The organism is Microcoleus sp. PH2017_35_SFW_U_B (genome assembly GCF_020737865.1).
In the GTDB taxonomy this organism is placed as follows: domain Bacteria; phylum Cyanobacteriota; class Cyanobacteriia; order Cyanobacteriales; family Microcoleaceae; genus Microcoleus.
In genome coordinates this window covers 1-49,244 of the sequence record NZ_JAEQDE010000087.1, presented here as the reverse complement: position 1 = coordinate 49,244, position 49,244 = coordinate 1, and the positions used below count along the sequence as shown (strand labels likewise).

The window sequence follows — 49,244 nt, the reverse complement described above, 5'->3', positions numbered from 1 at the left end:
TTGTCTTGTGGAACAGGCATCTTGCCTGTTGCTGAGCACGGGCTAGAAGCCCGTTCCACAATAGATGAATTGTCTTGTGGAACAGGCATCTTGCCTGTTCTTGAAAATGGTGCAATCGGTAAGTTCGATCGCACTTTAACAACCAACACCATCGAGGGAGAAATCGATTGGATTGATGCGTTTCAGCAGCTAGAAACCCTCGGTATCAAACGTTTGGCAATTTTGGGAGGCGGAAAACTCGTCGCGTCTGTGCTCGCTGCGGGCTTGATAGACGAGCTCTGGCTGACGGTATGCCCGCTAATTTTGGGTGGCGTGGATGCACCGACACCTGTGGAGGGAAAGGGTTTTTTAGCCGATTTAGCGCCGAAATTAGAGCTTTTGACGGTTAAACAGGTGGGAGGTGAGGTGTTTTTGCATTATAGAGTTGGGGCGGGCTAGAAGCCCACCCCACAACATTTGTGGCACAGGCATCTTGCCTGTGGCGAGTAATTACACAAGCAGGGGAAATTGTATTAAGTTAAATAAAGTTCGATCGCTCTACGTTCAAATCTCCCTATGCTGAAACAGCCGAAACCTCAATATTCTGTAGCCTGGATTAGCAAACTAGCAGACATCCCGCAAGCATCCTGGGATGCCTTGGCGATGCCGCTAAAAACGCCTTTTCTCGAATGGGATTGGCTGAATAATCTCGAAACTTCCGGTAGCGCGACAGGTAAAAACGGTTGGCTACCGCATCACTTGACTGTCTGGCGAGACAAAGAGTTGATTGCTTGTGCGCCGCTTTATGTCAAAAGTCACAGTTACGGCGAATTTGTATTCGATAATCAATGGGCCGATTTAGCTCAACGTTTGGGTATTGAATACTATCCGAAATTGATGGGAATGACGCCGTTTACTCCGGCGGAAGGGTATCGTTTTTTGATTGCGCCGGGGGAAGATGAAGATGAGTTAACTGGAATAATGGTAAGTGCGATCGACCATTTTTGCGATCGGCACAATATCTCCGGTTGCAATTTCCTGTATGTCGATCCTGTCTGGCGCACAAGAATGGAACAACACGGTTTTAGCGCTTGGCTGCACCACAGCTATATTTGGCAAAATCAAAGCTATCAAAATTTTGACAACTATCTAGGCGCATTTAATGCCAACCAGCGCCGCAATATCAAGCGCGAACGCAAGGCTGTGGAAACAGCAGGTTTGTTGGTGAAAACTTTGACTGGTGATGAAATTCCCCAGGCGATGTTTGGGCAAATGTATGCTTTTTATGAGAATACTTGCGACAAGTTTGGCTGGTGGGGAAGCAAGTATTTGACGAAGCGATTTTTTGAACAGTTGCACGACAATTATCGCGATCGCGTTTTATTTGTCGCCGCCTATGATAAGGAAGACGAGAGACAGCCGATGGGAATGTCTTTTTGTCTGTATAAGGGCGATCGAATGTACGGGCGCTATTGGGGCAGTTTGCAGGAAATTGACTGCCTACACTTCGATGCTTGTTACTATACACCGATCGAATGGGCGATCGATCGGGGTATCCAAACCTTCGATCCGGGTGCGGGCGGGCGGCACAAAAAACGGCGCGGCTTTCCAGCTACGCCAAATTATAGTTTGCACCGATTTTATAACAACCGTCTGGCGCAAATTCTTAAGTCTTATATCGGTCAAATTAATGAAAGAGAACAGGAAGAAATTGATGCAGTTAATGAGGATTTACCTTTTACTAAGTTACCTCCTTTGTCACTAGCTGATTGAAAGATACGGCAGAAATTAGGTAGAAATTAGGACACGGCAAAAATCAGGACACGGCAGTGCCGTTTCCCTACAATCAATCGGGCGATGATTACAGATGTCATTGAGTTTGATGGATTATTTTGGGGTAGGGAAACGGCATCGCCGTCTCCTCTTCTGCCGTGCGATTGATGGTTATATTCGATCGCACTGAGGGCAACTTTATCATCCAATTCGGTTGATTTTACCATTACCTGAAATCAGGATACGGCAGTGCCGTTTCCCTACAATTAATCGGGCGATGGTTACATCTGTTATGGAATATTAATGATTATTTCAAGGTAGGGAAACGGCAATGCCGTCTCCTCTTTTGCCGTCAACCGTCAACCGTCAACCAGTCAACTTAATTCAAAATTACCTTGCCATCTTCCTGAATTTCCATCGATTTTGTATCAACGCCCAAGTCTGTTGTTGCGCCAAAGCTGACTTGCAACATTCCCGGCGTAGCGGTTGCTTGCGGGCGCACCAACAGCAATCCGCCGTCTGGGCGCTGGTAAGTGAAGGTGATTGGTACTTTGATGTTTTTCAGTAAAATTTCCGATTGTTCGCCCAGAGTGCGCGGTGGAGTAACACCAATGACTTGATAATTGATGACGGCATTGGTGGTATTCACGAGTTTAATTACTACCATGCCCTCCATCGGCGTAACTCGCGCACTTGGCATCGGGAATCGGGCGGGGGCATCTTGGGGTGTGGCGGGCATCCCGCTGGGCTTGGGACTCGCAGCGGGGCTGGGACTCGCAGCGGGACTCGGTTCGCTGACAGGCTTTCCAGGTGCGGGAGTGGCTGCGGGTTGGGATACGGGTTTTCCTGGTTGGGGCGGGGGGCCGCCGGCTTGTCCAAGTGTTGCGAGACTGACGAGTAAACCGCCGCAGGTGGCTGCTAGCAAGCTGATTTTTTTGAACGGTAGATTGTGGCGAAACATAAATAACTCCTCACGAGTTCGATCGAGATTTCCAACAAAGTTTATGTTAATCTATGCCCGAATTGAATTTTAATAGCTGGGTTTGGGCGCAAGGTAGAAAGAATCAGGGTTTGAGGGATAGATTTTTTGGATCAACCGCAGAGGGCGCAGAGGGCACAGAGGAAGAGAGGTTTAGAGGCGGATTTCTGCTGATTTGTGGGCGGGGATGGTGACGGTAACAGCGGTTCCCCGATCGACTTGGCTGTCAATCCGGATTTGGCCGCGGTGGTTTTCGACAATGGCTTTGGCTATGGCTAATCCTAAACCAGAACCGGCGGCGCTGCGGTGGGTGCGGGCGGGATCGGCGCGGTAAAATCGATCGAACAAATGCGGTAGCGCTTCCGGGGCAATCCCCATGCCGGTGTCTGTGACTTTGATTTGCAGTGCAGAATTGATCGCCGACGAATTTCTTTTGTTTTTAGCTGCCAACTGCAATTCTACTTCAATTTCCCCACCCGATGGCGTGTACTGCACGGCGTTGCTGACAAGATTGGTAAACAGTCGCGCTAGTTGATCCCAGTCGCCTAAAACTGTAAAGTTATTTTCAGTGTCGGGCGAATCGATTATTTCCAAACAGAGAGAGATTTTTTGGGTAAGGGCGATCGCCATTTGTTCTTCAATTACCTCCATCAACAAAGCATCGAGAGGAACATCAACCCACTGCTGCTGCACGATTCCGCTGTCTTGTCTGGCCAAAAATAGCAAATCGTCAACCAACCGCCCCAAACGGCGCGTCAGGCGTTCGATAACCTGTAGCTGTTGGTGTTGCTGCGGTTCGATGTCCGGTTCTGCCAAGGCTACTTGGACATTTGTTTGAATAGTGGCGATCGGATTTCTGAGTTCGTGGGAAGCATCGGCAGTAAACTGTTTAAGACGACTGTAAGATTCTCTCACAGGTGCGATCGCCAATCCCGACAGCAACCAGCCAATAGCCGCCACACAAATTAAAGTTAAACTCGCGCCCAAAATCAAATCAAAAATTAATTGTCGGATCGGTTTTGTCACTTCAAACCAAGGATGGCTGACTCGCAAATATCCCAAAACTTGGCGGCCGATTTCCACACGCTGCGTAACTTGTCTGAGAGAATAGTTTTGATCCGGCTGCAACTTATTATTAATTATCCAAACCGTTTCGCCCGTGCGGTTAGCGCGAATCGGAACATTCAGCGGTTCCGACAAAGTAGACCACAGCAACTCGCCCGTAGGACTGAACCATTCTAGATCGATGTGGTCGTCTTCTACTGCGTCGCTGCTATCTCGAAAACTCGTTTGAATATTAACTTGCAACTTAGTTTTAGCACCCTTACTCGGGGAAGTTACCGGTTCGATCGCGAGAGTTCGCTCTACTATTTCTACAACGTGATTGAGAGTGTCGTCAATGCGATCGATCAAAGTATTGCGAACGTAGAAATAGAAACCAGTGGCGAATACAAGTAACAATACAGCAGTAACGGCAGTATACCAAATAGCAAGGCGGCGGCGAGTAGTTTGAAACATGGGAAATTTGGTAATTGGTAATTGGTAATTGGGAATTGGGAATTGGTAATTGGGAATTGGGAATTGGGAATTGGTAATTGGGAATTGGGAATTGGGAATTAGTAATTGGGAATTGGTAAATTACCCGCACTCAAAACGGTTCGTAGTCAGGACTTTAGTCCTCGGAAAAATGCGGACTAAAGTCCTCACTACGAACCAATTTTCATTGTTGATACTTCAGATAGATGTGGAGGTAGCTGTCTCTCTGGTAGCGTACAGGCTAAACTTTTTAGGTAAACGCCTGTGAGTAGATTTTTATTCCGATTCGCGATCGGCTTATTAATGGCATTTTTTGGGGCTATCACCTATTTTACCAGCAGCGTACAAAATCCCGTCACTGGAGAGAAACAGCGGGTGCAGCTTTCTCCCCGCCAAGAGGTAGTTTTGGGATTGGAGGCGCGAGACAAAATGGCGGCTCAATACGGCGGGCTTTATCCGGGCCAGAGTATTCAACAATATGTCGATCGAGTAGGAGAACGAGTTGTCAACGGTTCAGAGGCGAAAAAAGCCGGTTATCCGTTTGAATTCCACCTGCTGCGAGACTCCAAAACTGTCAATGCTTTTGCTCTCCCCGGGGGACAAGTTTTCATTACCGCCGGACTGATGCGGCTGCTGAATTCAGAGGCTCAGTTGGCGGCTGTACTGGGGCACGAAAGCGGTCACGTTGTGGGGCGACACGCTGCGGAACACCTTGCAAAACAGCAGTTGGGCAGGTCTTTGGTAACGGCGGTTGGGGTGGCGACTACTGACGATCGCGGTGGCGGACAACAAGCAGCATTAATTGCTCAAGCTGTCAATCAAGTTGTCGGTTTGCGGTACGGTAGAGCAGATGAACTTGAGAGCGATCGGCTCGGTTTTCAGTTTATGACAGAAGCGGGTTACGATCCTAGAGGTATTGTTGAGGTGATGCAAATTCTCGGTTCTGCTAGGAATGGCGAAGCGCCGCCGGAGTTTTTGAGCTCTCACCCGAATCCTGAGAATCGAGTTGAAAAGTTGCAAGCTTTAATCGCGCAAAGTTTCCCTAACGGCGTTCCAGCTAATTTAGTTTCTGGACGCGAAGAGTTTGCTAAGAATGTCTCGGGCGGTTAGCCAGAATTCTAATATATCGAACCGCGAAGACACGTTCGGCGAAGCCGTTCCCGTAGGGTAGGGCGCGAAGCAAGAAAAGAGCGAGAGAATCTTAAAGGGATTCTGAAGTAAAAACCATTCATTAACTATCAACCAATAATTTATAACTATAACTTTCTGCTCTTCCTTCGTGTTCTTCGCGTCTTCGCGGTTCGTTTTTCATGCCCAATCAGTGCAGCCCGGTTAACCGACTAATCAAGTGAGGAAATCCGCTTAGCACTCCGCGCACTTTTGATGGCAAAATATATGAATAAAACAAAATTAACTAAAAGGATGACACTTATCAATGGCAATTAAAGACCAGCCCCAACCCCCTCGTTTTCGCCAAATCAGCAATATCGTGTTATTGCTATCAAGTCTGTTTTTACTGGCAAACATCTTTTTGCCCAATTTGTTAGGGCCACAAATTCCCCAAGTGCCTTACAGTTTGTTCGTCCATCAAGTCCAAGAACAAGATGTAGTCAGAGCTTCGGTAGGTCAAAATGAAATTCGTTACCAACTCAAAGGCGAAGGCGACAAACCAGGACAAGTTTTGTCAACTACGCCAATTTTTGACCTGGAACTGCCTAAACTTTTGCAAGAAAAAGGCGTTGAATTTGCGGCAACTCCGCCTTCTAAAAATGGCTGGATCGGCAGTGTTTTAAGCTGGGTCGTTCCGCCACTGATTTTTGTAGCAATATTTCAATTTTTCATGAACCGGGGCGGTGGTGGGCCACAGGGTGCGCTGTCGATCGGCAAAAGCAAGGCTAAGGTCTACGTAGAAGGCGAATCTGCGAAAATTACTTTTGCTGATGTCGCTGGAGTAGAGGAAGCTAAAACTGAATTAGTCGAAGTTGTTGAGTTCCTGAAAACTCCCGACAGATTCACGGCAATTGGCGCGCGAATTCCGAAGGGCGTGCTGTTAGTCGGGCCGCCGGGAACTGGCAAAACGCTGTTAGCAAAAGCAGTGGCTGGTGAAGCTGGCGTGCCTTTTTTCAGCATCTCCGGTTCGGAGTTTGTGGAACTGTTTGTAGGCGTCGGTTCTGCAAGAGTCCGAGATTTATTCGAGCAGGCTAAGAAACAGGCTCCTTGTATTATTTTCATTGATGAATTGGATGCGATCGGCAAATCTCGCAGCACTAACGCGGCGTTTGGCGGGAATGACGAACGCGAACAAACTCTCAATCAACTATTAACTGAAATGGATGGTTTTGCAGCGGGCAATACTACGGTAATTGTACTCGCTGCAACGAACCGCCCGGAAAGTTTGGATGCTGCTTTGTTGCGCCCCGGCCGTTTCGATCGCCAAGTTTTAGTCGATCGCCCGGACTTATCCGGCCGCGAAGCAATTTTGAACATTCACTCTCAAAAAGTGAAGTTGGGCCCGGATATTGACTTGAAGGCAGTCGCCACTCGTACCCCCGGTTTTTCGGGCGCAGACTTGGCAAATTTGGTCAATGAAGCTGCCTTGCTAGCTGCTCGTAACAAGCGCCTCACTGTCGCGCAGGAAGACTTCTATGAGGCGTTTGAGCGCGTTGTAGCTGGCTTGGAAAAGAAAAGCCGGGTGCTCAACGAAAAAGAGAAAAAGATTGTGGCTTACCACGAAGTCGGGCACGCGATGGTGGGTGCTCTGATGACTGGCGGTGGCGAAGTGGCGAAAATCTCGATCGTCCCGCGCGGTATGGCTGCATTGGGTTACACGTTGCAATTACCGACTGAAGACCGTTTCTTGTTGGATGAGTCGGAGTTGCGCGGGCAAATTGCTACACTGCTTGGCGGGCGATCGGCTGAGGAAGTCGTGTTTGGTAGCATCACTACTGGCGCTTCAAACGACTTGCAAAGGGCGACTGATTTAGCGGAACGGATGGTAACAACTTACGGTATGAGTAAGGTTTTGGGGCCTCTGGCTTACGATCGCGCTCAACAATCATTCCTAGGCGATGGCATGGGAAATGCCCGCCGTGCGGTGAGTGCTCAGACTGCTGAGGCGATCGATCAAGAAGTCAAAGAAATTGTCGAAACTGCACATCAGCAAGCTTTGGATATTCTGAAAACTAATCGGGAATTGTTGGAAACAATCACGCAGCAACTGTTGGAAACTGAAGTGGTGGAAGGTGAGGCTTTGCACAAATTACTCGCTGAAGTGAAGTCTTTAGATAAGGCTGCGGCTTGAGTTTAAAAGGGTTTCCATGGGGGCCCAGAAACCGGGTTTTTACGAGAATACTCGCTATAGGCGACAGATTCGGAAAAAACCCGGTTTCTTTGTCGGAGTGGAAGCCCAGAAACCAGGTTTTTACAAATATACTCCGCTGTAGGCGATAGATTCGGAAAAAACCCGGTTTCTTTATTGGCAGTGCGTAAGTCCTGTTTAGAGATAATTGAGTTTCAAATTGCCTCAGGATTTATCCCCATTTCTCGCAGTTTTTCAGAAAGGCGATCGGCTTTTTGCTGTGCTTGTTCCATTTGTCTCGACAACTCCACATAAGATAAAAACTTCAGTCCGTCGGGACGATAAATTTCCAAGTCTCCCGATGCAGTTTCAAAACGGATTTGCAAACGCGGACTTACCCAACCTTCCATTGATTCAATATAGTTTAGTTCTCCGTCACTTCGCAGCCAACCCATTAACTCATTATCCTCTGGATCGTAGACATAATATTCTTCGACTCCATAATTCTCGTAGAACTTAAACAGCTTAAACATTGCTGTCATGCGGTTTCCCGGGGAGATGATTTCAAACACAACTTGCGGCGCAATATTATCTTCCAGCCACTGTTGGTAGGAACCCCGATCGCCTTTGGGTCTGCCAAAAGCTACCATAATATCAGGTGCTTGGCGAGTTTTGTTATCTCCTTCGACGGGATACCAGAGCAAATCACCTGCTACAAAGACATTTTCGTTGTCTTTGAATAAAGCATCTATTCCGCCTTGAATTTTTACGATTAATTGGAACTGTTTGGTATTGTCAGACATGGGTTTTCCGTCGCTGTCTGGGTAGATGATTTCTGGCAAAGTTTGAGTAGGAATTGTTGCGGTCATGGGATAACTCCATTGCTAGCAGCATCAATTTATATTTTATATCTATTTTATACGACTTACGCATTGGGCCTAGAAACCGGGTTTTTATTGATATTGGTGCAACATCTCAGTTACAACCCTTTGATATATTGCTTCAGTACAAGTGACAAAGTGTAAAGACTTCCTTCTTTTTCGATCAAGCAGCGCCGCGATAAAGATTGGAGCGCGTTGAGTAAATCTGATGATGATATTTGTCCTTTTTCTAGCAATTTTACTAGGTTGACTGGCTGGTTTTCTGTCGCCAACAATGACATAACTTGTTTTTCTAGTTCGGAAGTGCGATCGTACTGCTGCTGTAAAACATCTTTCAAATCTTCCGGCAACAATATGGTATCATCTAGTAATAATTCTGTCGCGCCGATTCCCAACCCTTCAATCATATTCGCCACGCTTTTTAACCATAGGGGATTACCTTGGTAGCGGTGAATGAGTTCTGAGTAGTTGTCGATTTCTTCTAACCCATAATCTCTCAGGATTTCGCGTCCGGCTGCGATATCTAAACCAGCGAGTTGTAAGGTACGAATGGGAGTATTTGGGTTTTTCACTTGAGTCACTTCTCTCGGTTGTTCCCAACCGATTAGCAGAAAACAACTTTGATGGGATAATTTTTCTATCTGTTTGAATAAAGAGCGATATTCTTCGTATTTTGGTTTATACTTTCCTGCCAATTCGCCACTACAGAAAAGGTTGTGAACGTCATCCAAGACTACTAAACAGCGATGGTTTTGTAAATACTTAATTAGTGGTAAGCGTTTTTGGTTGGTTGGGGATGAATCAGGGTTTTCTGACTGGGAAAAAAGCTGTGTTAGGTTTGATTGAAATTTATCTATGGTGGAGAATTCGTCTAGTGTGTACCAAACTGCGTACTCAAACTCGTTTTTGATTTGTTGTACGAGTTTTACTGCTAGGGATGTTTTGCCGATGCCGCTGATGCCGGTGAGGGTGATGAGGCGGCAGTTTTGTTGTAGAATCCAGGTTGTGAGGGTGTTAAGAGAGGGGGTGCGATCGAAGAAATTACCCAACTCCGGCATTTCGCTTAAATCTTGATGCGAAGTTTTAGTTTGTTTTGAGTTAGCTGTTTCCTGATTTGGTGGGTGTGAGTTTGGGATATTTTGTGAGTGTCTAGCTTCTCCACACAGGTTAAAGATACCAATTCCTACAACATCCTTTGCAAAGTTTGAAACATTAGAGACTTGGAACCTCTCCATTGCCGATCGAAAATTTGTTTTATTAACATCTTCTCCCAACTCTTCTGAGAGTATCGGCCATAACTTTGAGCCAACATCCCTGACATAACTCTCGTTACAGTGAATCTCCTGGGCAATTTTGGTGTATTTCTCACCTTGGATGGTTCCTCGCAGAATTGCCTCTTGTAAGTTATCGAGGTGCTCACCCGTCTTGGCAAACACCATCTCGTCAGCCATTTGTAACACTTCATTGAGATTCATGCAGTATGGTTGATGTTGTGATTTTCCGTATTATACCTAACATTTTCCAACATTTTCTGGCATTTTCCAACATTTTTATCGTAGCGAGTTTGAATTGCCAACAAAATTGCCAACAAAATTGAGCATTTTTGGGTAGACAAAATTTAGATTAACAAAGATAATATTTATGCGAGTTGCCTCGGCTCGTGATGCTCCAATAGCAAAAAAAATTACCATCAGCGGTTTGCCGATCGCCCGATCCTCATCTTCCCTCGATAACCATTTTAAAAGAATTGAGAATTCTATAACATCTCAGTTCTAACCAAAAATTCAACCATCTTCCTGACAGCAGTTAAAAGAAAAAAAAATCATGATAGATCCTGGAAATCGGATGAGTACAGCCCTGAATGTGGGTTCCCTTGTCGGTGGAGTTTCGTTTGCAGATTCACTCAACCGTGAAACGATGGATAATGTGGATTTTTATCGAGTCACCCTCGATCGCAGTAGCCGCTTGAATGTTAGCTTATTCAAGTCTGCTACTGTAAATTTAAACATTATTCGCGACTTCAATAATAATGATATTGTTGACAGTAATGAAGCGGTTGGACAAATTACGAACTTTGGCGGTCGCGACGAGTCAATTGATGCTGAATTACCCGCAGGAACCTACTTTATTAGTGTAGGATTGTCCGAAAGTACCGCCATAGGCAGTCGTGCTACAGATTATAGTCTGACTCTGACCAATACTCCTGTTGGAACTTTAACCATCGATCCGGGAAATCAGATGAGTCAGGCACTCGACATCGGCGTTCTCAACGGGAGCCGGACGTTTTCTGAGTATGCCGGAAACTCCAGGCTCGATGCTATTGATTTCTATCGTTTCACTCTGGCTCAACCGACTGATGTCAGTCTTACTTTGTCAGGAACTACTAAGAGTATACTTGTTAACTTAATTCAGGATCGCAATAATAACAATGTTGTTGAGAGGAATGAAACGATTGCAAGTCGTGGCACGAGTACACGGAGTATATCTAGTGAGCCTGTTTCCATTAATCAAGCTTTACAACCTGGAACTTACTTCGTAGAAATAAGTGACGGAGTTGGCGATCGTGGAAGTAACTATACTTTAAACTTTTTCACACCTGGAGCCACTGCTGTTCCCTTCGGTCCAAATGGTACTTTCTTCAACCTCTCTAACGATGGCGATACCATCACGATCGATCCCGCTAAAGTCGGTAATCTTTCGGTTCGTGGTTTAGATGGCGATGATGTCATCCAAGGCTCATCATCTAACGATCTGGTGAATGGCAATGCTGGCAGCGATATTCTACTGGGAGCCGATGGTAATGATACACTTTTTGGAGGTCGCGATGCCGATCGCATCGACGGCAACGTTGGCAATGACTTGATTTCTGGAAACTTGGGAAATGACACGCTCTATGGCGGTGCAGGCAACGATCTTGTGCGCGGCGGACAGAATAACGACCTTCTGTTTGGAGGAGAAGGAAATGACCAGTTAGTTGGGGATCTTGGTAAAGATACTCTAACGGGTGACGCTGGAAACGATTTATTTATCCTGCGCGTGAATGCCCCTGGCTCTAGTGTAGCGGATGCCGATATTATTGCTGATTTTACAGCAGGTCAAGACGCGATCGTCTTGACGAACGGACTCGGATTTTCGGGAATTGCCTTAGATACTTCGGGTAGCAATACTGCCATTCGTATCGTTACCACCGGACAAATTTTAGGTATTGTTTCGGGAGTCCAACCTGCGGCTTTAAGTGCGGGTAACTTTACGACTTTACCTGGGGATTTTTAAAATAGGATTGGGCGCATAGCATCAGCCGTCAACTAGAGTTTCTAGCTGACGGCTGAAAACTTTGGGACTTGCATGAAACTTACATATGCCATATTTGCCGATCGCGCATCAAGAGCGATCGCCCTTTGTTGTTTCTGATGATCGATCGCCTAAAATGAAAGATCGATCGCCCTTTATATCAATTCCTAAAAACTTGCACTTTTTCCTCTATCTCCAATCCCCCTTCGCCTAAAGTATCAGTCGAAGAATGACGATCGATAAACTCACATAACAGCTCAAAAAACTTATCGAGTGCTTTACTTTCATCCTCAGAATAAAACAGAATGACGTTAGCCCAAGATTGGCTAGTCTGCACATTGAATTTTTTTCGTATCCACTCAGGAAACTGCATAAAATCGCTATCTTGTTTAGTTGGCTGTTCTCCCAACTCATATTTAGCAATGCTGTAACCCGATAAAAAAGCCTGAAGACAAATAATTGAATGTCGTCCCAAGTACATTGAAGGAGCTTTTTTTATTTTCTCAATCAGCGTATATAAATCGTGCATTTTTTACCTCAATATTTTTCAAATAACTGCAAGTTTTGCAGCTCAAAATTCCTCTTCTATAACCTTAAAACTTCCCATGCCCAGTTCCAGAGTAGGAGATGTTAAATTTTGCAGCCATTCCTGCCGATTCACACCACTACAATCTATATTATCAAAAACAATTTCCTGTTCGTCGATCGTAATTGATATCCCTTGATGGTAGCCATTAGTAGCAATTTGCTGCTGTCGTCGTAAATCATAAATCACTGACCAAGGTAGGTCTTGCCTTTCTAAATCCAGTTTAATCTGTTTACCATGTAGGTTTCTGACCGTCAAGAACTCTTTGATAGCCTGACTGCATTCAACACATTGAAAAACCCCATAACGACTGGCAATTTTAGCGATATCTTCTCGAATTTCATCTAAACTACTCTGATCTAAACTCAAAGTGGAAAATTTACCTCCTATCTTTATGTACAAGTATATCTCAAAATCGCGGGCATTTGGAGAAGCAATATGCAATCATATCCAATATGCGAGATCAGTTTCATTATTTCCATGTCAGACTCCAGAAACTTTGAGCAATTCTAGTTTACCTCAAAGCTGTTCACTTTTACCAGTATTTTGACCGATCGTATAGGTGCTATTGAATGGCGAAGGATCTCGCCCCTCAAATCTTTAGGCCATTTTACTTGCCTTCTCCCTTTTTCGTTTGCGCCATCTTTCCGCTGTTTCTTTAATAGCCTCTATTTCCTCAAAATCCACCTGCATCACAGCCGTTTTAAACTCCAAACCCAAAGCCAAGCTAATATCAAGAATTTCCGTCAAACTAGCATTTTGATATTTTTTTTTCTCGTATTCCTTGATCCGTTCTGGGTCAATATCCAAAATTTCTGCTAGTTCTTCCTCACTCATTTTGGCAGCCATTCGAGCTTTAATTAAAGCCTCTGACAGTTTATTGAAATTCTCAACTACAATTTCTATCGGCTCGCTCTTGTCCCACGCCATCAATCTTTCATATTCCGCTATTTCTTCATGCAATTGATCCAAATGGCACTGGATCGAACCTCTACCTGCATCCCATTTGAGAAAGTCTTTTCTTTTTGCTTCTTCATCCCGCTCCATTGCTGCTAGAGTTTTGTTGAATTTTTCTACCCATTCTTTAGAGTATTCATACTGTAATTCATTTCCGATCATGGTTCCCACCTCATTAAATCTATTGCTATAATTCCTTTCTTATTTTTGTCTCGGTCAGTCTGAAAAAATTCAAAGGAATTTTGACCGTAATTGCCTACAGGTTGGTCTGATGGAAAAATTTCCCCTCGATACTTAGCTTTTTGGGCATTTCGATCGAAATGATTAAACAATCTAGGAGCATTGACTCTCAGATTATTCATATCTACAGTTTCACGATCGTAACAAGCATCAAAATCCTTAGGTCTTTCTTCGCTGGTAACAAAACTACCATTAATATAGATAGTTCTAGCACCCGCTGCTTTTAACTGGGTCATTGCCAGTTTCAAGCCCACTATCATGTTCTCTCTTTTAAAATTCGTACCAAATCTCTCCTCAAACTCCTCCCATTCACAAAAATGAACTCCCGGTGGTAGATTGCCGTTTTCATCGAATTCTGGAATCACTTACTCACACCCGCGCCGCAAATTAGTTGTGCGAGTCGATCGTACCACAGCTATCATTATAAACAAACAAAAACCCGGCTGCTACAAATAACCGGGTTTCTCAATCTAGTTTCTTCATTTTCGATCGACTAAATCCCGCTCATGAATGCCATAACCGGAGAATTTTGCTGCTGCTGCGCGATCGTCAAAAGCCGCTGAATTCGCTCTTCGGTAGAGGGGTGAGTCCGGAAAAGCGACTGCAAACCGACCGCCGAAAGAGGATTCACAATCAACAGCGGTGACATCGCCGGATTCCCGTGCATCGGAATTTCACGGCCGACTTTTTCCAACTTTTGCAGCGCGTTGGCTAAGCCGATCGGGTTATTGGTAATTTCCACCGCACCGCTATCGGCTGCAAATTCCCGCGTCCGAGAAATCGCCAATTGAATTAAGGTTGCTGATAGCGGTGCTAAAATGATTAAAAACAGCAAACCAAACGGATTCGGGCCTTGTCTGCTGTCCCGCGTTACCGGGCCGTAAAGCGCTCCAAATGTCAGTATTCGCCCGACAAATGTAATCGCACCGGCGATCGTCCCGGCTACTGCTTGAGTGAGAGTGTCGCGGTTGCGGATGTGCGTTAGTTCGTGCGCTAAAACGCCTTCCAATTCTTCGCGGGAAAGCAGTTTGATGATGCCTTCGGTAACTGCTATTGTGGCGTGTTCCGGGTCTCTTCCCGTGGCGAATGCGTTGGGAGATTGAGTCGGAACTACAAAGATTTTCGGCACGGGAATTTCGGCTTTGGCGCTCAGCGATGCTACAATATCGTAGAGTTCGGGTGCTTCGCTGCGGGCGATCGGGCGGGCGCGGTAAGCCATTAATGCTGCGGTATCGGAGTAGTACCAAGAGCTAAAACTGCTGAAGGCGGCTAATGCTAAACCGATGTAAAGTCCTTGTTCGTTCCCGATTAAATAATAGCTTCCTAAAACGAGAAGGCCGCTGAGAAGCCCTAGTAGAGCTGCTGTCCTGATGTGATTGGTTCCTTGCATGGGGGGTTGAGGGCGATCGCGAATTTTGATATTTTTGAGCTTGTTATTAGATTTTGATAATTTGCGGGCGCGATCGTCTCTATCTGTCGAAGTAAGTTGGGCGGCCAATAGTAGTATTTACCGCCCATCATCTCGCATTCACCTGCGTTGCTCTGCGTACCCTTCAATAAGGCGAAGCGCCTACATCTGCTGTTGAAAAAGCTATGAAGTAGGGTGCCGATATGTCATATTTTTGATGAATAATGGGGGCTTTGTGAGGCGGCGCACCTGACTATTGTGTGGTGCGGCTCTATCAGATGTACAATTTTTTGGGGATTTTTGATGGAGCCGCACCCTACCGGGACTAAAAAAATCCCTGATTCACACTACAGTGAGTTAGCTAAATAAGTTTTTTATTATATGATATAACATCGATTGAATGCTAAAAATTATGAGATTTCAACTATAAAGATTGTGGTCTGGGTCTAGCCAAACAATATAAAAAATATTTTCACTAAAAAATCCATGTACCCTACCGTATTCATTAGCAGATATTTGAAACTGGTAGGGGATATTGACTAGCTCATCTTCGTTGGGAATCCCAAAACCATGAGGCTCAGTTGTATCTTGCCATGCTATGCCATGACAGCGCAGGCTTTTACTCTGATTATTGATGATTTCTTGAGAATTCAATTGTGATAAATCCCGCAGCCTTCTCAATAGAGATGCTAGATATCTAGCATCTCTGTTGGCTAGTGAAAATTTATCTTTGTCATCCTGATAGTACCTGAAAGAAAAACTCACTCCTTCTGGTATTTTTACATCTTGACGCTTGATACTAGATAAGGATTGCTGGCGGCGTATATCTGCCTTTTTAGGTTTCTTCGATGACACGGGTTTTGTAAAAGTCTTTCATTGATTCCTTAGAAATAATAGCATGAGAAGGTTCATCTTTTGGCAAGTTACCTCTCGCCTTAATCCAAGGGTCTTCGCGGCGCACCATCAATTCCAACTCGTAAGCATCGCAAAAAAAATACTCATCGGATAATTCGTCCAAAAACTCTTGTACTTCTTCGGGAAACTCGGGTTTTTCGACTTCTTTGAGAATTGGCTTAAATCCAAATTGTTCTTTGTATTCGTAAAATAAAGTCGGGATGGTCGGCCCGTGCACCCAGGCTTCAAAATCCTCATCAAAAAGCGGTATGTCTTCAAAGGCTAGATACCATGCTTGGGCGTAGTACAATAGTTTTTGGAGCTTGTGGTTGCTGAGGTAGGAGCCTACGTCATTGGCAAACCAAATGTAGTAATCTGCTAGTTGGGAGGCTGTTGTTATTGTAGTTATTGTGGTCATATAGTTTGAGTCAATAAGTTTTGGATTCTATGATATCATAATTATCTAGTATATTAAACTAGATTACCCTCTCAAGAGGCGGCAGAGCCGCAGGATATCACATTTCCAGGCTCTGCCTGGAAACGAGATTAATGCACTTATAGCAAAGAAACCGGGTTTTTACCTAATCTATCGACTGCGACGAAAGATATTCGTAAAAAACCCGGTTTCTGACTCACATTTCTAGCACGCAAAGTAGTAGGGTGCGGATACATTGACAATCTTCAAGAAAGAGCGACAATCTAATAGCGACGCACCTGTTCTTTTTAAGAGCTGATGAAAGAAACCCAATACTTGTTTTCTGAACTATTCTGTATGGTTCAGATCCATGAAATTGTCGATCGCATTTAGGGACTTTTCATAACAACACACCCTACAAATACTCACATAGCGCACAAAGAAACCGGGTTTTTACCTAATCTATCGACTGCGACGAAAGATCTTCGTAAAAAACCCGGTTTCTGATTACCCTTCCAGATAAATGTAAATCTTAAACTACTTGCACTTGTTTTTCTGCAAGGGAAGCAATCAGGGCTTTTTGCTGAGCCTGTTGAGCTTCGTCAGCTAAAAACTCGGCTAATTGTTCTTCGATTTCATCCCGCACAATTTGGCGGTATTCCAGGAAATGCTCGTTGTGGGCGCATACTGTTAAATAGTGATCCCAAACGGCAGGATTGCGTTTGATAATGCTGAACAAATGATGCCAGAACTTCCACCGAGTTGAACGCTTGACTCCTTGGCGCCAAACTACGGTTAGCAGCGCTCGCAAGTCGATCCAACTGGGGATTCTTGATGGTATATTTGCTGTAGGTGCACCTAACATCAAGAAGTGGCGGTAGGTGCGGTCTAAGTATTTCTCAGCATCGTACACGTCAGAAAATGCTTGGACATATTCCCTGGCGATGTCTTCTAGCGGCCGCGTGGGAATGAAGTTCATTAATGTAGTCTGATTCAAATTGCCGGATTTGTCGCGCAATCTGCCTTCTTTTGCTAGTCGGTGCGATAATGCAGTGTGCGGTAAAGCTTGCAACATTCCAAAGGTTGTACTGGGAATTGCTGCTGCTTCGGCGAAGTTGACGATGCGTTGGCCTGCGCCCGGTTTTTCGCCGTCGAAGCCGATGATGAATCCGGCCATGACTCGCAAACCTGATTTGGCAATTAATTCGACTGATTCTATCAGGGAGTTGCGAGTATTTTGGAATTTCTTGGTCATTTGCAAGCTTTCTTCGTCGGGAGTTTCAATTCCGAGGAATACTGCGTTGAAATGACATTTCACCATCATGTCCATCAATTCTTGGTCTTGGGCTAAGTCGATGGATGCTTCTGTGTTGAAGTTGAAGGGGAATTTGTGTTCTATTTGCCAGACTTCTAAGTCTTTTAGCAATAGTTTGACACTGCGTTTGTTGCCGATAAAGTTGTCGTCTACCATGAAGACGCCGCGCCGCCAACCTAGGTTGTAGAGACAGTCTAGTTCTGCTATTAATTGTTGGGGTTCTTTGGTGCGGGGTTTGCGCCCGTAGAGGACGATGATGTCGCAGAATTCGCACTGGAAGGGACAGCCTCGGGAAAATTGAATCGACATTGAGTCGTAGCTGTCTAATTCCAGCAGGTCGAAGCGGGGAACAGGGGTTGTGGTAACATCGGGTTTTACGCCGTCCGATCGATAAATTCCACTTTTTTCACCGCGCGCGATGGCTTCGACGAACATCGGTAGGGTGATTTCGCCTTCGTCGAGAATCAGGTAATCGATGCCGGCTGCTTGGGGCTCTTCGGGTACGGAAGTTGGGTAGGGGCCGCCACAAGCTACGGATTTACCGCGCCGTTTGGCTTCGCGGATGATGTCTAACAAGTCTTCTTTTTGGACAATCATCGCCGACAGAATAACGAGCTCTGCCCATTCCCATTCTGCTTCGGTGATTTGTCGGATGTTACGATCGACTAACTTGAATTCCCATTCTTGGGGTAGAATGGCTGCTACTGTGACCAAACCCAGCGGTGGAAGCAGCACTTTGCGATCGACTAATTCTAGGATTTTCTCATAAGACCAGAATGTTTTCGGGAACAGGGGGTAAACTAGAAGCACTCGCATAGTATGTTAAACCTCACATCACTAAAAGACTTGCGATCTGGCTGGCGTTTGAGAGTTCGATCGACTCTCAATATTTAATGTTAAGGCTAAAATTACGATCTTGCCCGCGATCGACTATCTAGAAAGGGGCGACACCCCCTAACACAAAGATAATGGGCGCAATTTTTAGCTTGCAGTTCCCTGTTATAGTTGGCAAATGTTGATATCTTATCGTATCTCACCATTGATTGACGATAATCGCTTCAAAAGTGCCCGAATCAGGCAAAAAAGAATTTGAAATAGTAGAGTTGAATAGGATAAAGAATTAGGGACGGGCTAGAAGCCCATCCCACAAGAAAGATTGTGGGATGGGCTTCTAGCCTGTCCGATTATTGGTGCGGAGTGTACGGACTACTTTGTATTTTTATCTGGAATCCCGCTAGTTCTTAACATATCAGCAACTGTGCCGCAGTAACTCGGCAATCCAATGCTTTCGGGATTGACCAGATTTTGATAGGTAAAATGGCGGTAGCTGATACAAAATCTATCCCAAGCAGCCATCTGAATTCGGAACAACCAAATAAAAAAATCGGCAAGCCAAGGTGACAGAGTAATCCGAAAAAATATTTTTGTATGCAAATACTTGCAAGCTTGTTCGACAACTTCGTTCGCGGTAATCGCCGGATTTCCGAGTACAAAATGTCGCGGTTCCTCGGAATCGGACGGATGTTCGACTAAGTAATTAACTACTGTGGCAATGTCTGCACCGTGGATGAAGTGAAAACTGCCATCTGCTTTCAGCCAGCGAATCAAACCAATCCATTTGGCGACAAGCGGCAAACCGGATGATAGGTGAGAAACTGGTTTTTCTGCGTCTCCTCCTAATACTAAGGTTGGGTAAAGTGCGGTAATTGGAGGCACATTTGTTAACGTAGATAATTGCGTCATGCAATCGTATTTGGAACGAACATAATCTGTTCCTAGTTCTCCGGCTTCTTTGAGCAAGTTGTTATCTCTACCGAGAATACTGGCGGTTGAAAAGTATATTACTTGTTCGCAAGTCTGGGGCGAAAGTAGTTGAATGAGGCGCAGAGTTTTGGTGACGTTGACATCAAAAACTTCTTGGGTTCCTCCCCAAGCTGTGGCTGCTAAAATTGCTACGTCTATTGTTTGCAGCAGTTCGGAATGGCGATCGATATCTTTCATGTCGCCTTGTATGATATTGATGCCCGATCGCGCTTTCCAGTCAAATTTTAGCTTATCGGGGTTGCGAACTAATAGGTAGAGTTCGTGGTTTGTCTGTTGAATCAAGGTTTCGGCCATGTAGTGACCGATACAGCCACTTGCACCCGTTATGAAAATTTTTTTTGTCATTTGCAGAAGGGGAAGGGGGGGAGGTGGGGAGAGAGGGAGAGGGGGAGAGGGGGAGTTATTGGTTTGAATTTGAGGCTTTAGTCGGCCATAGATTTGGGTGACAGTTGAGGTTTGATCCCCCTAAATCCCCCTTAATAAGGGGGACTTTGAGAATACTTGTCCCGTCTTAAAAACCGAGGTTTTGAATGCTCTTGTCCCCCCCTTCTTAAGGGGGGTTAGGGGGGATCTCCGGGTTCTATTCGTTACCAGTAGTTAACAGGGATTTTCGGTGGGGTGGGGGCGGGTTTATTTCACCTGTTTGCAACTTTTAAGGTTGTTGGTGAACCCGCCCCTACGGGTTTTTGGGGTTTGAATTCCTGTCAAATTTAAGTAGTGGGGGCGGGTTTATTTCACCTGTTTGCAACTTTTAAGGTTGTTGGTGAACCCGCCCCTACGGATTTTGGAGAATGAGGTTTTTGGGGTTTGAATTCCTGTCAAATTTAAGCGGTAACTGCGAGCAATTTGTCGGCTTGTTTGGCGGTTTCAAAGAAGAAACGCACGTTATCTTCGGGGGTTCCCGGCAATACGCCGTGTCCTAAATTGAGGATGTGTCCGCGATCGCCCGCTTTGCGAATTGTATCAAGAATTCGATCGCGAATAAACGGTTGAGAACCAAACAATACGCCGGGATCGAGATTTCCCTGAACGTTCATGTTGGGGCCCAAACGCTTGCGCGCGTCGGCCATATCAACCGTCCAATCGACGCTGACGATATCTGCGCCGGATGTAGCCATGCGTTCGAGAAGGCCGCCGCTACCTGTGACTAATAGGATTAGCGGTGTGTCGGGATGGGTTTTTTTGACTTGCTCGAATACTTGTTTTTGGTATGGTAGAGCGAAGGTGTCGTAATCCTGCGGGGACAGTTGGCCGGCCCAGGAGTCGAACATTTGCACTACTTGGGCGCCGCAGTCGATTTGATAGCGCACGTAAACTGCGATCGCATCTGCAAATTTCGACAGCAACTGATGCAGTAAAGTTGGATCGGAAAATGCCATGTTTTTGATAATCGCATAATCCTTAGAACCTTTGCCCTCAACGGCGTAGGCTGCTAAAGTCCAGGGCGCGCCGACAAAACCGAGCACGGTGGATTTGTTGCCGACTTCCGCGCGCAGGGATTTGAGGATAGTTTTGATAAAAGGCAAACTTTCTTCCGGGTTCAGCGGTTGCAGGTTGTCGATTTGCTGCTGAGTGCGGATGGGTGCGTGGATAATCGGGCCTTTACCTTCGGCGATGTCCATGTCGATGCCCAAACCGGGCATTGGGGTGACGATATCGGAAAATAAAATTACGCCGTCGGGTTGAAACGCGCGCCACGGCTGAAGCGAAACTTCGATCGCAACTTCGGGAATTTCGGAACGTTCGCGAAAGGAGGGATACTTTTCTCGCAAATCTCGATAGGCTTTCATGTAGCGACCGGCTTGGCGCATCATCCACACGGGCGGGCGGTCTAGGGTTTCGCCGCGGGCTGCCCGCAACAGCAAGGGAACTTCATTTAATGATGACATCTTAACTTTTCTCGAATTTAGATCTTTTAATGTCTTTGGTAGCTTACCACTGTGCGATCGTCCTTTTCGATCGAAAATTCGGCGATCGGCCCGCAGCAGCTATTGTCTGATGTCTGTATGTGTATTCGGACTGACGCGGGGCTCAGAAACCGGGTTTTTGGCGATAATTCTTCGTCGCAGTCGGCAGATTCGCAAAAAAACCCGGTTTCTTTGGGTTTGATGGGTAAATTCCCTACTATCTATCATTGCGAGGCACTATCTGTCATTGCGAGGAACGTTAGCGAAGCGATCTCTTATGAAAGCAATCTCCGCATCTATTTTTTCAGCGCTTCTGTTTTCTGGACTGAATTAATTCATTAATTGGTAGAGCTTGATTTGCGATCGAACTGTGGTAGTTTGCGAGGGGTCGGGAAAATGGCTGAAAATACGCTGTTTCGTTCTAACCCTCGCAGCATTGCTGGGCAAGGGTTTCAGCGAGTTTTTCTGCGGGGTTGAAGGAGTTTTGACGGATAATTTTGGGAACCCTTGCAAATCTCCCCACTCGCTGGGGAAAATAATTGAATGGAAACTTGACCCAAAAAAATCAATAGGAATATAATTAAATTATACGAACTTAAAGAGTAAATAAAGATGTTTGATTGGATTGTCAAAACTGTAGTTGATGCTTCAGGGGTAACTAGCCAGCTAAAAGTAGCTGAATGGGCAAGATTGAATCAGACTAATGCTTTTGATATGGACCCCAAAAACTACCAGAGGTGCTTACATGATTTAGGTTTAGGTGGCAAGTATCATGAACTTGAATACAATGAAAACGGAAGCCTTAAATATCAATAGTATCCATTATTTTTGGAACTGAATTAATTGCCTCACAAATTTTAGCTGGTAACCAGCAACTGATTCAGGAATAAAAAATTACATCTAAAATACCAAGATTTGTAGGGGCGGGTTCACCCAAATCTACAATGAAATCGACGGACTCAAAAACCCGCCCCCACCCATCACTCCAAGTTAGGGCGGGTTTATAGATATTGTCGATTTGAGTTACAAATCAGGGTGAACCCGCCCCTACAATTCCTCGGAAAAGATGATTTTTTCGGGCTTATCTAGTTGGGTGGGGGCGGGTTTATAGATATTGTTGATTTGAGTTACAAATCAGGGTGAACCCGCCCCTACAATTCCTCGGAAAAGATGATTTTTTCGGGCTTACCTAGTCACACAGACTCCGCCTACAGATACGCGACATTGCTCGGGACGATCGAACCTGCTATTATCATTAGATCGATCGAATCTACCATCATCCGCCCTCGCCGAATCTAAATCCCTAGTCCGCGAATTGTAATAATAATCGCCCGCCGGAACAGCCCTAGTCGGTACAGCGCAATAAGTCCCGTCTCTCCCGGTATCGTCAAATCTTACTCTTACCATAGTACGTCTGAGGCGACAGTCGATCGGATTTAAGCCAAAATCATCACGCAAAATCCGTTCTCCATCGTAGCTGCTGCTGTTACGGCCCCTATCGCTTCTGTCATCCCATCTATTATTACTAGCACGTCTGTCGCCGCCATCAATTCCCGCAACTTCCACCGTGTAGCTACCGCCCCTCGCAGCATCTTTCGCTAACACCAAAAGCTTGTAATCGCCACTGCGGGGAATCACATAATTAAAAGAACGGTCTTGGGTAAAAGCGACTTGCTTGTTGTTCCCGTAAAATAGTACCATAACGGGAGTAAAACCGCGACTTCTATCCGTATCTAAAAACACTTGAATGTTATCGCCTTCCCGCGCAGTGAAAGTATATTCTTGACCGCGCAATTCTTCCGTCGGAGTTCCGGGCGTCCACATATTTCGGAAACGGTAAATCGGGGAAGTGCGGCGGATTACTCCATCTATGCGATCGTTATTTTGTATCGATTCGGCAACCGCACTTGACGGAATCGCCGTAAGTGCCAATCCGGTAACTAGGACTGCGGCAGCAATACTGTTTAACAAGTTGTGTGCTTTCATATCAACCTCTCAAAAGTTTTAAAATCTTTTTGCCTTGTTGGCGCCGACATTTGCATACACACTCTATTTTAAATCTAATTTATGCCAACCGTGTTAACCTCACCCAACTGGACTATTTAGGAATTATCGTAGGGTGCGTCAGGGCTGAGTGTTTTAATCACAGACTAATTATTTTTCCCCTGACGCACCCTACCAACTAATAATTTCTCCCTGACGCACTCTACCAACTGACTACCAACTGTACGGTGCGTCAGGGCTGAGTGTTTTAATCACAGACTAATAATTTCTCCCTGACGCACCCTACCAACTTACAGACGTTGATGCCGCATCTAAAGTTGCGATGTATCCCCACAAATCAGCAATCCCGATTCAGCATCGAGACTCGCCTCAATTCCCATCGGTAAAGCAGCGTTAACCCCTTCATGGCCAAACGGTAAATCCGAGACAATGGGAATATTTAAGTCAAAGAGCCGATCGCGCAAAACCTCTTCTATAGTAAAACTAGGACTATCCGGGCCAACCTCGCAGCGACTAAACCGTCCCAAAGCAATCCCCCGCACCCCCGCAAAAGCCCCCGCCATCCGCCACTGAGTCAACATCCGATCGACCCTGTAAGGAGCCTCCGAAACATCCTCAAATGCGAGAATAGCACCAGTCAAATCCGGTTGATAAGGGGTGGAGAGCAAATGAGTAGCCACCGTCAGATTCGCCGGAAACAACCGCCCCGTAGCCTTTCCACCGCCCCATCCCTTACCTTGCAAAGATTGTAACGGACGGCCTTCTACGCAGTCAAAAAGTCGATCGACAGACCAATCCGGTTCCGCGCCCAAAGTCGTCAGCAGCGGCCCATGAACGCCCCAAATCCCCAATTTATCGTCATTCCACAGCAAAGCCGTAATATCGGAAAAGCCGATCAACCATTTCGGCGCATGGGAATCGGGAGTAGGAAACCCGGAATTAGCCCGATCGCCCACCTTACCTTTTTCCAAAAGTCGAGTGCTACCGAAACCGCCTCGAACACACAGAATACCGCGACAATCCGGGTCACTGAGGGCATCTGCGAGCTGTCGGGCGCGGTTTTCGTCGGAACCGGCCAAGTAGCCAGCGCGATCGGCAAAACCCGGTGTTAATTCAACTCGATAGCCGCGGGATTTCCAAATTTCCAAACCGCGTTCAAAATTAGTCAATTCTCGCAGCGCGCCGCTAGGTGCGATCGCCCGCAGCAAATCTCCCGGTTGCAGCCATTTCATATTAATAATTATCTATTAAGGTACGTAGTTGCGCTTCAGCTGCGCTTCAGCGCTCAAAGGTACGTAGTTGCGCTTCAGCGCTCAAAGGTACGTAGTTGCGCTTCAGCGCTCAAAGGTACGTAGTTGCGCTTCAGCGCTCTTTTCGTAAATATAGTAATCCTATCTAAGTTTCAAGGTACGACTACCTCTCGTCTTGCTAAACTCATTTTATAGCAAGGATTTGATAATTTCCCGAGCTTGAAAATGATTTAGGATTGCTCTTTCCGTATATAATACTAAGAGCGCTGAAGCGCAACTACGTACCTAATTCCGAATTCGATTCGGCGGAATTCCACCTTTCATACCTACGGCAAAGTCAGAATTTCCACCCCAGAATCAGTCACAGCCAGAGTGTGTTCAAACTGAGCCGAAAGCTTTTTATCCTTAGTGATAGCAGTCCAACCATCCGCCAAAATTTCCACATCCCAAGTACCCTCATTAATCATCGGCTCGATCGTAAAAACCATACCTTGTCTGAGCTTCTTTCCCGTCCCCCGCTTACCGTAATGCAAAATTTCCGGTTCCGTGTGAAAAACGCGATGCACGCCGTGTCCCGCAAAATTTCGCACCACCGAAAAACCCTGCGCTTCAGCATATTCTTGAATCGCCGCACCGATATCACCGGTACGAGCACCAGGCTTAACTTCCGCAATTCCTCTTCTGAGACATTCCTCAGTTACTTCAACTAACCTTTTAGCTACAGGTGAAGGTTCCCCAACAAAAAAAGTTTTAGAAGTATCGCCGTGATAGCCATCAACTAAAGGCGTTACATCAATGTTAATAATGTCACCTTTTCTGAGAATTTGTTTTGCATTCGGGATGCCGTGACAGACAACTTCATTGACACTAGCACACAGAGATTTCGGAAATCCTTTATAACCTAACGGAGCACTTTTTGCACCGTGGGCTAAAGTCCAGCGTTCCGCTTCGTCGTTAATTGCCAGAGTGCTGACACCCGGTTTAATCATTGGTTCGAGATGCAGAAGAAGCTGAGCTGCTAAGCTGCCAGCTTGACGCATTTTTTCGATTTCTCTGCTCGATAAAAGCACTAAACGTTCAGTTGCCATAGTTATTTTTGTGGTCTTTTGTTGTGGTCAATTAAGAGTTTATTTAACTCAATTTTACAATAGACTTGAACCAGCGTTCAAAAAGATCGCCCGCGGCTCCTAAATTGTATTCTACCTCTGCTTGTCGCCGGCAAGCACTGCGGTCAATTTTGTCTAAACGGTCGATCGCACTTACCAAGCCATTTACACTATCAGGTTCCACTAAAAAGCCCGTCAGCCCGTCTCGCACAATTTCCGCCGGCCCCCCGCGCTCGTAAGCAATCACAGGCACACCGCACGCTAAAGCCTCGATCGCCACATTTCCGAAAGCTTCCACCCAGCGCGGCGTCATCAACAATGCTCGGCACTGGCGGACTTGTTCTTGCATTTTGGTTGTTGTCAGAAACCCTAAATATTCTACCGGAGCATCCGGGTAATCTGTACAAATTTTGTGCCAATAATCCTCATCTTGCATTTTGCCCATAATTTTTAGGGGAATGCCTGTAATTTTTGCAGCCGCCACAGCATCTTCTAAGCCTTTTTCCGGGGCAATGCGGCCCAGCCAAGCTAATTTTGGTTCCGGTTGGCTGCAAAAGTCGTACAGCGATAAATCGATGCCGCCGTTTCCCACCAACTCGCACTCGCTAGCAAAGGCAAAGGTTTGGGCTTGGGTAAGGGTGCAAACTCCCAGCGTACCGGGAAATTTGACGGCGATTTGTCCGGCGATGCGATCGAACGATCGCGACATGGAGCCCATACTGATAAAATGTGCGATCGGAGTGTTAAAAAATGGCGTCAAATAAAAAGGCAACCAATCGTAGGCAAAATTAACAATCAGATCCCAATCATCCTGAACTTGGCGAGCGTATTCCCACATATTTGCCAGCACAGAATCGGCAGGCATCACAATCGGATCGTGGTAATCTTGTGTTTGGGCAGTTACTTGCAAATCCCCCGCGATTTCGATGACTGGAATTGATTCTAAGACTGAACCTGCCGGCGCTACAACTGTTATTTTATGACCTCGACGCTGCAATTCTTTAGCAATGTTGAAGACTGTAAGTTCGACTCCGCCGCCCAACCCCGAACCGAGTTGACCTACAGAAGTTGATAGGAACAATAATTTTAAAGAGTTATTAGTCATTAGTTATTAGTTATTGGTTATTAGTTATTAGTTATTAGTTATTGGTTATTAGTTATTAGTTATTAGTTATTGGTTATTGCTTATTAGTTATTAGTCACTTACTTGAGAATATTCTCAACAATCATAAGATCGATCTTTACCCGAAGATGATATGGCCTTTCTCAAAAAAAGTGAGGTATGCCCTATGCCCTATGCCCTATGCCCTATACCCATGAGTACCTCTCTCTATTTTCTCCCTCTGTGTCCTCTGCGCCCTCTGCGGTTTAATCATTCTGGTACAGCCGGATTTGATCTTACACATCCGGGAGAATCAACAACTTTCCCTAACACTCTTGCACAACAATTGTTAGGTTACATTATTTGGGAAAAATTGTATAGCATTTATCAGAAAGATGAGGTATGACTGACTGCTTATATAACCGCTTAAACGAAGAGGGCTGAAGCCCAAACGAAGAGGGCTGAAGCCCAACAACGTACCTCACCTATCTGAGAAGGGCTATATTACCCAGTCCAAAAGTATTAAGTAAAAAAGACTTACCTATGGCGAATTATTCCCGGTTGCTCTTAAAAATTTCAGGTTTAGTAACGAGAAATACAGGAATCAACCAGGAATCAGCCGCGCGCCAGTCGCAAACTAGCGTTTGATGAACTGTTCTAATTTGTGAGCTATCTTCTCTATAATTCCCTCCGAAGTATGTGTCGCCGATGATTCTGCTTCAATACGCTTGACTGCATCTTCTGGAAGATTCAGCAACTGCACTAATTTTTGATAAGCTGCGGCTTCGTCAGAGTTAATGTTTGGTTCGTCGGGAGTGCGAGAACTAGATGCAATCACTTCATAGCCGAGTTGCAAGACTAATTCTTTTTCCTCTTGAGTTTCTAGTTGGTGAATCAACTCATCAAGGGGAATATTTTGCATGATGTAATCCCGCAGTTCCTGTTGCATTTGTTGGGCGTCGTCATCTGCGGCAAACAAACGACAAAAGCGATCGAGCATTAAATTAACTTCTTCTGTTGCGAGTTCGCCATCAGCCCAGGCCATAGAGGAAACGATTCGCAGCAGGTTCATCTGGCGAGGCGTAATTGATGGAGGAGGTGGGGTTTGCATAATTAAAATTGGTGATTGCTAATGGGTTATTTGTTATGAGTTATTTGTTACTGGTTATTGCTGATTTTTTATGTCATATCCGGTGAGACAACCATCATAAAAGTCTTTTTTAGTAAGGACTTGAGTCCTTCCCGATTGGCCTATAGTTTTGCAGTGAGGACGAGCGCTCTCAGTACAAAATTTATGATAGGTAATTAACCGGACACAATCTTATTGGTTATTAAAACTAACAAATAACAACCAACAAGTAACAAGTAACAAATAACAACTAACTACTAACAATGATGTCACAAATTCGACAGAGGAACACCCAGCCATCCAGTAAAGTTTTGTTTCTGAATAGTGCTTGGCCGATCGACTGGTACGATCGAATAACGGCCGGGGCGCGGCTGGGCGAGAGTAACAGAACAAGTCCGCAGTTCGTCTTGATGAAAAACTGTCACTTCTACCGTGTCCCCCGGCTGATAGTCTTTCAGCCTCTCTGCCACTTGTTCGGCATTTACTCGAAAACCTGCGATCGCCAGCAACTCGTCTCCAGCGTCAATTCCGGCCAATTGTGCCGGAGATCCTGCTTCGACAAATTTAACCATTTGCCGCCCGTTTTCCGCTCCCAACGTCCAACCCATCCGAGGCGTTTGCTCGCTTTCATCTACCCAAATTTGTAGCCCGAAAGGTTCCAGATATTCGTTATAAGGCAACTCTTCTGTGCCGTCTACATAGCGCGCAAAAAAGTCACTCAAATCCATGCCGGCTACAGACTCGATCGCACTTTGCAACTCTTCGGGAGTAAAGCCTATTTCTGCCGTCCGCGAGCGAGCATTTAACTTACCATTTGATGTCAGATACGCAGGCTTTGCCTCTGTTCCCGACTTCTGGTCAAAATCTTCATTTTCAGGAGAACAACCGCCAAACTGCTGCCACATCAAACGCATCACATCGTCGAGCGATCGCGCGTTGCCGTGTTTAGCTCGAATCAACAAATCCAGCAGAAACGAAACTAATTCCCCTTTCAAATAATAGGAAATCTGCGAATTATCGCTATTAGCATCCCTCCGATAAAGTTTAATCCAAGCATCCCAACTCGACTCGCTCGCAGGCTGCACGTTCCGCCCCGGAGTCGTCTGCAAGCGAGTGATTTCTTTGGCAAGATTTTGGAAATAACCTTTCACGCCATAGAGACCCGCTCGAAAAGGAATTAGCAAATCGTAATAACTGGTCGTGCCTTCAGAGAACCATAAAGAAGGAGTATAATTCTCTTGTTCGTAGTCAAATATTTCGAGAGCTTTCGGTCGAATGCGCTTGACATTCCAGAGGTGAAAAAACTCGTGAGCCACCAATTGAATGAACCGTTCGTACTTGTCCTTGTTCCGAAAACCAAAACGCGAATAGTTAAGAGTGCAACTATCCTTGTGTTCCAATCCGCCAAAACCAGAGCCAGACAAATGCAACAAAAACACATAGCGGTCGTAAGGCAAACCGCCGAACATTTCTGCTTCTACCTCAATGACTTTCTTGATATCTTGAATTGCCCGTTCTGGTTCTAAATTGCCTTGTCCCCAAACTACAAGCTGATGGGGTTTTCCCATCACTTCAAAATCGTAGGACTCGTGACAGCCAATCTCAAAAGGACTATCGACAAGGGTGTCAAAATCCGCAGCAGCGAAAGTAAAATCTTCCCCAGAAACAGGCGGCAAAGTAGTAACTGTGCGCCATTCCGGCTGCGGTGGCACCACTGTCACCGTATAGCAGTTGCGCTCAAAACCGGGCAAGAAAAAGCACAGAGCCGCTGGATTAAAATAACCGTGAGTCGAGTCTAAATGATTGGTTCGTACTGTCAGTTCGTTGGCAAAAATCCGGTAGCAAACCGTGACATCTGACACTGAATTTGTCTCGATTTGCCAGTGATTTTTGCTAATCTTGCGCCAAAGTAAAGCTCGATCGCCTCCTAGCGATCGAAAATCTTGCAGGTGGCGGGCGTACTCTCGAACCAAGTAAGAACCGGGAGTCCAGACAGGCATTTTTAAATCCAGCACCGGCTCCGACCAACCCTGCACGCGCAAAGTCACTTCAAACAGGTGGGATTCAGGATTGGGCATCGCCACCGAATAGTGAATGGTCGGTGCTGTTAGTTGTCCGATCGCGCGATCGGCAGCGGACGAGGTATCCTCATAAGTGACATCGGTCATTGACTTGCCAAATTCATCAAGTGCTTGAGGTTGATCAAATGGATAGTTTGGTGCTCTGGATCGATTTTGATCCAGCCTTTACTATCTAGTTTTTCCATAATTTTGCTGGTTTCATCTAGGGCGATACCTGTCACGTCAGCTAAATCTTCATAAGGGATATTGAAGATATCTCTGCCCTCAGCAGTTTTCTGACCGTAGTTTTCTCCCAGCTCAACTAAAGTATTTGCTAGTTTAACCGCTGGCTGGCGGTTCTGGAGTTGAGAGCGGAGATTGGTTTGGCGCAGGCGCCGCACCATCAGTTGCAGCATCCGGTGATGCAATTGCGGATCTTTAAACAGGGTTTGGATAAATCGCTGAGCCGTGACACTGATCAGCCGCACGGGCGATAGAGCAAGTACGTCATTCGATCGGGGAGATTCATCAAGAATGGCCATTTCGCCGAAGAAAGCTCCCCGTCCTAAAATAGCCATTGATACAGCTCGATCGTTTGACAGGCGGCGGACTTTGACCCAGCCCGACACAACAAAATAAATTGCGTTACCCCAAGAATCCTCCATCACCACAGCTCGGCCTGGGGGATACTCATGCTTAACGGCATTGGATAGCAGCCCTCCCAAGGTTTCTGGGTTAGCACCCTTAAATAGAGGGAACAGCTCACTGAAAGCTTCTGTCTTCATGCAAACTCGCGGAGGTGGGAAATTAGATTAGGCGACACCCAATAGCTAGGGAACGATCGCTGTTTGAGAAAACAAACAATCTGTTGCTGCTACATAAGATTGACACAAAGCGAACGAGACGCAAATCTCAGACACAGGCGAAACTTACTTCGTCTCATAGCTCCTTTGACATACCTCCTCTTCCTGAATGAGAGAGGATTCCTTAACGCTTCACAGACTAATGCTTGCAAGAAGCAAGTCTCACTCAGTCTCCACGTTCGTTTTAAGTCTCCCAATGCCCTAGGTTGACTTTTTGTTTTCCTCACAAGTCAAATGCTTGTATGCCTTCAGGGTTGGAGTCAACCATTGCCCCTCTAGCTGTCTAGGTGCGCTCTCACCGTAGCTGTTTCAACGTGTCTTGAGCCTGTAGACATTTCAATTTTAATGCAAAGCTGTCCTAGAACTATGGGGTTTAAAACCCAATTCTCCAATCAGGGTACAGGGGCCCGCTTCACCTAAAATTATGGGCAGATTTTTCAATCTTAAACGGGTTTACAGGCGTCCCACTGCCTGTTGAACTTTCCCCAACAGAGCTTCTATATAATCCGGCCAGCCGATCGCGATCGACTGCGTGTGGGCCAGAGACTCCGGCTCTATGGCGTCTGCCGTCCACCTCAGCGGTTGACCTTGCAAGTCGCAACAGACCAATCCGGCTGCCTTTGCTAGGGCCAGAGGGCCGGCGGTATCCCACACTTTAACTCTACCGTTGAAATACAGGTACAAACCGGCTCGACCTTGTATGATTTCCATAACTTTTAAGCCAAAGCTTCCCAGCGAGTAAAATTCTACTCCTGGGATGCTTTGGGCGATCGCTCCGGCATAGTTTTTCTGGTCTCTGTCGCCGAGAATAATTTTACAATTGAACGGTGTCGGAGCGGGGGGTTTGCTCATAGCGATCGGCTGCGGCGAAGAGGTTCCCACAGTTTGGAACAATCCCCAATCTTTACCGCCAAAATACATTTGGTCAAAAGCCGGGGCGTAGATCCAGCCGGCCACCGGTTCCCCCTCCAACAGCAGCCCCACCATCACAGCGTAGTGCTGTTTTCCCTGAATAAATCCCTCCGTCCCGTCGAGGGGATCGATGCACCAGAGGCGCTGGTAATTTGCCTGGTAAGCTGCTCTGGAAGTGGTGTTTTCCTCCGTGATCCTGCCATCTTCAGGAAACAAAGCGCTAAATGCTGCTGATAGTTTTCCGTCTAAGTAGCGATCGATACTCGTCACGTAGTCATCTGGGCCTTTCTCGGAAACTTCAAAAGGTTCCGCTGCAAGCTTGTGGGCTTCTTGACCGCACTCTCGGATGATGTAGCGAATTTTTTGGTCTTGCTCTGGAGAAATATACATCAGGTTAAACATAAATGCTTCAGCTAACTTCAGCATAAAAGCTTAAGTCATTGGAATCGAGCGATCGACCCCTGTGACTATTTTTGACTCTTACAAGATTGGCGCCCGGGTGTCAGCCCTAGGCGCAAAAATTAATTTGACGCACTACTTATGGCGATCAGATGCTCTTCGGCGCACCCTACTCATATCGTTTCCGGTTGCATGGGTATTATTCAAATTTCCCAACAGTCAACAATCAATAATCTATCGTTTCCGGTTGCATTGATATTGTTAAAATTTCCAAACTGTCAACTGTCAACTGTCAACTGTCAACTGTCAACTGTCAAGACTCCCGTCCCGAAACCCACTTATCGCGCCATTTCACAGTCCCTTCCGAAGCCAAAACCCAGCGCCGACAAACCAAATTTTCTCGCAGCGGCGACCTTCCTTCCCGCAGCAGCGCATACTTATAAGAAATCAACTTCCCCGCACTTTCATTAAAAGGAATTTCCCCAAACCAAGTATTAGTATTGATATACTCCAGCGGGTAAGCCTTACTAATATCCCAATTCCCCAATTCAGGACAATCTCCAACCACCACAATTCTTTCCCCAGGCTGACTTTTAACACTGTTAAGCTGAGCCCGCACAATAGTTTTCCCCTTAACTCGCTCTCCCACGCGGCTAAAAATCATTACTTCGCGATCGCCCAACTCCAAATTATACAGCATCCCGTCTTTAACTTCAAACTTGCGGCGCGATAAAACCTCCGTATGCTCTCCATCCGGCAACTCCGTATCAACCGCTTCAACAGTCACAGAATCGCCCCGATTCATCGCCACAAACACCACAGAATCGCGATAGCGGCGGACGTAACAATAAACATCAGCAGTTAGATATTTTTGCCACTGACTCCCCATCGAAATAGCAGGATTCAGCCGCCGCAACCCAGACAGCAACCGCACATCGCGGTAAATCGGCGAATCAGTATCCCACTTTTCCATCATCGGGCGGTTGTAAGGGTCATTTCCCCCTTCTGTATCATCGTGCAGGTACTGTTCAGTACCGTAATAAAGGCACGGAATGCCACGACTTGTCATGATTAAATTTATCGCCAACCGGAGCATTTGTCGATCGGCATTCAACGACTGAAACCGCGGCATATCGTGGTTGTCAATAAAAGTAATCAACTCCGTCGCCCCGTAATAGCGGTGATCCAAATTCAGCACATCCTGAATTAACTGAAATCCGGCTTCCGCACCCTGTCCCAATACTTCTCGAATTGCCACGCACAGCCCAAAATCTAAAATAGTCATCCCCGACTCATTGACAAATTCCACAGAAAGGTCATTTCTAGGATCGCTGTAAATCCATTCCCCAAAGATGAAAACATCAGGTCTATGTGTCAAAATATCCGCAGTAAACTCTTGCCAAAACCAGATCGGCATATGCTTAACTGTATCAACCCGCAAAGCATCAACACCTCTATCTAGCCACTGTTTAATTGCTGACTTAATGTAACTGCGATAGGCAATATTGTTTTCATTGAAAGTAGCCAAGCCAGACAGTTCGCAGTTTTGAACTTGCCATTCATCTTCCCAATTTTGGACTTCTCCATAATGGTGATACCAGTTATCTTTGTCATCGTTAAAGTCAGCTATTTTGACACCATCATCGTAAAGCTCCCCTTTTTTTCCACTAAAATCTGGGTTGCTGTGATTGCAGACAATATCGAGTACAAGTTTCATTTTTCGCTGGTGCAACTCGTCTACTAATTTGTCAAATACGGTATCTTTAGTTTCTTGTGTTTGGTTGACAGAAGGATTATCACCTTTAGCAATAAATCGGGGATTTAGTCGTTTAAAATCTTTTGTCCAGTAGCCGTGAATCGCAGCTTGTTCGACAAATAATGCTTCTACTTGCTCAAAAAGCGGAGTCAGCCAAACTGCTGTAACACCCATATCTTTTAAGTAGTCGAGTTTGTCGATAACTCCCTGCAAGTCGCCGCCCCAATATTTGCCCCAATCTTTGCCTTCTGGATCGTAAAGTTCTGGGTTTGGGCCTGCATTATTTGCGGAGTCGCCGTCGTGGAAGCGATCGACTACAATGAAATAAATTGTTTCTTGGCGGAATTCAATATCTCTGGTGTACAGGAATTCTAAATCGAGTTCGGTTTCTGGCTTAACTTCTTCTACCAGAGAGTCAATTTTTTCTTCAGATTGGGTAGTTTCGTATTGAGATGAAGTTTGATTGGGAGTGACTGGTGTCATGAGATTTATTTTTTATACTGTAAGATTGGTCAGCTATTGGGAGTGAGAGTCGGAGATAGCTTTTCCCTCTGCCTGACTTTTACAGCATAATACGTAATTTACTCGTTTAATAAAATCTTCCTCTAGACAGATGGCAGAGTCGTCTATAGGTTCATAGTCAGGACTTCAGTCCTCTCTCGTTGGATGAGGACTGAAGTCCTCACTACAAACCAATTTGATGTAGTTTGTAGTGAGGACTTCAGTCCTTCCTTCCTATTCCTCCCGCAAATTTTCGATATCTTCTACACTCAAACCAGTAGTTTGACTAATAGTTTGATTGTCAAGCACATTGAGAAGTTGCCTAGCAATTTCCAGAGCCTTTTCTCTCATTCCTAGCGCGAGTCCTTCTTCTCTGCCTTCTTCTCTGCCTTCTTCTCTGCCTTCTTCTTGCCCTTGTGCGAGTCCTTCTTCTCTGCCTTCTTGAATTCCCTTTCGCAAGATTCCCTGCTGATCCATAATATACCTCTCGCGATCTTCTAAATCTTTCAACTCTTCAGGATTCAAGTTAGTTTCATTAGCAATCGCAAAAGCTTGTTGTATTTCCGAGACATTTTCCATTGTTGACGGTACTACTTCCAAACTGGGGGCATTTTTCATAAAATAAACCCACTTGTCAGTCAAAGTTTCCAACTGATCCAATTGTTTGTTGAATTTCGGCAATTCAATAAATATCATTTCCATTCCTGGATCTGGATACTCAAATAAACGCTTTTTCTCCTTGAACACAAAGTGAGAAATTACTTCTCGGTCGTTTTCAAACATTTCAAAATCTGTAATGGTCAAAGCAATTACAGGTTTTAACTTAAAGTAACCTTCACCGCGAATCAGTTGAGTAGAGTAAGTTTTTGCAGCATTATAAATCACCCGCTTCGCAAAAGATGCCACATTTAAAACTTGCATTTCGATAATTACAGTTTGACCTAATGCAAGCTTTGCTTTGACATCCAGGTAAGACTCTTTAAGATATGAGACTCTTGATGGTAAATACGGATCGATAATTTCTAAATCGGTGATGGTGGGATGGCCTTTGTAAATTAGGGCATTGAGAAAGCTGATCAATATTGGTTTGCTTTCCTTGCCACCGAATATTTTTTTGAAGGCGAAATCGGTTTTGGGGTTAATGAATCTCATGGTGATTTTTCTCTATTTCTTAAGAATTGAACGAGTCAATCTATCGAGCAATGACAATCAAAATATTTTAAAATTTGCTGGCGGCTGTGGGTATAGCTATATTTTACTATATGGCGATCGCCCAATCGAGCACAGTTCACAAGCTTAACATTAAATAGGACGATCGCCCTTTCGCTCGGATCAGCAACCAGAGCGCCCGCCCCAAGTCAACTCCAAGCCTAACTAACAGAAGCCACCTCCTCAACTCCCGCCTCAGAATGCTCCACCCGAAACACATTTGCGTTCAGATTAGCAACAATTTGTTTCCCCTGTTGCGTCAATTCTAAATAGCCGATCGCATCCTTGACATACCGATAAACCACATTCCAATAAAACTTAGGATACCCCTCCCGCAAATCCGCCGGATTGCAATACTTCAACACCTGATTTTGACCAGTCTCCTCAAATTCATAAAACAGCGCAGTCACCTTTTGCAAATATCGCGGATCGCTCAACTGACCAATTAAATCCGCCGCCCGCACCAAACCCGGATAATTCACAGTATCTTGATAGTCTTCATCCCGAGGAACCGGGAAACGAGTTAACTCAATATTCTGCTTAACCAGGTTGGCATCAATCAGTCTGTGACCCCCAAAGCGTTCCTCAACAAACATCTTTCCCCGATCGACATGATAAGGGGTCAAACTCGCATCAGTCGCCCCTCTCGGTAGCGTTAAATTCGTGTCACCTATTCCCGTCGCATACACTCCTAAATCTGTTCTATCTTGCCGACAAACACCCTTGACATACCCGATATCGTGACACAGCAAAGCAATGTGGAAATGCAGCCAATGTTCGCAGGAAACACCGCCCTCGCGGATGTGCTTCCCGCGCAGAATCTCTTGTCCCACCAATGTCACTAAAATAGTGTGTTCCACATTGTGGTAAAGAGCATCGCTATTAGCAATATTTTCCAAAGCCATATCGGCTACCCAAGCAATAATTTCGCCATAGTCAGATTTGAAGCCACCGTAGGTGTGCCGGTAGCCTTCAATTAGCCGATTTACAAAATCGTTAATTAGCAGTTCTGTTGCGTTAAACATATTCACTTCCATTAGGCAAAGTAATTTGTTAAATTATTGTTATATCTGTTGTTTTCGCTGCTACGGTTTGATATTATTGTTGACTTGACCGTAATGATGGAAGCCCGCTGTAATTTAAAAGCATCCAAAGCATCCACTGATATTAACGATTGTGGTCTAAATTGGCGATCGAACAATTGGCATAGTGCTGCACCCATAAATAATTGATAAGCTCTACAGCATTTAAATTGTATATTTCAATGCCTAATTAAAACGCCTCAAATGCTCTCCCCCTGTTTACCCGAAGAGCGAAGCTGTTATAGGTCTCTCCCCCTCTCCATCGACTATCATAGACAATCTAGATGCACTACGGTCGATCGATCGGCGATCGAGGTATGAAACCCCTCAATCAGCAGTACGGCGTTACATCTTCCCCGGATACATCAGCCAAAAACGACAGCGAGCGAAAACGCAACCCCACTAATTCTTCATATACAGGATTTAGCTTGCACATCGGGGGTATGTGGAAAAAATGGTGTCCGAATAACTGGATATTTCTCTCAAAAGGACACCGTGCGGGTATAACTTGGCACAACCACTTAGCTATTTGCCGATCGCCCACTGCAATGCTATCAAACCAGTGTCGCACTGGTTGAACGAGGATCTGGCCAAAACTTAAGTATCGGCACTGATTTTTAGGTAAAATACTTGTAGTCGAGTTCATGATTTTCCTCAGTAATCCGGATTAACAAAAAGTTATAAATCACCCTGATTACATCATCAACCAAACCCACCGTTATCCCAGTGACGTGAATAATTATTTCCTGTGACACTCGCGGCCCAAAAATGTGATATATAAAGTTCATAGTTGTGATAGTAAGTCCGCAAAAATGTGAGACAGATCACCGCCTTTACCCGCTAAATCCTGTATCCTTAGAGGTATATAAAAAAATTACATAAGTGGTAACTGCCGGCCTCTACTTTACTGTACTTACCTGCCATATATTACCCGGTCAATTAACTAATACAAGGTTTCAGGCAATGATTAAACAAAAATATAAATATGCCGACCTTTCTCAACGTCCCCACACAGATACCGTGCTGGAAAAACTCCCTGTAGAAGTTAAGGAGTGGGCAGAAAGCTTGCCTTGGAACCAGCGACGCTACGTTTTGTCCCTCTCCTACATATTGTGTGCATCTACTCCCGATTTTCAAGCCAAATTTTTAGATGAGTACACAGCCGACGGCTTAGTCTCAAAAATGTTTGAAGATGTAGATACTCTACACCGAGTTAAAGAGTATTTAATCAGATTCCGAGTCAAAAAAGAATTAAACGAATCTGATTTAAGAAGCTACATCAAACAATTTTATATCCACTCATCTCAACAAGCGCTCCGGGAAACAGACCAATATTTAGAATCTGCACTGCGTTTCGTATTGAGTACAGAAGAACGGAATAATGTTTTTAACTACATTTTGGGTTTTGAATTTATTAAAATTGTGTTTCAAATGAGTTGGTTGCAACACGAAAGATTAGCCAGACTTCAAAAAAATCAGTCGCAGTTTATTGAAAGCTATATCAAGCCAATTCAACACGCACACAAAATTAATGCCATAATTGTACCGAAAGATGAGAGAATCTTTTTTGCTAGACGCGCTTATTACGTTCAACAGCCTAACATTTCTTACACAAAACTTATCGAGTTAGTCATGGCTACTTTTACTACAGAAATGGTGACTCACTGCGGATTTTCGATCAGCCGCCACTCTCAAGCTATGCGCTTTGACTGCGATTACATTTACGATCCCCAACCAGAAGAAGCAAGATTTCCTACTGACTTGCAATTTATGAATTGACTCTACGCAGTAAAGTGTATGCTCCGCGTAAACCCTAGGTTGCTTTTTCTCTTTACTTTTAGTTTCGCGTTGCGCCCAGGATAGTTTTTGGAGCATCGGACTTCTAGTTTGCAGTTTAAAACCGGTTGTTCAGCCTGACTTTCTCTAAAATGGGACGGCTTTATCAATTGGCCTTACGCTTGCGTTTGTTCAATTTCAAACCAGCTAACTATCACTCCCGCTAACGGAATAGCCAGAAATATTCCTAAAATTCCTGTCGCTCTCGCGCCTACTCACAGTGCAAAAAATACGACTACCGGATTGAGGTTAAGCGGATTTTGCTTGAGTCTCGGATGAATAAAGTTATCTTGAAATAGTTGACAGTTGATAGTTGACCTGTGACAGAAAGAAGAGGGAAGAAGGAACAGCGAAGAGGGAAGAATGCAGTGCTTTCTCACTTCTGTCTGTGGTAAGGGTGGGTTCTGTTTACGATAAGTACGATCGCGCCCCGAATGCCGCATCAAACACAAAGGCGATCGCACAAACAGCCTTTGACACCCGAAAACCGCCTCGGAAACTCTTGGCGGTGCCAGCATTTGCCGCTTTGGGTGCCGCAACTAACACACAAACGCTCAAACAAAGCTGGCGCCCAAATACCCGGTTTCAGTCCCAGCCTCCAAAAATTTCAACTCTGCCTTGTGGCAGATAGTACGAACAGCTCAATTTTTGGGATACTAGAAATTAGCACTCAACTTAGCTGAGGAACAAACGTGCTGCTATCAAAAGGCTTTGAAGTAGAAATGTATACCGGCACGCCCGAAGGTGAGGTTGTCGGTCTCTCCGATCGCATAGTCGCCGATCTAGAGGGATTTGTGCGGGAGCCTGATAGTCGCAATGTGGAGTACACGACGGCCCCGCTGTGCAGCTACGATCGCCTGCTGTGCGCCCTAGTCAAGCCGCGAGTCCGGCTGCGCGAGTATCTCAAACAGTTGGGCGACTATACCTTGCTCCCGGGAAGTACGCTATCTCTCGGTGGGAGCGATCGATTTTACCGATCGGATCCCAACAACCCCTATCACACCTACATCGAGCAAACCTACGGCACCAAAGTCGTCACTGCCAGCATTCACATCAACATCGGCATCTCCGAACCAGAAATGCTGATGCGCGCCATCCGCCTCGCCCGCGTCGAAGCACCGCTATACTTGGCATTGAGCGCTTCTTCCCCGTTCCTCGACGGCGAAGTCACGGGCTATCATTCTACCCGGTGGGGTTTGTTTCCCAAAACTCCCGCGATCGTCCCCCTGTTTGAAAGTCACAAGCATTACATCCAGTGGACTGAAGAACAGCTAGAACTCGGCAGTATGCAAAACGTCCGCCATTTGTGGTCTGCTGTGCGGCCAAATGGCGATCGTCGCCCCTACTGTCTCAACCGCCTCGAACTGAGAATTTGCGATCTTGAAGTCAATCCTCTGGCTTTGTTGGCCATCACTGCCTTGCTAGAAGCTCGTATTTGGCAGATGATGGAAGACCCCGGCTTAGACCCCTTAGCACTCAGTACCTTACCGGCCGCCACCCGCAATCAAGACTTAGTTGCCCTCACCGACGCCAACGAAATTGCTGCATCCCGGCAAAGTTTGGATGCCGAACTCACCCACTGGCAAGACGGCAGAAAGATTTTGGCGCGAGATTGGATTGAGGAAATTTACCAGGAAGTCTGGCCGATCGCCAAAAAACGTGGCTTTAGTTGCTTTCTCTCGCCGCTCAAAAAGATTCTCCGGGAAGGCAACACCGCCCAACAGTGGTTGAAACTGTATGAGGGCGGTTTGGATGCGCGCACGATTATTCTGCAAGGGATTGATGGCATGGCTCACCAGGAATGGGAGCTGGAAGACAATTTGTGCGGCCAGTTAGTCGCTTGAACAGTAGCAGTGCAAAACAAATCAGAATATTTAATCAATGGCAGCCGGCACCTGTTATAAATAAAAGCTATGAATAGTATCTACCTTTGGGTAGATTTCTAAATGTGCCAATAGCTGTATTTTTTGCTTTGATAGCAACTGCCAAGACGTGTTTAATCGCTGAAACCATTGCTATCCTTGGGGCGATGGGGGCTGTCAACTGTCCCAGGTCAACTGTCAACTGTCAACTGTTTAAAGCTTCATGCCCCAACTTGTCTTGATTCACCCGCAAATTCCCCCGAATACTGGCAATATCGCCCGCACTTGCGCTGCCACAGGCACGACATTACATTTAGTCGGCCCGCTGGGGTTTGAAATTAGCGATCGCTACCTGAAAAGGGCCGGCTTAGATTATTGGCCCTATGTCAATCTCCACTGTCACGAAGACTTAGCTGCTTTTGAGATATTTCAGCAGGAGCGAGGAGGGCGAACGATCGGATTCAGCACTGGTGGACGATGCAGTTATACCCAATTCCAATTTCAGCCCAGCGACTGGTTGATGTTTGGCTCAGAAACTGTCGGCATTCCTAAATTGGTCTTGGATGCCTGCGATGCCACAGTTTTTATTCCCATGAGCCAGCCTGGAGTCAGGAGTTTGAATCTCTCTGTCAGCGCCGCTGTAGGTTTATTTGAGGCTAAACGACAGTTGGGCGAACTCGGATAAATCGCGATCGACAGATACATACATATATAGATATTTAATAGCTGTCGGGTACAACCAACTTTCGCTTTAAATATAAGAAATTTGTATCAAAGCGGTGAAAATCTAGATAGCGGAGATTAATATATTTTATTCATCCAAAAACAGATTGTTATCAGTAATACCAAATTAGTCGCTGCGAGGATGTAGCCACAAAAACAGAGGATTTCAGCGATTTAAGGCGCCAGGGATCGCCTGATTGTGCCTGAAGGCTATTGATATCTAGTGAATATACGGTTGTAGGTTGTCCGGAAATTAGCATAGAGTCGGACAATAGGTGAGAGTCTTAGCCTGTGCGGGAACGGATATTTTATGTATTCGTTCCAACTATTGCGGTGTAAGGCTTGTGGGGTGTAATTGCAGCGGGTTTGACCGAGAATTTAAAAAATTATTACGGTTCGAGCTTGTCTAAATTAAAAAAGCAAGGTAATCTTGCCTAAGCACGATCGCTTTCAACAATCAGAATATTTTTGGTTGTTGATTTAAATTCAGCGTCATGCAATCCCTTGAGTGTTTCCAAGGACAGTTAGCGCTTCTCAGTAGGAGGTCGTTTTTTTGAAACGAACATATCCCCAAAAAAATAAGCCTGTTCAGGCTAGTGAAATCGACAGAGACGGTTCTGCGGAACCGTCCAAGCAGACAACGCTCAGCACAGGCTCCTTTCGCTCTCTCGCCACGATCGGGCTGGCAATATCGGTAGGTGCTTCTGGCATCCTGCTGCCGAGAAACGGAGACAGCGCTCGCGCGTCTGAACTCACACCGACAGCAGAATCGACCGTTGAATTAAAGCCTGTATCGACCAACGGGCCCGCTACCACCGGACAAGTTGACGGCTCCTCAGCCGAACAGGCAGGGGTTAAGGTTCAGCAGGGACAAACCCTTTGGGATCTGTCTCGGGACTATGAAATTGAACCGAAGGCACTAGCAACTGCCAACGGCATCAAACCCGATACCGCACTCCAAGTCGGCCAAGAACTCAGAATTCCGGAGGCTCTAGAAGCCTCGCCACAAGAGAACCCTGGCAATACTGCCACAGTCAATCCAGAACAAAAATTAAATCTAACTGGCTCCGAGTCGTTGGATAGTGCAGCCCAGTACGGTCAGTCAACGGAAGCGCCAGATATGGCGACGACTGTACCGACGCAAAGCTCGATCGACAGCCCGAACGCAGACGGGGCGATCGACAGTTTGAAAAAACAGGAAAACCGCACTACAGCATCAGGTCGGCCCCTGTTGGACTCTGAGGTGGGACCAAATTCATCTACACCTGCTGTACCGACGCTGGCATCCCCGGAATATGCCACCTCGCCAGCAATTCCTGACCTCAGGGCCACACCTGTAATTCCCAATGCCTCGGTGGGTCAAGCAGCATCGCCCGATCGATCGTTGGAGTTCATTGAACAGTCTCTCGCAACACCTAGTTTGCCCTCCGCTGTGGTAGTGTCCCCAGCAGGCAGTAGCGCAGGGCCAGCCCAGGGGCTCTACAACGTGCGCCCGGGAGATACGTTAGATGCGATCGCCTCTAATTACCGGGTATCGCCCAAAGAGCTGATCGCCATCAACAAGCTGGGCAATCCCAACTTGCTGAATGTCAATCAACGGCTGAAAATTCCCAACGTTCGGTCAAATAATCCAGCGGTGCAGGCGGCAGCATCTGATTCTGCCTCTAACTCTACATCTGTCTGGTCGGCGACTTCGGTTCCCGCATCTTTGAACCCCAGTTCGTCTACCTCGGAAATAACCAGTGCTGGCGTTGCAGCACCCGCCCCAAAAGTGGCCGTTGTCTCTCCCTTGGCGAACTTGGAAGGTCTGAACAATATTTCAGCGCCGATGGTTCCCAAAATTAACAGCATTCCGCTAACTCAAGTTTCTCAAACCATTAGCGACAACAGAAAGCTGGAACTTCAAGGCGAACCAACATTTACAGGTGCCGTTGACACCAGCGCCCTGCCCCAGCCAGCAAGTGCAACTGCTACCAACCTCGCTGCTGCATACCCGCAGCCTTTCGGTTTGCAAAATGTTAGCGCCCAGGGTTTAAATCCCGCTCCCACGAACGCTGTAATTGAGTCGAATGCGGAGGATCTACCCACCGCTACCGCTCTCAACCCTTATTCCGAACGCTTGAGAGCAGAAGTTGTCAGACTGCGAGAGGAATATCGCGCCGAGCGCAATTCGATCGGGGCAAATGCGGTTTCCCTGGCTCCAACTGAGGGCCCAGAAGCGAAACTCGCCTCCAACCCGTCTGAAGAACTCCCAAGCGTCAATCCCGACCTCTACACCCCCGAATACGCTGGAGCGGTGCAGAATGAAATCGGCAGACCGCCGTCGAGAGGGTGGTCCCAGGAAGTTCAGAAACAGCAGCAAGAGCGTTTCGATCCCGCTCGTGCAGCCGAACTGCAACCGATCAACCTAACGCCTACCTCTACTCAAGAACGGCCGGTGGTAGCAACTGCTCCTTTGGGTTCCGAGGGTTATGACCCCCTGAGCAACCCGTCTTTGGGACGCATGGTTTCTCCAGAACTGCCTCCACTTTCGGGCGCTGATACTTATCTGCCTAACGGCGGCGGCAAACAGCAGTCGGCTAACGGATTGATTTGGCCGGCTAAGGGCGTTCTCACTTCTGGCTACGGCTGGCGCTGGGGACGGATGCACAAGGGAATTGATATTGCAGGGCCGATCGGCACGCCAATTGTGGCCGCCGACAGCGGGGTGGTTACCTATGCAGAGTGGAATGACGGAGGGTACGGCTATCTGGTGGAAATTACCCATCCAGACGGATCAGAAACGATCTACGCCCACAACAACCGAATTTTGGTTAAAAAGGGTCAGCAGGTCGATCGCGGCGAACAGATTGCAGAAATGGGCAGCACCGGCTTCAGTACCGGGCCGCACTTGCACTTTGAAATCCATCCCGCCGGACAGGGTGCTGTCAATCCAATGGCTTTTCTGCCTAACGATACGTCCAGTGCTTCTCGATAACGACTGGTCTCAAGTTATGGGTTTTGAATCATTACCAAAACTCATAACTTAGATCGGAAGGTATTAGAAATTCGGTTGTTGGGAATACAGACATACTTCCACCTACCGTGCTACGATGGTAAATCGTGAAGTAAGTTTGGCTCAGTGGCGCAGTGGTTAGCGCAGGGGACTCATAAGCCCAAGGTCGCAGGTTCAAATCCCGCCTGAGCCATAATTTAATGGAAAAAATCACGCTCTCTATTTTGAGAGCGTGATTTTTTAGACTTGCCGAGAACATACTTGTAGTCGTTATGAGTATGATATATTTGTAACAGTTCGTAAAAAAGGAAACAAAATCTATGACAAGTGAATGCCTCCGGGTTGGTCAAGCTGCACCCGATTTCGCAGCAACAGCCGTAGTGGATCAGGAATTCAAGACAGTTAAACTGTCAGACTATAAAGGCAAAAAGTATGTAGTCCTGTTCTTCTACCCCTTGGACTTCACCTTTGTGTGCCCCACAGAGATTACAGCATTTAGCGATCGCCATGAGGACTTCAAAAAAATCGATACCGAAATCCTCGGCGTCTCCGTTGACAGCGAATTCTCTCACCTTGCTTGGATACAATCAGACCGCAAATCCGGCGGCGTCGGCGACCTCAACTATCCTTTAGTTGCTGACCTCAAAAAAACCATCAGTTCCGACTACAACGTCCTCGACCCAGAAGCAGGTATTGCCCTCAGAGGTCTGTTCATCATCGACAAAGAAGGCATCATCCAACACTCTACTATCAACAACCTTGCCTTCGGCCGCAACGTAGACGAAACTCTCCGCACTCTGCAAGCTATCCAACACGTTCAGTCTCACCCCGATGAAGTTTGTCCCGCTGGCTGGCAGCCCGGTGACAAAACCATGACACCCGATCCAGTTAAGTCGAAAGTATTCTTTGCTGCTGTCTAACTCGATCGTTTTGAGTTGTAGGGCGGCGCCTGTGAGTGCCCGCCCTCGAAACTTTCGGTGCAATGCCCAATCCCTCCGCTTCGCTTCGCCCATTGCCCAATGCTCAATTCCCCATTCCCAAATTAGCAAATATGCTGACTTCTACTGATTTTAGCGGCTTGTTAAATCAGCGGTTTTTCCAAAATTTATTGCCTGTTCCCGCGACTAATGTTCTGAAGCTGGGACAGAGGACACCAGATTTTGAATTGCCGGATATTAATAATGGCAAATTAGTGCGGCTGTCGAATTATCGGGGCGATAAGCCGGTAGTTCTGGCTTTTACGCGGATTTTTACTGAAAAGCAATATTGCCCTTTCTGTTTTCCTCACATTAAAGCTTTGAATGAAAAGTGGGAACAGTTTGCCGATCGCAATATAGAATTATTGATGGTAACCAGCACCGACGACAGGCAAAGCCAAATAGTTGTCAGAGATTTAGGCTTGAAAATGCCTCTGCTGTCCGATCCAAGCGTAAGAGTGTTTCGGGCCTATAAAACCGGTCAGGCTTTGGGTGCTCCTTTGCCGGCTCAGTTTGTTTTGGATGCAGAGGGCAAACTCCTATTTAAACATTTGTTTTCGTTCATAGACCACAATGCTAGTGTGGAAACTTTGCTGAAATCTATCAATAAGTAAGAACACGGCAATTCTGGCTCCAATGCTGTCTCCTAATTTGGAGTTTTTAACCGCAGATACACGCAGATGTACGCGGTTATTTTTGGGTTTTGCGATCGATACTTATTGTGCCAATTTTCAGGGCGGAATACTCGGATGTTCGATCGGCAGAAATCTAGGCTATAGCTGGAATGTAGCTAGTAGCAGTTTAAGCCGATGTCGTCTCCTAAAGGTCGATCGAGCAAAATAGAATTCAGCGTCTTAGCGTCGCATCCTGAGTTGTTGACAGGTTTAGATGCGTGGCTGCGGCTGGGTTTGATTTCGCCCGCTGAGGTTGAGCAGTTGTGCCGACAGTATTTAGTCTGCCCGATACCCGAGCCCGCTGTAGCCCTTTCTGAAATTGACGATCGCCAGAGTTCTCCTATTTCCGAACCCAAAGTACCTGCTCTAGCAACACAAAAAGCATTACCCAGAACCACAAAAAACGTTGTCGAGCGCGCAGAAACTCCTCAAACCCCAACTTTTGCCTCTCAAATTTTGCAGTCCCTCATCGCCGAAATTAGCGTCGTGTGGCTGTTGTTTTTAGGAGTGTTCATGGTAGTTGTCTCCTCAGGAGTCTTGGCTGCCAGTCAGTGGGAAAAATTTCCGGCTGCCGGACAATATGGAGTTTTGTTAGCTTATACTTTAACTTTTTGGGCGATCGGCAGTTGGGCAAAAAAACAGCCTAATTTACACTTGACTGCTCAAACTTTGCAAGAAGTTACCCTGTTGCTAGTGCCGATAAATTTTTGGGCGATGGACACCTTTGGATTGTGGAAATATCCTTGGGATTGGGCAGTTGCCATCGTCGCCGCATTTATTTTGACTTGGATAACGCGCAGAATTATTAAAGATCAGTATCAAAGTTTGTGGGGGAAAAATGTAACTACCTCGATCGCCCTAAATCACTTGGGATTGAGTTATTTGCACTGGGGTTGGGGATTTCCAGGCTTTGCCCTAGCTGCGGTTTACTTGGGTACGGTGGGAACTACTGCTGCTACAGTTTATCAAGTTCAGCAACAACGGGTACAATCTATCACACGCGGGGGAAACACTGAAACTTCCGCCGCTGCTTTCAGTTCCAGCAGAGATTTTCTGACTTACAGAAAAGCCGCTTTAGTAGCTTATTCTTTGGGAATTTTACTGGGTCGGGCGATATTTGTCAAGGATGTCAACATCCATGAAATGGGTTTAGCTTTGGGAATTTGTGGCGTACTGTTAGCGTGGCTAGATTGGCCGCAATCCCTTGCATCTGGAACTACTAGAAACAATATATCTAACGAGCCAAATCCCGGCAACTTTTTTAACTGGCAATTAGCCGGAGGGGGTTTGTTGGGTTTGGGGTGGCTGGTTTGTTTTCGCGAAATTCCTCTACAGGCGATCGCCATTAGCGCCTTGGCTGTTTGGTTTTTTTATAACCGCTTAGTGCGGTTTTGGCAAAAGTTGGATTTGCTAATGCTTTTCGCCGTTGGACTTCAAAGCATTTGGCTGGTTTGGCGAGTGGTTCCTTTAGGAATTAAAACACAATTTGTTGCATTTTTAACTCAGCTTACCAACTCTGGGCAAACTCCTTGGGCTTTTTGGGGTGTTTTGCTGTTGCCTTATTTAATTTTAACCGTAAGTGCGGCGCAGTGGCTCTACCGATCGCGAAAGTTTCCACTTGCCCATTTTGGCGAAAATCTTGCTCTCGGTTTGGGCAGTGTTTTAACTATTATTAGTGTAGTCAATCCGTTTTGGCGATCGATCAATTTATCCATCTCTACTTTAACCCTAGGTTGGATCGCCTGGAAATACTTAATTCCCGATAACTCCCCGCGAGTTTTGATGCCCGTTTCTGCTGTTGATACCAAGGGAAATCCGGCATTTTGGGTTTCGCTGACTCACATTACTGGTTTGTGCGGCTTCACTTCGGCAATTGACTTGTTTTTGCCAAACCAGAGAGACTATGTTTGGGCAGGAATGTTATTGATATTGATGGTGGCTGAATGGGGATTTTTTGTCTGGATGAAATCTGCAAATACCAGAGAAAGTTCTGCATTCTTTCGCTGGCATCCTGCGTTATTCCAAAGTTCCTGGTATCTGGGATTGGTGTTGGCAGGATTGAGCTTTATCTTGCTGTACAGTAATATGCACTCTCAGTGGGGTTTGATGTGGCTGGCGACTCCTTTGGCTTTGACTGCTGTTGCTAAATATAGTGAAACTTCGCACAAACAACTTGCAAGTACCTTGAGTTCGATCGCGCTAATAATCGCACAATTTCTGATTTTTGACTTTCCGGTATACAGGTTAATGGGTTTGGGTTTGGCTGCGCTGTTGATGTTCGTCAATACTTACTATTTAATTGAACAACCAGCGGCTGCAATACAAGTCGGATTTGGCTTGAGTTTCGTAGCTGCGGTAATTTATCAATTAGGATTTTTGTCTGGTTGGGCTTGGGGAATTGCTGGGGCGATCGCACTTTTGTGTCTCTGGTTGCTTCGCAGCACGATAGTTCGTTATTTTAGCACGTTGCCTGAACCTTCGACCTTGGCTGAAATTTACGATCGAGCTTTGGATGGTTGGGCAATCTTAGTCACCAGCTTGCTGTTGACAAACATCACTCTTTATTCCTTTCAACTCTACGATTCACGCAGTACCTTGAGTTTACCAGCCTCTACTCAAGTGTTGGCTGCTACTTTGGTAACTGTGGCTGCAATTGTTTTCCGAAGTTTGGGCCAACTTTCCCCGCTGGCAATTTATGCCTTGGCTTGGAGTTTGGAGTTGCTGACAGCAGTCGGTTTGAGCTTTATTGGACGCAATATGATTAATTTGGCAGTCGCGAATATTGCCTTGGGCTTATCTACGCAATTGTTGGGCGATTGGTGGCGGCGCCGCAACCCCGATTATCGCCAAATTTTACCCAGCATTCACGTGATACCTCTACTTTACGGGGTATTGGGCTTGATTTTGCGATCGGACACCTTTACCAATAGTACAGGTTTAATCTCGTTAGGTGCGTCTTTAATTGCGATCGGCATTGGTAGGCGGCAGCAAGAATTTAAACCTTTGGTTTATTTGGGATTACTTGGCGTGTCAGCTTCCGCCTACGAATCCCTACTATATCAACTTTCCCAAACACGAGGAGGATCTTTTGGCGACGGCTTAATTGTGCTAGCAACTCTCGGCACAACATTAACCTATATCTATCGCATTTTATCTCCTTGGTTGAGCAGCTATTTACATTTAACCAATGCCGAATTAAAAATATTCGCTCACCTGCACTGGGTTTTAAGCAGTATACTCCTGATTTCAGCTTCTGGCAACTATATTAAATCCGGGCTAAATTTAGGATTAGTCACTGGTACCCTCTTAGTGCAATATGCTTTCTTGCAAGGGCGAAATAATCTCGATCGCCAATGGGCAGAAATTTGGATTTACTTAGGCTGGCTAGAAGCCTTTGGCATCCGGCTTTACTGGATCAATACCAGGGCTATTTCGTTCTAGACAGTAGACAGGGTTTAGGTTTAGAGTTTAGAAGTCGGATTCACCCTAACTTATGATTTATGAGTTCCCTAGCAATTGTA

The 49,244-nt window shown here is 46.0% G+C and carries 44 protein-coding genes and 1 tRNA gene; 18 read left to right on the top strand and 27 right to left on the bottom strand.

The window, feature by feature from the left end:
• On the top strand, nt 1–438 hold a 438-nt coding region (locus tag JGK36_RS23705), incomplete at its 5' end, for a dihydrofolate reductase family protein (RefSeq protein ID WP_293185501.1).
• A 117-nt stretch (nt 439–555) separates the two neighbouring features.
• Entirely contained in the window at nt 556–1,752 is a 1,197-nt protein-coding gene (locus tag JGK36_RS23700) for a GNAT family N-acetyltransferase (RefSeq protein ID WP_293198175.1), read from the top strand.
• A 26-nt stretch (nt 1,753–1,778) separates the two neighbouring features.
• Here JGK36_RS23700 and JGK36_RS23695 read toward each other — a convergent pair whose 3' ends face one another.
• The 3 genes from JGK36_RS23695 to JGK36_RS23685 form a co-directional block, all read right to left on the bottom strand.
• Nucleotides 1,779–1,979, bottom strand: coding sequence for a hypothetical protein (locus tag JGK36_RS23695; RefSeq protein WP_293185499.1), 201 nt, complete (start codon nt 1,977–1,979; stop codon nt 1,779–1,781).
• A gap of 152 nt (nt 1,980–2,131) precedes the next feature.
• Complete coding sequence (locus JGK36_RS23690; protein ID WP_293189237.1) at nt 2,132–2,713, bottom strand: hypothetical protein; 582 nt, start codon at nt 2,711–2,713, stop codon at nt 2,132–2,134.
• Nucleotides 2,714–2,884: 171 nt separating this feature from the next.
• The gene (locus JGK36_RS23685) at nt 2,885–4,249 is read right to left on the bottom strand and encodes an ATP-binding protein (protein WP_293185496.1); all 1,365 of its coding nucleotides are present in this window, start codon (nt 4,247–4,249) and stop codon (nt 2,885–2,887) included.
• 49 nt (nt 4,250–4,298) lie between these two features.
• On the opposite strand from JGK36_RS23685, the gene JGK36_RS23680 reads away from it, so the two are divergent.
• The 3 genes from JGK36_RS23680 to ftsH4 all read left to right on the top strand — a co-directional run bounded on the left by JGK36_RS23680 (nt 4,299) and on the right by ftsH4 (nt 7,568).
• Nucleotides 4,299–4,535 carry a hypothetical protein gene (locus JGK36_RS23680; RefSeq protein ID WP_293185494.1) on the top strand — a complete coding sequence of 79 codons (237 nt, stop codon included), beginning with the start codon at nt 4,299–4,301 and terminating at the stop codon, nt 4,533–4,535.
• Nucleotides 4,532–5,377, top strand: coding sequence for a M48 family metalloprotease (locus JGK36_RS23675; protein ID WP_293198177.1), 846 nt, complete (start codon nt 4,532–4,534; stop codon nt 5,375–5,377). The genes JGK36_RS23680 and JGK36_RS23675 overlap by 4 nt, the downstream gene beginning before the upstream one ends.
• A gap of 325 nt (nt 5,378–5,702) precedes the next feature.
• Nucleotides 5,703–7,568, top strand: coding sequence for an ATP-dependent zinc metalloprotease FtsH4 (ftsH4, locus tag JGK36_RS23670; protein ID WP_293185492.1), 1,866 nt, complete (start codon nt 5,703–5,705; stop codon nt 7,566–7,568).
• Nucleotides 7,569–7,780: 212 nt separating this feature from the next.
• On the opposite strand, the gene JGK36_RS23665 is transcribed toward ftsH4, so the two are convergent.
• Entirely contained in the window at nt 7,781–8,434 is a 654-nt protein-coding gene (locus tag JGK36_RS23665) for a Uma2 family endonuclease (protein WP_293185491.1), read from the bottom strand.
• Between the two features lie 110 nt (nt 8,435–8,544).
• Nucleotides 8,545–9,921, bottom strand: coding sequence for an NB-ARC domain-containing protein (locus JGK36_RS23660; protein ID WP_293185489.1), 1,377 nt, complete (start codon nt 9,919–9,921; stop codon nt 8,545–8,547).
• A 349-nt stretch (nt 9,922–10,270) separates the two neighbouring features.
• On the opposite strand from JGK36_RS23660, the gene JGK36_RS23655 reads away from it, so the two are divergent.
• On the top strand, nt 10,271–11,719 hold the full coding sequence (locus JGK36_RS23655) for a calcium-binding protein (protein WP_293185487.1): 1,449 nt from the start codon (nt 10,271–10,273) through the stop codon (nt 11,717–11,719).
• Nucleotides 11,720–11,897: 178 nt separating this feature from the next.
• Here the strand turns inward: JGK36_RS23655 and JGK36_RS23650 are convergent, their stop codons facing one another.
• From JGK36_RS23650 to hemE, 10 genes are all read right to left on the bottom strand, one after another.
• Nucleotides 11,898–12,266 carry a hypothetical protein gene (locus tag JGK36_RS23650; protein WP_293185486.1) on the bottom strand — a complete coding sequence of 123 codons (369 nt, stop codon included), beginning with the start codon at nt 12,264–12,266 and terminating at the stop codon, nt 11,898–11,900.
• Between the two features lie 42 nt (nt 12,267–12,308).
• The gene (locus tag JGK36_RS23645; RefSeq protein WP_293185485.1) at nt 12,309–12,692 is read right to left on the bottom strand and encodes a papain fold toxin domain-containing protein; all 384 of its coding nucleotides are present in this window, start codon (nt 12,690–12,692) and stop codon (nt 12,309–12,311) included.
• A gap of 231 nt (nt 12,693–12,923) precedes the next feature.
• Nucleotides 12,924–13,442 carry a helix-turn-helix transcriptional regulator gene (locus JGK36_RS23640; RefSeq protein ID WP_293185484.1) on the bottom strand — a complete coding sequence of 173 codons (519 nt, stop codon included), beginning with the start codon at nt 13,440–13,442 and terminating at the stop codon, nt 12,924–12,926.
• Nucleotides 13,439–13,885, bottom strand: coding sequence for a hypothetical protein (locus JGK36_RS23635; protein ID WP_293185482.1), 447 nt, complete (start codon nt 13,883–13,885; stop codon nt 13,439–13,441). Before JGK36_RS23635 ends, JGK36_RS23640 begins: the two co-directional genes overlap by 4 nt.
• Nucleotides 13,886–14,013: 128 nt before the next feature.
• Entirely contained in the window at nt 14,014–14,910 is an 897-nt protein-coding gene (locus JGK36_RS23630) for a M48 family metalloprotease (protein ID WP_293185526.1), read from the bottom strand.
• 438 nt (nt 14,911–15,348) lie between these two features.
• Nucleotides 15,349–15,783: a hypothetical protein gene (locus tag JGK36_RS23625; RefSeq protein WP_293185481.1), complete on the bottom strand. Its 435-nt coding sequence runs from the start codon at nt 15,781–15,783 to the stop codon at nt 15,349–15,351.
• Nucleotides 15,764–16,240, bottom strand: a complete 477-nt coding sequence (locus JGK36_RS23620; protein ID WP_293185480.1) for a Panacea domain-containing protein — start codon at nt 16,238–16,240, stop codon at nt 15,764–15,766. Before JGK36_RS23620 ends, JGK36_RS23625 begins: the two co-directional genes overlap by 20 nt.
• Before the next feature lie 529 nt (nt 16,241–16,769).
• Nucleotides 16,770–18,368: a B12-binding domain-containing radical SAM protein gene (locus tag JGK36_RS23615; protein WP_293185479.1), complete on the bottom strand. Its 1,599-nt coding sequence runs from the start codon at nt 18,366–18,368 to the stop codon at nt 16,770–16,772.
• A gap of 390 nt (nt 18,369–18,758) precedes the next feature.
• Nucleotides 18,759–19,721, bottom strand: coding sequence for an NAD(P)-dependent oxidoreductase (locus JGK36_RS23610; protein ID WP_293185478.1), 963 nt, complete (start codon nt 19,719–19,721; stop codon nt 18,759–18,761).
• 479 nt (nt 19,722–20,200) lie between these two features.
• The gene (gene hemE, locus JGK36_RS23605) at nt 20,201–21,265 is read right to left on the bottom strand and encodes a uroporphyrinogen decarboxylase (RefSeq protein ID WP_293185477.1); all 1,065 of its coding nucleotides are present in this window, start codon (nt 21,263–21,265) and stop codon (nt 20,201–20,203) included.
• A 51-nt stretch (nt 21,266–21,316) separates the two neighbouring features.
• Here hemE and JGK36_RS23600 point away from each other — a divergent pair, with 51 nt between their 5' ends.
• Together JGK36_RS23600 and JGK36_RS23595 are read left to right on the top strand one after the other, a co-directional pair.
• Nucleotides 21,317–21,625, top strand: a complete 309-nt coding sequence (locus tag JGK36_RS23600) for a hypothetical protein (protein ID WP_293185476.1) — start codon at nt 21,317–21,319, stop codon at nt 21,623–21,625.
• A 270-nt stretch (nt 21,626–21,895) separates the two neighbouring features.
• Nucleotides 21,896–22,099 (top strand): hypothetical protein, encoded by a 204-nt coding sequence (locus JGK36_RS23595; RefSeq protein ID WP_293185475.1) that lies wholly within the window; start codon nt 21,896–21,898, stop codon nt 22,097–22,099.
• A gap of 369 nt (nt 22,100–22,468) precedes the next feature.
• On the opposite strand, the gene JGK36_RS23590 is transcribed toward JGK36_RS23595, so the two are convergent.
• The 12 genes from JGK36_RS23590 to JGK36_RS23535 form a co-directional block, all read right to left on the bottom strand.
• The gene (locus JGK36_RS23590; protein ID WP_293198180.1) at nt 22,469–23,269 is read right to left on the bottom strand and encodes a hypothetical protein; all 801 of its coding nucleotides are present in this window, start codon (nt 23,267–23,269) and stop codon (nt 22,469–22,471) included.
• A gap of 329 nt (nt 23,270–23,598) precedes the next feature.
• Entirely contained in the window at nt 23,599–24,528 is a 930-nt protein-coding gene (locus JGK36_RS23585; protein ID WP_293198195.1) for an LD-carboxypeptidase, read from the bottom strand.
• Between the two features lie 335 nt (nt 24,529–24,863).
• Entirely contained in the window at nt 24,864–25,625 is a 762-nt protein-coding gene (map, locus tag JGK36_RS23580) for a type I methionyl aminopeptidase (protein WP_293176554.1), read from the bottom strand.
• A 43-nt stretch (nt 25,626–25,668) separates the two neighbouring features.
• Nucleotides 25,669–26,748: a glycosyltransferase family 4 protein gene (locus tag JGK36_RS23575; RefSeq protein ID WP_293189219.1), complete on the bottom strand. Its 1,080-nt coding sequence runs from the start codon at nt 26,746–26,748 to the stop codon at nt 25,669–25,671.
• A gap of 634 nt (nt 26,749–27,382) precedes the next feature.
• Complete coding sequence (locus JGK36_RS23570; RefSeq protein WP_293189217.1) at nt 27,383–27,856, bottom strand: TerB family tellurite resistance protein; 474 nt, start codon at nt 27,854–27,856, stop codon at nt 27,383–27,385.
• A gap of 287 nt (nt 27,857–28,143) precedes the next feature.
• Complete coding sequence (locus JGK36_RS23565) at nt 28,144–30,042, bottom strand: M61 family metallopeptidase (protein ID WP_293176560.1); 1,899 nt, start codon at nt 30,040–30,042, stop codon at nt 28,144–28,146.
• Nucleotides 30,039–30,719, bottom strand: a complete 681-nt coding sequence (locus tag JGK36_RS23560) for a Crp/Fnr family transcriptional regulator (protein ID WP_293145897.1) — start codon at nt 30,717–30,719, stop codon at nt 30,039–30,041. The genes JGK36_RS23565 and JGK36_RS23560 overlap by 4 nt, the downstream gene beginning before the upstream one ends.
• Before the next feature lie 531 nt (nt 30,720–31,250).
• Nucleotides 31,251–32,135, bottom strand: coding sequence for an inositol monophosphatase family protein (locus tag JGK36_RS23555; RefSeq protein ID WP_293198182.1), 885 nt, complete (start codon nt 32,133–32,135; stop codon nt 31,251–31,253).
• A 286-nt stretch (nt 32,136–32,421) separates the two neighbouring features.
• Nucleotides 32,422–34,347, bottom strand: a complete 1,926-nt coding sequence (locus JGK36_RS23550) for an alpha-amylase family glycosyl hydrolase (protein WP_293176564.1) — start codon at nt 34,345–34,347, stop codon at nt 32,422–32,424.
• Nucleotides 34,348–34,599: 252 nt separating this feature from the next.
• Nucleotides 34,600–35,517 carry an Rpn family recombination-promoting nuclease/putative transposase gene (locus JGK36_RS23545; RefSeq protein ID WP_293198185.1) on the bottom strand — a complete coding sequence of 306 codons (918 nt, stop codon included), beginning with the start codon at nt 35,515–35,517 and terminating at the stop codon, nt 34,600–34,602.
• A gap of 218 nt (nt 35,518–35,735) precedes the next feature.
• Nucleotides 35,736–36,599, bottom strand: coding sequence for an Npun_R2479 family HD domain-containing metalloprotein (locus tag JGK36_RS23540; RefSeq protein ID WP_293198187.1), 864 nt, complete (start codon nt 36,597–36,599; stop codon nt 35,736–35,738).
• A 388-nt stretch (nt 36,600–36,987) separates the two neighbouring features.
• Nucleotides 36,988–37,302 carry a Mo-dependent nitrogenase C-terminal domain-containing protein gene (locus JGK36_RS23535; protein WP_293176570.1) on the bottom strand — a complete coding sequence of 105 codons (315 nt, stop codon included), beginning with the start codon at nt 37,300–37,302 and terminating at the stop codon, nt 36,988–36,990.
• Between the two features lie 317 nt (nt 37,303–37,619).
• Here JGK36_RS23535 and JGK36_RS23530 point away from each other — a divergent pair, with 317 nt between their 5' ends.
• The 10 genes from JGK36_RS23530 to JGK36_RS23485 all read left to right on the top strand — a co-directional run bounded on the left by JGK36_RS23530 (nt 37,620) and on the right by JGK36_RS23485 (nt 49,164).
• Complete coding sequence (locus JGK36_RS23530) at nt 37,620–38,435, top strand: cobyrinic acid a,c-diamide synthase (RefSeq protein WP_293176572.1); 816 nt, start codon at nt 37,620–37,622, stop codon at nt 38,433–38,435.
• Between the two features lie 370 nt (nt 38,436–38,805).
• On the top strand, nt 38,806–39,123 hold the full coding sequence (locus JGK36_RS23525; RefSeq protein ID WP_293201131.1) for a hypothetical protein: 318 nt from the start codon (nt 38,806–38,808) through the stop codon (nt 39,121–39,123).
• 61 nt (nt 39,124–39,184) lie between these two features.
• Entirely contained in the window at nt 39,185–40,336 is a 1,152-nt protein-coding gene (gene gshA, locus JGK36_RS23520) for a glutamate--cysteine ligase (RefSeq protein WP_293176576.1), read from the top strand.
• Nucleotides 40,337–40,577: 241 nt separating this feature from the next.
• Nucleotides 40,578–41,039 carry a tRNA (cytidine(34)-2'-O)-methyltransferase gene (locus JGK36_RS23515; RefSeq protein ID WP_293145927.1) on the top strand — a complete coding sequence of 154 codons (462 nt, stop codon included), beginning with the start codon at nt 40,578–40,580 and terminating at the stop codon, nt 41,037–41,039.
• Between the two features lie 591 nt (nt 41,040–41,630).
• Entirely contained in the window at nt 41,631–44,054 is a 2,424-nt protein-coding gene (locus JGK36_RS23510) for a peptidoglycan DD-metalloendopeptidase family protein (RefSeq protein WP_293198191.1), read from the top strand.
• 138 nt (nt 44,055–44,192) lie between these two features.
• Nucleotides 44,193–44,265, top strand: a tRNA-Met gene (locus JGK36_RS23505).
• Nucleotides 44,266–44,392: 127 nt separating this feature from the next.
• A complete protein-coding gene (locus JGK36_RS23500) occupies nt 44,393–44,992 on the top strand; it encodes a peroxiredoxin (protein ID WP_293176580.1) in 600 nt (199 codons plus the stop codon).
• A 131-nt stretch (nt 44,993–45,123) separates the two neighbouring features.
• Nucleotides 45,124–45,663 (top strand): peroxiredoxin, encoded by a 540-nt coding sequence (locus tag JGK36_RS23495; RefSeq protein WP_293176754.1) that lies wholly within the window; start codon nt 45,124–45,126, stop codon nt 45,661–45,663.
• Nucleotides 45,664–45,685: 22 nt separating this feature from the next.
• Entirely contained in the window at nt 45,686–45,892 is a 207-nt protein-coding gene (locus JGK36_RS23490; protein ID WP_293176582.1) for a hypothetical protein, read from the top strand.
• Nucleotides 45,859–49,164 carry a hypothetical protein gene (locus JGK36_RS23485; protein WP_293198193.1) on the top strand — a complete coding sequence of 1,102 codons (3,306 nt, stop codon included), beginning with the start codon at nt 45,859–45,861 and terminating at the stop codon, nt 49,162–49,164. Before JGK36_RS23490 ends, JGK36_RS23485 begins: the two co-directional genes overlap by 34 nt.
• Nucleotides 49,165–49,244 lie beyond the last annotated feature (80 nt).

What these genes read in the sequence shown, in the direction of transcription:
- JGK36_RS23535 (WP_293176570.1), bottom strand. Translation starts at nt 37,302, where the DNA reads ATGAACTCGACTACAAGTATTTTACCTAAAAATCAGTGCCGATACTTA.
- JGK36_RS23660 (WP_293185489.1), bottom strand. Translation starts at nt 9,921, where the DNA reads ATGAATCTCAATGAAGTGTTACAAATGGCTGACGAGATGGTGTTTGCC.
- JGK36_RS23570 (WP_293189217.1), bottom strand. Translation starts at nt 27,856, where the DNA reads ATGCAAACCCCACCTCCTCCATCAATTACGCCTCGCCAGATGAACCTG.
- JGK36_RS23545 (WP_293198185.1), bottom strand. Translation starts at nt 35,517, where the DNA reads ATGAGATTCATTAACCCCAAAACCGATTTCGCCTTCAAAAAAATATTC.
- JGK36_RS23595 (WP_293185475.1), top strand. Translation starts at nt 21,896, where the DNA reads ATGTTTGATTGGATTGTCAAAACTGTAGTTGATGCTTCAGGGGTAACT.
- JGK36_RS23490 (WP_293176582.1), top strand. Translation starts at nt 45,686, where the DNA reads ATGCTGTCTCCTAATTTGGAGTTTTTAACCGCAGATACACGCAGATGT.
- JGK36_RS23560 (WP_293145897.1), bottom strand. Translation starts at nt 30,719, where the DNA reads ATGAAGACAGAAGCTTTCAGTGAGCTGTTCCCTCTATTTAAGGGTGCT.
- JGK36_RS23485 (WP_293198193.1), top strand. Translation starts at nt 45,859, where the DNA reads ATGTCGTCTCCTAAAGGTCGATCGAGCAAAATAGAATTCAGCGTCTTA.
- JGK36_RS23640 (WP_293185484.1), bottom strand. Translation starts at nt 13,442, where the DNA reads ATGATCGGAAATGAATTACAGTATGAATACTCTAAAGAATGGGTAGAA.
- JGK36_RS23495 (WP_293176754.1), top strand. Translation starts at nt 45,124, where the DNA reads ATGCTGACTTCTACTGATTTTAGCGGCTTGTTAAATCAGCGGTTTTTC.
- JGK36_RS23615 (WP_293185479.1), bottom strand. Translation starts at nt 18,368, where the DNA reads ATGCGAGTGCTTCTAGTTTACCCCCTGTTCCCGAAAACATTCTGGTCT.
- JGK36_RS23565 (WP_293176560.1), bottom strand. Translation starts at nt 30,042, where the DNA reads ATGACCGATGTCACTTATGAGGATACCTCGTCCGCTGCCGATCGCGCG.
- JGK36_RS23700 (WP_293198175.1), top strand. Translation starts at nt 556, where the DNA reads ATGCTGAAACAGCCGAAACCTCAATATTCTGTAGCCTGGATTAGCAAA.
- JGK36_RS23530 (WP_293176572.1), top strand. Translation starts at nt 37,620, where the DNA reads ATGATTAAACAAAAATATAAATATGCCGACCTTTCTCAACGTCCCCAC.
- JGK36_RS23610 (WP_293185478.1), bottom strand. Translation starts at nt 19,721, where the DNA reads ATGACAAAAAAAATTTTCATAACGGGTGCAAGTGGCTGTATCGGTCAC.
- JGK36_RS23590 (WP_293198180.1), bottom strand. Translation starts at nt 23,269, where the DNA reads ATGAAAGCACACAACTTGTTAAACAGTATTGCTGCCGCAGTCCTAGTT.
- JGK36_RS23575 (WP_293189219.1), bottom strand. Translation starts at nt 26,748, where the DNA reads ATGACTAATAACTCTTTAAAATTATTGTTCCTATCAACTTCTGTAGGT.
- JGK36_RS23655 (WP_293185487.1), top strand. Translation starts at nt 10,271, where the DNA reads ATGATAGATCCTGGAAATCGGATGAGTACAGCCCTGAATGTGGGTTCC.
- hemE (WP_293185477.1), bottom strand. Translation starts at nt 21,265, where the DNA reads ATGTCATCATTAAATGAAGTTCCCTTGCTGTTGCGGGCAGCCCGCGGC.
- JGK36_RS23685 (WP_293185496.1), bottom strand. Translation starts at nt 4,249, where the DNA reads ATGTTTCAAACTACTCGCCGCCGCCTTGCTATTTGGTATACTGCCGTT.
- JGK36_RS23650 (WP_293185486.1), bottom strand. Translation starts at nt 12,266, where the DNA reads ATGCACGATTTATATACGCTGATTGAGAAAATAAAAAAAGCTCCTTCA.
- JGK36_RS23500 (WP_293176580.1), top strand. Translation starts at nt 44,393, where the DNA reads ATGACAAGTGAATGCCTCCGGGTTGGTCAAGCTGCACCCGATTTCGCA.
- JGK36_RS23620 (WP_293185480.1), bottom strand. Translation starts at nt 16,240, where the DNA reads ATGACCACAATAACTACAATAACAACAGCCTCCCAACTAGCAGATTAC.
- ftsH4 (WP_293185492.1), top strand. Translation starts at nt 5,703, where the DNA reads ATGGCAATTAAAGACCAGCCCCAACCCCCTCGTTTTCGCCAAATCAGC.
- JGK36_RS23695 (WP_293185499.1), bottom strand. Translation starts at nt 1,979, where the DNA reads ATGGTAAAATCAACCGAATTGGATGATAAAGTTGCCCTCAGTGCGATC.
- JGK36_RS23540 (WP_293198187.1), bottom strand. Translation starts at nt 36,599, where the DNA reads ATGTTTAACGCAACAGAACTGCTAATTAACGATTTTGTAAATCGGCTA.
- JGK36_RS23515 (WP_293145927.1), top strand. Translation starts at nt 40,578, where the DNA reads ATGCCCCAACTTGTCTTGATTCACCCGCAAATTCCCCCGAATACTGGC.
- JGK36_RS23550 (WP_293176564.1), bottom strand. Translation starts at nt 34,347, where the DNA reads ATGACACCAGTCACTCCCAATCAAACTTCATCTCAATACGAAACTACC.
- JGK36_RS23630 (WP_293185526.1), bottom strand. Translation starts at nt 14,910, where the DNA reads ATGCAAGGAACCAATCACATCAGGACAGCAGCTCTACTAGGGCTTCTC.
- JGK36_RS23555 (WP_293198182.1), bottom strand. Translation starts at nt 32,135, where the DNA reads ATGCTGAAGTTAGCTGAAGCATTTATGTTTAACCTGATGTATATTTCT.
- map (WP_293176554.1), bottom strand. Translation starts at nt 25,625, where the DNA reads ATGGCAACTGAACGTTTAGTGCTTTTATCGAGCAGAGAAATCGAAAAA.
- JGK36_RS23690 (WP_293189237.1), bottom strand. Translation starts at nt 2,713, where the DNA reads ATGTTTCGCCACAATCTACCGTTCAAAAAAATCAGCTTGCTAGCAGCC.
- JGK36_RS23665 (WP_293185491.1), bottom strand. Translation starts at nt 8,434, where the DNA reads ATGACCGCAACAATTCCTACTCAAACTTTGCCAGAAATCATCTACCCA.